Raw genomic sequence first — 57,671 nt, forward strand, 5'->3', positions numbered from 1 at the left:
TGAGCAAAAGCTACAGCTACACCACCGGACAGTTCAGGTACAATCTGGCCGTTACAGAGCGGGAAGCCCGAACAGCCTCCAGCTGAATCGGTATGACTTACAAATGCCCCTGTGTATACCACAAGATACGTATAGATGGTTGAAAACCACACCAGGTTGCGGAAGTTTTTGCTGACCCGAGGGTATTTGTTCAACCTTTCGAGGCCGCCATGACGTGCCTCCTGCCTAATGCCGAGAGCCATCATCAGGGAACTGGCAAATGCGATCAGGGCAAATCCAAAGTGCAGCGCCATAACCGCTGATGATTGGGAAAAGACGACGGCAAAGGCCCCCATGATTCCCTGGATAATAACGAAAATCAGCGTTAATAATGAAAACAATTGCAGATCACGACGTGATTTGCCATATCGGAGGAATGCAACAAATGAGGCAATGGAGAGCAATCCTGCCATTGCGCTGACCGCACGATGTGAATATTCAATCAATGAGGCTACTGTATGTGCAGGAACGAGTTTACCATTACACAGAGGCCACTCCGTGCCACAACCGAGTCCGGATTCTGTTTTGGTAACGACCCCACCGCCGAATGTAGCCAAAAACATCACAAGACAAGTTAATACGGTTAACCATTTAAACAAGGTTAAGTGCTTCAATTTTTTCTCACCCGCTGTTGGTTTAAGATGGCGAAGAACGATCTCTCCGCTTGTTTCGATACTTTGACACTTATTTCACAACTAAATTCATTATACCGGATAAAAGTGTCATTGACGCCTCGCTTTGTGACAAAATGTTAACGTCTGTCGACAGATTGACCAACAGGTCACCGCGTCCTTATGTACGGTGCTATTCTCCCCCGAAAATGCTTAAAATACAAACGCCATTTCCCTTTTTCCAGAGAAACGGCGCTTATTTTATGCTCATTTATGGATCGTGTTGTACACTTCAACCGCACGCTGCAGGAACTGCTCAATCTCTTCTCTCGACTTGCGCAGTTTGTTCACATACCGAACGAGTTCCCGGCCATCCGTATAGGCAACAAAGCTCGGAATACCCAGAATATTCTGTTCCTCACTAACGGTCCCCACCTGATCCACATCAACCTCAACCAGGGTTAAATCACGAGCAAATTTTTCCTCAACCTCAGGCATAAACGGATCAATGTACTTGCAGTCCCCGCACCAATCTGCCTTAAATACCGCTACGGTAAGCCGTGGAGATTGAATGGCCACATCAAACGCAGATTTGGATGTAATCTGTTCCATGACAGCATCTTCCTTTCTGTACCTTGTCTTATCCTTAGTGAAGCAAATTGCCGAGTGGAAGTCAAATATTCAGCACATACTTAGTTTAAACCAATCATGATGAAAGGATGGCAAGCGATGACTCCCACCAGAACCGATTCTCTCTCCCGTGATTCGCTCTTTCGCATGGTTCGATCCATTCCCGGAGCCGCCAGAGAAGTATGGCGAGGCAAACAGGCAGCATGGCAGGCGTCGGCACAGCTTCGTCATCCTTCTCGTGATTTGGCCTGGGAAGCGGAAATGGCCGAGACGCTGAAGGGCGAAGTTGAACGCCTGTTGCCCGGTACGGAGACGGCTTCTGCCCGCCATGCAAAAAGCGCCCCTTTATGCGAAGAAGACTGCATCATCCTGGAAGAGATCAAAACACTGACGGTAGAAAACAATCGGAGCAACATTACGCGTACGGCAGCCTATCTGGCGTGTTATGACCAATATCCCGAACTGCACTGGGCCCTGTTGGCACACATGGTTTCTCGCAATGGCGGCTATCATATGACCGATTTGCAGAGCAACCTGATGCATAACCTGCAAAACCAGACGGATCGCGAACATATGTATCGGTTGCTTGAGCGCTGTAATGCACTCATTTTCCAGGACGCCTACCCACAGCTTCTGCTGTATATGAACAGCAGGCGAATCGGGCGAAGCTGCTTCCACCTGCTCTCCCATTTTCACGTATCGGCGTTCATGACACCCATCTGGGAACGATTCTGGCTGGAACGGTGCAGTTCGCTGCTTAGTGTAGCGTTAATTATTAATGAGCAGAATTATATTGAGAGCCGGGTCGTGCAGCATCCTTATTTTCAAAAGGAAGTGCTCTCCAAACCTGCATTCCATCTGCATAATCTCGCCGGGCTTAATCATATTGTATTTCCTCTAGGACGCGGGAAAGGGCTAGCCGGTCGGGTTATTGAACATTTTGGCAAGTTGGACGAGCGCATCATGTTTGGCAAAAGCCTGTACGCGATGCTGTTTGGCATTGAACAGGTATTCACACAGGTGCTGGAATTTGCCCATGCGGTTCCCCATAGAGGATCACGTGCCGAATATTGGCCGGGTCTATTCACAACGAGCATGGAGGGCGTGGTAAAAGCAGAATTCTACAGTCCGGAACTGCTGGAACATGAATGGATGCCTGAAGGTCAACGTTTGTACAGTCCGGAACTGCTCTCCGTATGGAAAGACACGCCATATGAGCCGATTACGAGACAGGACTGGCTGCAAAATCGAGATAGTCTCGGACATCTCAGCGCCCCGCGTCGCCCCTGGTTATTCGAAATGAGTCACGAGCACCGATATGGCATGCTCAAAACAGCTCTAGCCCATGATGCCAAGGCATTGCTGCATTAAGTCATTGGGTTCAATTCATTACATTAAAAAAGCCCTGTCCGCTTATGCGCAGACAGAGCTTGTACTCATTTTTTGGATACATGATCTGGCTTTAACCCTATGCCCGCTGACCGGTTCCACGCTGTAGACGCATAAGCGGCCGCAGTACCTTTTGCAGAATACGCGGGTAGCTGCCAAGTTCATCTCTGCGCAATACGCGAAGGATGACCAGCATCACCAGGTATACAACTACAACAAGTACACCGACAACCAAACATGTCATGAGGAAGGAGACTCGTGCTGGCAGGAATAAGCCAAAGATCCAATTACCAGCCGAGTTGGCACCAAAGCCGACACCTGCCGCAAGCAGGACGGTCACGACGAACCCGATCCAGCGATCACCCATGATCGAGAAGTTTACGATTTTTCTCAGTACTCTCAAATTCAGATACGTAATCACCAGGAAACATAACGCTGTTCCGATGATGATTCCATAAATGCCAAACATCGGAGCCAGGATCAGACTTGCCACAAATTTGACGATAATCCCTGCAGCTACACTGATCATCGTGATCCGCGGTTTACCAACCCCAAGCAAAATGGAGTTCGTGGTCATCATCGTAATTTGGAAAATAGTCCCGAAGGTCAGCAAGGTAATGATCGGTGTTCCATCCAGCGTACTGAACAGCAAACCATTCACCGAATAGGCTGCTGCACAAAGGGCAATAACAATCGGCATGCCTGTCAGAATCGAAATGCGCATGGCAAGTGTAATTTGATTTTGCAGATGGGCCTCATCTTTGCGTGCAAAAGCTGCCGAAATGACGGGAACGAGCGATTGGCTTAACGCAATGGCAAGAATTGGCGGAATCCCTGCAATACTTTGAGCCTTCGCCCCGAGAATGGCGAGTACCCCTGTTGCCTCTTCCAGCCCAATGCGGCCGCTGAGCAGCGGAACCACAAGGGATGAATCGATAAAGTTAATGGCCGGAACCGCAAGTGACGATAACACAATGGGAATGGACAGCTTAAAAATGTCACTGTAAATTCCTCGCATCGGCAGTTGTTCCGCGCGAACAACGTCCAATTGGGCTGCACGGTCACTGCGGCGCAGCTTCAAGGTGAAGTACAGCATCACGGCGAAAGCGCCGATACTGCCGAGCACACCACCAAATGAAGCACCCGCGGCAATCGTTCTGTCATCGTAATTCCATTGCAGCATGACATACGCCACGATAATGGCTGTACCCACCCGGGCAAACTGCTCCACAATTTGTGAAATGCCGCCTGCCGTCATATTGCCACGTCCCTGGAAATAACCACGCATCATGGCAATGGCCGGGAAGAGCAGCAGCGCCGGTGCAAGGGCACGAATCGCGCTAACGGCTTCCGGTACCTTGGATACATATGTTGCATAATAAGGTGCTGCAAACCATAGCAAGGCTGACATGACAACCCCGGCTACCGCAGCAAAAATCAGGGCAGCCCGATAGATTTGCTGTGCTTCTCCCGCACGTCCCAGCGCGTAGCGTTCCGACACCATTTTGCTGAGTGTGCTGGGAATTCCCGCTGTTGCGACAGTTAACAGCATTAAGTATACCGTGTTGGAGATGGTAAACGATGCGTTACCAATATCGCCAAGGATATGCTCCAGCGGCACCCGCTGCACAAGACCAAGTACCCTGGCAATCAGTGCCGCTGCCGCCAAGATGAGCGTACCCTTAATGAATGTTTCCTTCTTAGACAAACTAATTCCCCTTCTTTCCCCCACACGGACGTGCATCCGGTTAAAGCCCATTCCGAACGTCTATGCGAATCTTGCCACCCAGATAATAAACAGAACAATCATAACGATTTGCAAAATAATTTTCATGACCGTACTGGTAAACAGGCCTACGACAGAACCAAAACCAACTTTGGACGCTTTGGAAGGTGAAGATCCACCGATCAGTTCCCCAATAAACGCCCCGATAAATGGTCCCAGTACCAACCCGAATGCCGGGATCACAAATGGACCAATAATCACACCGATCGTACTCAGGGTAGTGGATAGCTTGGAACCACCGAACTTCTTGACCCCCCATGCACTGACGACATAGTCAGCTACGAACAGTACCACCACGATGAGAATCTGGAAAATCCAGAACCATACGCCAAACGGATCGAAACTGAAGAACCAGCCATAGACCAGAAACGCGAAAAAGATCGCTATAGCACCAGGCAGTATCGGATACACCGTTCCGGCCATCCCCACCACAAACAAAAGCACAATTAAAATCCAGCCAACGGTTGCAAGCAAAGGTTATTCCCCCTTCAAAATGTGTTCACGAATGACTTCCACAATTCCATCCTCATTGTTACTCGCCACAACCAGGTCAGCAGCTTCCTTTACCTGTTCCTGTGCATTACCCATGGCAACGCCCAGACCGACCGCTTCAATGACGGCCAGATCATTCAGGCTGTCTCCGACAGCAACGACTTCGGACATCTCTATTCCCAGCAGCTTGCAGACTTCAGCCACACCACTCGCTTTTGAAATGCCAGCCGGATTAATCTCAATATTGACAGGTGAGGAATTCGTCATTTGAAGACCTCCCAGCTGCTGCAGTTCCATCATGATCTGGTGGCGAACTTCATCCACTTCGGTATTAAAACCAAATTTCAGCCACTCCAGCCCTTCAATATTGTCTGTCCAGCGTTCTCGGTTGAACAGTTCTTCCACGGAGTAAGCCCAGTACCAGCTGTTATATTTCTCGCCAATTTCCTGCATCGTACGGATCAGGGCCGGGTCCATCAGATGGCGAATGTGCAGATCATGCGGAGCTTTCCAGACTTCACTGCCATTGACCGTGACCATCGGCGTTTCCAGACCAAGCTGTACCGCATACGGCATCGCATGGAACACGGCTCTTCCCGTGGACAGGCACACATGTACCCCGCGACGAATGGCAATCTGAATCCACTTGGCGGTTTCCTGGGTGATTTCATGATTATCGTTGAGCAATGTCCCATCCATATCCAGTGCCAGCAATTTGTATTTAAGTTCACTCATGCAGTATTCCTCCTCGGTTCTCTCTCCAAGTTCAACTCTTAGATATACATACAGTCGATATGCAGACAGAAAACCTTCCGATCGCTGTTATCCCCAGATTTTCTTGATCCCATCTATATGGGGAAAATCCGGTTATAAACGCGACCACTTCGCTTCTCCAGGTCCTTTCAGTCCCCACCGTCCTGCAATGTATCTCCAGTTCAACTTCCATTCTTTTTTTTCTCTATCCAACATATTCTCACAAAAAGACCGCCCGGTATCCGCGGGAGGCGGACGCTCCGGACGTCACAGCTAACGACATTTTACCACAGATCATCCATATGCAACAAAATATCGATATAAAGGGAGTTAAGAATAAATACACTCCTTCTGTATGGCATAATCAATGAAATCCTTTTCCATATGGATATAAAAATAAAAGTCAAAAACCGCCTGCGCAATGCAGACGGTTTTTTCGATTCATTAACGTGTAGCCCATTTGCGACGAGCGTAACGGAATACAATCCCATGCTTCGGAGACAAAAGCAGTGCCAGAACAAACAGGATCCCAGCTACCGCCACCATACAGCCAGCAATGGAAGCATCCAGCGCGTAGGCCATGATGTAACCTCCCACCGAGGAAGCTGCACCTACCAGTACACTGTACAGAATCATTTTACCCAAACGATCCGTGAGCAGGTAAGCTGTCGCCGCAGGAACAATCAACATGCCTACCACGAGTATAGATCCTACACTTTCAAAAGAAGCCACGGACGTCATGGAAACGAGCCCCATGAGGAGGTAATGGAACAATACGACCGGAATACCGCAGGCAGCTGCCAGGGCCGGATCGAAGGCACACAGCTTGAACTGTTTATAGAACAGTCCGATGACAATCAGGATAACCAGCAGTGTGATCCCGAGCATCCAAACCGCCCTCGGCCCGACATCGGTGCCCCCAAGCGTTAATGTATCCCACTGCACGTAAGCAATCTCGCCAAACAGCACGCAGTCCAGATCCAGATCAATATGCTGGGCATTGAGACTGATCAGAATAACGCCAACGGCAAACAGTGCCGTGAACACAATGCCAATGGAAGCATCGGAAGACAATCCCCCAGCCTGCAGACTTTGGATAAAGAACACCGTTAATAGGCCGAAAATAGTCGCCCCGAGCAGCATCCATAAGGAATCTCTGGAACCACTCCACAGAAAAGCAATCGCAATCCCGGGAAGTACGGCATGACTGATCGCATCCCCAACCAGTGCCATCCGCCGCAGGATGAGGAAACAGCCGAGAATGGCACACGCGGATGAAACCAATACTGCCGTTAAAATAATCCAAAATGTCGCCATTACATCTCACCTCGTTCCTGCTGTGTGCCTTGGGCGGAAAGTGTCTGAAGCGCAGCACGCTCTTCTCTAAGATAAGCCGATTTGGCCTGCATACTTCGTAAACGGCGAGCCAGCAATCCACGACGTGGTGCCAGCAACGCTGACCCGGCAAACAATACCGTAGCCGCAAGTACCGTCACGGGTCCTGTCGGCAGATTAGGTACAAGTGTACTGAAGATGGTACCTGTCGCACCACTCAGTGCACCGAATATGCCTGCGAGCAGCACCATAAGTGCAAGCGAATCAGTCCAGCAGCGCGCTGCGGCCGCGGGAGTCACGAGCAGGGCAGCGACGAGAACCACGCCGACTGCCTGAATTCCGGCTACAACAGCAATGACCGTCAGCAGCAAAATCAGCTGTTCAAGCACCGCAACAGGCAGACCCATCCCGCGTGCAAATCCCGGATCGAAGCTCACCAGCTTGAATTCCTTAAACCACACCAGACAGGCAATGAGTAATACCAGACAGACACCGCCCATGACATATACATCCGTCATCACCATGGATGCCGCCTGGCCAAACAAATATTTATCCAGCCCGCTCTGGCTCCCGCTGGCTCCGTGCTGGATGCGGGTCAGCATGACTACGCCAATGCCGAAGAATACTGTCAGTACAATCCCCATTGCTGCGTCCTGCTTAATTCGTGAATAGCTTGTAATCCACGATATACCGAAGGTAGCGATGATTCCTGCAACGAGTGCGCCAAACAGGAAGAGACCCACCGATTTTGTTTCCGTCAACATAAATGCGATACATATCCCCGGCAAAGCTGCATGTGCCAAAGTGTCGCCCATTAAACTCTGGCGGCGTAAAAATGTAAATGAGCCAATGATTCCACTACTGAACCCAAGCAGCAAACAGCCCAGCAAAATCCAGCGTGTGTTGGGATCAGACAGAATGGAAAGGATCCAGTTCCCCATCATTACACCTGGCCTTTCTCCGTCCGGCTTCCGATCATCGCAATCCGGCCCCCGTACGTTTCCTGCAATAGATCCGGGACAAACACTTTGCTCGTCGGACCGCCGGCAACCAGGCGCCCGTTGAGCAGCAGCACATGGTCAAAATACTCTTCCACTGTCGCGAGATCATGATGAACAACGAGTACCGTCTTTCCTTGCTTTTTCAGCTGTTCCAAAAGGGAAATGATGGCTTTTTCCGTTGTGGCATCCACTCCTGCGAACGGCTCATCCATAAAGTACAAGTCTGCATCCTGTACCAGTGCACGAGCCAAAAAGACTCGCTGCTGCTGTCCACCGGACAGCTGGCTGATCTGGCGATGCATGTATTCTCCCATTCCAACTTGCTCCAGGCAGTGTGCAGCCAGATCCCGTTCCTTTTTGCCTGGACGGCGGAACCAGCCCAGATGACCGTACCGTCCCATCATGACTACATCCAGTGCATGGGTTGGAAAATCCCAATCTACCGATTCCCGCTGGGGTACATATCCGATCCGGCGCCGCTGCTCGCGGTAAGATTGACCAAAAATCCGTACCTCACCGTGCATCTTCGGAACCAGCCCCAGCACAGCTTTGATCAGTGTGGACTTCCCGGCCCCGTTCGGACCGAGAATGCCAATCAGCTGCCCTTCGGGTATATCGAAGGATACCCCGCTTAGCACAGGTTTTTTATGATAAGCCACCGCCAGATCCCGAACACTAAGAGGAGCCGATGTAGGCTGTGTTCCCTGCAAGTGGTTAGGATTCGTAGATGTAATGATTTTTTGTGATAAAGATGTGTCGCTCATGCTGTTTCCACTCCTCTCTCGATATGGTTCATCACTTCAAAGCTTCTACAATCGTCTCGGTATTGTGGCGGATCATGCCAATATACGTACCTTCTTCGGTTCCTTCAGCACCCATGGCATCCGAGAACAGTTCGCCGCCAATGCTGACCGTATGTCCTTTTTCGGCGGCTCCGGCAATGATTGCTTCCATCGCTTTAGCCGGCACACTGGATTCCACAAATACGGCCTTGATATTGTTATTCACAAGATAATCGCGCAGCTCGCTGACATCCTTCGCACCGTACTCAGCTGCTGTACTGATTCCCTGAAGTCCCATCACTTTCATGCCGTAGGCTTCTCCAAAATATCCAAAGGCATCATGGGCTGTAACCAGTACCCGGCTCGCTTCAGGGATCTCCTGGATTTTCTCCCGCACTTCATTGTCTAGTTCCTCAAGTTTGGCCAAATACGCTTCTGCCTGGGTTTTGTATGCCTCAGCATGATCCGGATCAGCTTCCATGAGTGTGTCACGCACGGCTTCTGCTGCATGCATCCAGTGGCTTACGTCAAACCAAACGTGTGGGTCATATTCCGTACCGCCAGTTTCCTGACCCGAATGTAATTCCTCTACTGGAATGCCCTCTGTTACGGCAGTTACCGTTTTGCTCTTGGACATTTTCTCCAAAATGTCAGTCATCTTGCCCTCCAGATGCAGCCCGTTATAGAAAATAACGCTGGCTTGCTCCAGCTTGCGGATATCCCCTTGCGATGCCTTGTACAAGTGAGGGTCTACGCCTGGACCCATTAGCCCGGTAACGTCAACATATTCCCCTCCGATCTCACGTGCTACATCTGCAATCATGCCTGTGGTTGCTGTGACCTGCATCTTCCCTTCAGTGCTCCCCGTTTCTGCCGAACTGGAGCAAGCTGTCAATAGAACAACCAAAACCATTGCTGTAAGCGTCATGAGCCCTCTCTGAATACTCCTCATCTTTACCATCAACAAATCAAGCCTCCCCTTTCCCTCACCTAAAATAATTGTCCATAACTAATTTTGTTGTACAAGGTATTGAAATTTATACACGACTAATAATGTTTCCCTTGTGCAAATTTTAGCCGATGCAAAATAAAAAGGCAAGGGATAATTTCCCTTGCCTGTCCAGTTCCGTAGTTCAGCCGTTTCATTGGCTGTTTTGCAGGATGATGTTGTGGAGTAACCACACTACACTTGAGTTAGTTATACTCGCTTATTTGGGTATCTCTCCTCAAAAATCTTGTTTTACTCTTTGTCCTTCTCCTGATCTTTCTTCCCTTTTGGAGTTCCGTCCAGACCGTACACTTCATCGTATGCATCGAAGATTTTGCGTGCTATCGGAGACGCACTGACGGACCCGAATCCGCCTTCCGGGACAACAACCGCGATGGCCAGTTTCGGATTCTCACGCGGTGCAAATGCGATAAACACACCGTTTTCCTTCTTATTTGGTCCTGTCCCTTGCTCCGATGTACCTGTTTTACGAGCATAGTCATAAGGGAAGCCGTCAAACGAGCTCACTTTGGTGACCATGCCGCGGTGTACTTCATTCCAATATGCATCCGCAAAATCCACCTCGTTTAATACTTTGGGTTTGATTTTCTTAACCACGTTGCCCTCCGCGTCACGAATCTCCTTCACCAGATGAGGCTCCATTCGTTTGCCCTTATTGGCAAGCATTGTGGTATATTGCGCCAGTTGAAGCGTGGTGTACTTCGCTTGTTGACCAAACGAGGCAAACGCCAGACGTGTCAATGCGGATTCATCTTTATCTTTATATTCAAGTGTGCCGAGGTACTCACCTGGCAGATCCACACCTGTGGAGACACCCAAGCCGAAATCTTTCATGTTTTCGTCCCAGACGCGGATTCCTTCGTCCGAGCCGTATTTATTCAGCAACCGTTTACCCACCATATCAATCATAAAAGCATTGGAAGACTTCTCTATGGCGCGTCTTGCAGTGATATTACCATTATAGGCAGAGTGGGAGTTTCTCACCTGTCGCCCGTCTTTCCCCAGAATGGCATATCCCTGATCGGGATAGGTCTCTCCTGCTGTAAACAGGCCCTCTTTCAAACCAATAAGTACACTAAGAGGTTTGATGACGGAACCTAGCAGAACAACTGACTCTGCATGGCTGGGCTTGGAATCATTTGGCGGGAAGGAGGCAATCGTCCCATTACGGAAAACGTATTTGATCTTATCATAATCCCATTCATTCGGATCGTAGTCTGGCATACTCGCCATCGCTACTACATTGCCTGTATCCACTTCCATGGCAACCGCATACCCGGTAATGGCTTTGGGCAATTTACGCAGTTCATCTGTTATGGCCTGCTGAGCTGCCAGTTGGATTTCCTTGTTAATCGTTGATACCAGGCTGTATCCTTTCTCGGGTGGCGTCTGCACCATGGTCCCTTCCGGCAAATTCCTTGCGTTAATATCAATGGATTGGTAGCCACTACGTCCACGAAGTTCCTCTTGATATTGAAATTCCAATCCGTCAACTCCAACCATTTCTTGCTGAGTATAGCGAAGACCCGGATCACGTTCCGTTGCCAGCGACTTACTTATTTCTTTATACTTATCCAAATTATTTTGTTGACCCTTGAACTCTCTTGTGTAACCAATGACCTGAACAGCAACCCTGTCAGGATCGTATTTTCTTATATTTTCTTCCAGTACCATAGCACCTGGATAATCAGCCTTTTTTTCCATGAAATAGGCAATTTCTTTTGTGTTCAGATCGGATTTCACCAGTCTTGGTGTATACCCGTGCGCCTTTTGATAATCCAGATCGAGGCGTTTCATAATTTCCTCTGCATCCGGCTGTTCCTTGTCACCAGGGTTAAACTCCTTGAACACGGCAGCCAGATCATCTGCCAGTTTTTGAGCTTCTTCTTGTCGGGAACCGTTACTGTAGTCCTCATACAACAATACATACAGAGACTGCACAGGTTCAGAGTACGCTAACGCCACTTTCCCGGTGGCGTCATAGATCGGACCACGCACAGGTGCAAGAGGAATGTCTTTCGTATTACGAGACGTTTCCATATACGTCAATTCAGGTCCCTCGACAAACTGCACAAAGGCTAATCGGAAAATAAGAATACTGAAGATGACAAATGCCGCGAAAAAAAACATATTTATTCTTGCCGCTGACGGCTTGTTGACAACTGTATCCTCATCGGATGCTTTCTTGCTCCTCCATCGCTTAAACATGTGTAGGCGTCTCCGTTCTATATCAAATAATTAGTAACATTTTGAATTAACTCACAGCTCAAAAATTCTCCTATATAAGTTTATCAAAGGTTGATTAACACGTCTTCCTAATTTTGGTTACATTTTCGTAAACTAGAGATAACCCTTTCTCCATTGTTGACCTGGAATATTGTGTATCTATTCAATTTAATAAACGTGTCACACTCCTATGAAGTTACAGGTATTATGTAAATTTCTGTTCCATTCTTAACTCCATAAAGTAAAAAGAGGACCCAAAGGGCCCTCTCCTTAACGATATGAATTACTGCGTTGCTGCTTCATCTGTTTCTTCGGTTTTATCTTTCTTCGGAACACCGTCCAGACCGAACTCTTCGTCATACGCATCAAAGATCGCACGTGCAACCGGAGCCGCACTGTTGGAACCGAATCCACCTTCGGGGATGACCACGGCTACAGCCAGTTTTGGATTTTCCCGCGGCGCATAAGCAATAAATACCCCGTTGTCGACCAATTTCCCGCCGACTACCTGTGTTGAAGTACCTGTTTTTCTGGCAAAGTCATACGGGAAACCGCTAAATGCAGTAACCTCTGTGGCCATGCCTCGTTGAACCTCATTCCAGTATGCGTCATTGAAGTCGACCGTGCTCAAAACTTTCGGTTTCATTTTCTCAACAACATTACCCTCTGAATCACGGATTTCACTAACCAATTGCGGCTGCATCCGTTTTCCCTTGTTTGCCAGCATCGTTGTATATTGAGCAAGCTGCATGGCTGTATATTTCCCCTGTTGACCAAAGGAAGCATACACAAGACGAGTCAGGGAACTTTCCAGTTCATTGGTGTATTCTCTGTATCCAAGCCATTCGTTTGGCAAATCGATTCCGGTGGAAACGCCAAGGCCAAACTGCTTCATGTACTCGTCCCATTTATCGATCCCTTTGGCACCATATTGGGAGTATAATTTCTTACCGATTTCGTCAATCATGAACACGTTGGAAGAGTGACGGATCGCATCACGCGGACGCATCAGACCATAGACATGCCCTGAGGAGTTCTGTACTCTGCGGTTATCTCCACCGAACGTCGTTGAACCTCTGTCCGAATAGACCGTGTTCGTTGTAAAGAAGCCTTCCTTCAAGCCGATCAATACACTGAGTGGTTTGATCGTGGAACCAAGCAAAACAACCGATTCAGCCCGCTTTTTGGAATCATCCGGAGGGAAGGAACGAATGGTACCATTTTGGTATACATACTTGATGTCATCGTACTGATCGTTCGTAATACTCCCTGTTCTCCAGATATTCGTATCATAGTCCGGCATACTGGCGATCGATACGATTTTGCCTGTATCCACTTCCATCGCTACGGCAAAACCTGTTTTGGCATTGGGATGCAGCTTACCGGAAACCGGATGTGTATGCAGCCAGCTCAGTTGATCCAGAATTGCCTGCTCCGTCTTCACCTGCACGTTTTTGTTAATGCTCGTAATCAGGTCATACCCCTTCTCAGGTGGAGTGGAACCTGCCACGCCTTCTGGCAAATTCCGCAAATCCACATCAACGGAATTATAACCACTTTTACCACGAAGAATGTCCTGGTACTGCAGCTCAAGTCCGTCGAACCCGACAAACTCGTTTTCCGTGTATACCAGTCCCGGGTCGGTTTGCGTTTTGTTCGCTTCATCAACCTCTTTATATTTATCCAGTGTTTTGGAGCTTTTGAACTTTTTCAAATATCCGATGGTCTGAACAGCAACCGTATCCTCATCATAATAACGCACACTTTCTTCAACAATCTGAATCCCTGTGAATTCATCCTTGTGCTGCAGGAAATAAGCCACTTCTTCCTCGGATAGATCGCTCTTGATGAGACGTGGCATGAAGCCATTCGCCTTGCGGGAATTCAGGTCCATCGCTTCAATGATCTGATCAACGGTAAGGGACTCTGATTCCTTTGTTTTATACTGTTCAAACACATCATGCAGCCGGGTTGCAATATCCTGAGCTTCCGGGAAGTTTGGACTTGGTTGTCCGTTCACATCACCGTAGTTTTTGTATAGCGTCAGATATAGAGACTGAATCGGCTTGGAGTACGCCAGCTTCACCTCACCGGTCGAATCATAGATGGTTCCTCTCACCGGAGCGAGCGGGACATCCTTGGTAATATTGCTGGCTTCTTCTTGACTGAGCTCAGGCCCTTCCACAAATTGCAAAAACGCCAATCGTACAATAATAACGCTAAAAATAACAAAGGAAGCGAAGAAAAATACGTTCATCCGGTAACTGAAGCGCCGTTTGTCCGTAAGTTCATCCTTCTCTTTTGAATGATTGTTCATTCACCCTACCTCTTTCATGACTTGATGCATACCGCTCTGCGTAGTCTAGCCGCGGCATGATAACCTGGCAACGTCGTCATAATCCGGAACCCTGTCCGGTGTAATATTATGCTGTCTGATCTTTCAGATGGGTATCGGCAAAATTCGGAGGATTGAACCAGTCACCGCTCACCGCCCATGTCGGGTCAAGCGGAATCCAGCTCTGGGAATCACTCAAATAAATTTCATTCCATGCATGTGGGCCATATCCACCTTGACCGTTATATCCTAGGCCTGTAACGACCTTAACATCCAGTCCTTGTGAACGACCCATGACCGCATACAGACGAGCATAATCAATGCATACCCCTTTTCGGGTATCAAACGTGTTCTGCGGTGTCTGTTCATGCCATATGCCTTTTTGCTCATAATCATCCACTTTGCCGTAATCATATTGAATGCGGGAACCGACCCAATCATACAGGGCCCGTGCTTTCGCTTCATCCGTCGCTTGACCTTTCACAATCTCACTTGCCGCAGATTCGATATCTGCCGGAATATTGTGGTCAATGACTTCATACTTACGCTGCAAAATTCCGCCCAGTTCCTTTTGAACCGCTTGGGTAAATACCGGCAGCTTGTCCTTGATCAGATTACCGGATAACGGTTCGATCACGGATTTGGCCCCTTGCATATAGATCGGCGAAGCTTCCACATACCGGCTGAACATGCTTCCGGGATACAGGCTGACAATCATAAACAGAATGGCAATAACAATCATCCCGCGGGCTGAGCCGATGACGGCACCAATAACAGCCCCCATGAAGCGACTAACGATCCCTTTGGGACTGCTTGCCTGTTCTGCTGAATCATATCTCCTTCTGAAGAAGAGGGAAGAGAACAATCCAAGAATCATACGGATAAATCCATAGCTAAGCACAAATAACACGGCAAACCGCATCAGCGGAAAATCGGCAATCGCCGTAACCAACGTATAATACATCTGTTCCCAGCGGTTCAGATCCCGATTCGGCATGGCCGCGGCATGTGCAGACAACCACTGCTGCACGTACGGCGCAAGCCAAAGTGTCAATCCGATGGACAACAGAATGCCAATGACCGCCATAATACCATCCATCAGGAATCCAAAAAGTCTACCTGCGGAACGCGAAGCCCCTCTGGACCATCCCTGCAGCAATGAAGCAGCCACAATCAATAACAGCATAATCGTGATGCCATTGAACTCCTTCAGACTGTCCAGCCAACTCTGCAGCACGTATCCATTCCCCCTTTGCTAAGAAGCTGGTGCTGTTATATTTCCTTTGGCCTGATCGACAAAAGTACGTATCGTTTCATTGTCGAGATTCCATTCACCCAGTGAAATACCGCGGAAGGTCACATTGACTTTGTTCGATCCGGCAGAACCTTTAATTTCCACATTGGGACTCGTAATGGTAAATTGTCCATCCTGTCCTTTGGTGTAGGTTGCCTTCGAGGCCTCCTTCACCATCATGTTGGTTGCTTCCTTTTTCAACGTGTCCATCGTACTGGTCTGTACTTCGGAAACCGTCTGTTTGATTTGATCGATGGAGATGCCGCTGTATATCAACAGAGCCGCAATAATGATGATGGCAATCGCCCATTTCAATACGGTTTTGACCACATTCAGAACAAAGAACAAAATGATCAGCGCAACAACGATCACCAGCCAGTTCTGCATCACAAACTCTTTGATTACTTCTATGTTCATGATTACACCTTCCGTATTAGAGTTAAGAAATCACACTTCCCGAATATTATACATGATTTCCGAACCCGCTGTCAGCTAAGCACTCCCTTGTAAAAATAAAGGTCTAAGTTCGTCCCGTTGAACGTACAAGTAGTACCATGAGGTTTTGCATGAAGAACGGGGAGCACATTTTGACGACCTGGCATGAACATGCATCGTTTAACAAGGAGGGGCTTTTGTGAAAACGGCCATCTGGCTCTATCTATTTTTGTTTCTTGCTGTTTTTGATCTGCACGCCCAGTATCCCATCCTGACCCCATTTGCGATATCGCTCGGGGCTGCTCCCACCTTCATCGGGTGGATGATGGGCATCTACTCCTTGACACATCTTCCTGGTAATTTGATTGCCGGCACACAAATCGATAAACACGGCAGTCGGCGTTATATTGTGTTCAGTCTGCTCGGGGCCGGCATCATTTTGCTGCTGCAAGCCAATATTCACACCCCCTGGCAGCTGCTTGCACTTCGCTCCATCAGTGGATTTGTGCTTGCTTTTCTGTCTCCGGCCTGCCTAGCTCTGCTTGCACAGCTGTCGACCAACCCCGTCACGCAGGGCAAATATATGTCGGGACATGGTGTCGTGCATACGCTGGCGTCGGTCGTATCCCCTGCAGCAGGGGCTCTGATTGTTGGTGCTTTGGGATTTTCTGCTACCTTTGCGAGTCTCGGTTATCTGCTCATCTTGTCGGGAATGATTGCCTGGTTATCCATGCCAAAAGGGCTTGTCGATGTACAGCGTGAGAAGGAGACTGTTCCACCCAAGCCTTCTAACCTTGGCGGGAGCTCAAGCACATTTATTCCCGTCTCCTGGCGATACTTCGCGCTGCCGCTTGTCATTGCTTGTGCCCAAGGCATTCTGTTTTTTGAATTACCTCTTCGGGGCGGAGGACACGCGTCCATGATGTCTACCGGTTTGTTGTTTTCCATCATTAGTGTTGGGGCACTTCTCACCCTGAGCATGCTGTTTCTTAACCGCTATTCGCCCAAGCTGCGTTTAACTGCAGGCGTTCTGCTGATGTCCCTCTGCTTCTTCACACTCGCAGCCTTCCCGCAGATCCCACTGGCGGCTGTACTGTTTGTACTCGGGATGTCCAAAGGGATTACCTTCCCAGCCATGGCTACCCTGTTCATCCGTTTAAGTGGAGGAAGCAAGCTGGGGCGTATTTTCTCGCTGCAATCCATCGCCACCTCAATTGGTTCCTTCATCGGTCCAATCGCTGCTGGGCAATTACGCATGGGTGTCTCGCCGTATTTCATTGCATTCATTCTATTGATGGTTGGCATTCTGCTCCTTCCATACTTCACAAGCCGACGCGAAGCTTCCCTGTCTTCTACTGATCCGAACAGTGTTCTGGGTTAACGTCACAACGAGGATTGTGTTCCCTTTTGAATCGGGTGGTTTGGATTACCTTTGCTTTGCATCATTCCCCCATTTAAAGCTACACTATATATAATCCAGTCGATTTTCGCTGCAACATTTCCCGGGGAATGTCGACACTAGCTCTCGAACAAGAGGTGAATATGATGCCTATTCATGTCATTGTGGAAGGTAAAAATGACCGCAGCAAACTGAAGCGACTCGTTGGGCCTGAAATTAGCATATTATGTACATTTGGTACACTGAATTCGCTCAAGCTAGAGTCACTGCGCAAACAGGTTGGTTATGATGAAGTATATTTGTTTATGGATAATGACAGTTCAGGCAAAAAAATCAGAGGTGTGCTGCGGGACGCCTTTCCCGATGCGGTGCAGATGTATACAAGGCGAGGTTATGCCGGCGTGGAGGGAACGCCCGATGAATATATCATTGCCCAGTTGGAAAAGGCCGGTCTGGAAGAATATATTCAATACCCGGAACATCCTTCTTTTTAAAATCAACAAAACGCCAAAAAGGCTGCTTGCCGGTTCGTTCAACAACCTGGCGAGCAGCCTTTGCTATCCTTCTAATATGACTGAACAAGCATTATTCGTTGATTAGATTGCGGATATCCTCAGCAATTACTGCTGGTTCGACATCCTCAGTATTAAACGCGTTGTACACTTTGCGCAGCTGATTATTTTGATCCACTAGACCAATCATGTTCATATGTGCAAAATCTTCCTTGCTCTCACCTTCGATCAGGATTTGGAATGAATCCTTGGCGAGCTGTTTCGTTTTGTCCATATCCCCTCTTAGGAAATACCACCCGTCATAATCCGCGTGGAAGCGGTCCGCGAATTCCTTGATTTTCTCCTTCGTATCGACTTCAGGATCAAATGAAATCGAAACAAAGGAAGCATCCTTGCCGAATGTACCATCTTCCTTCAACAAATCCTGCACCTGTGACAACGTAAACGTCGTAATTGGACAAACATCCGGACAACTGGTGAAGTAAAAATAGAACAGACGCACCTTGCCCTTGGTATCATCAAGTGAGACGGTAGTTCCATCTACATTCTCCATGGAAAAGGATTGAATCTCCCGAATTTCGGGTAATTTCTCTTTGCTGGCAAACACGGTGCCCCACATGAGGTATACAGCCATAATCAGTGCGAGCCCCAGCAGCATCCAGGTCCATTTGTACTTTTTCAGCATCATCCTCGTCCTTTCTATACCTGACAATATGAATACGCATACATAACTTGCTTGAAGTTTAAGCGTTTTTATTCAGCATTTTGCATCATTCGATTCCACTCGCTCCGGGGTACAATATTTAGACGAATTAGATCATTTTGATCTATATATTGAAGATTGGAAGTCGCTTATTGGATTTATGCAAAATGCTCTATTACATGCCGGGGTGTCTGTCCATTAATTGTGAGGAAATAACCTGCTTCTTTTTCTTTGTACTGCATATGTATACGAAGAACCCCATCGACAATGGGACTCTACCATATTGTAACCGTTCTGGATGCAGATGCCCAAGCATTTATTTTGCACGTATACTGAACGTATTCCAGTTATTTATGAACGGTATCCAGAATCATCAGGATGAAGCTCAGAGACAGATAATTAATGGAGTAAAGGAATACCTTTTTGGCCCAGGCGTCCGTATTTTGTGTGCGGAAACCTTTGAGTGCATAGTACAACCACAGTACAGACAGAACCAGGGACACCGTCAAATAAAAAATACCGGCATAGCCATAAGCATACATCAGAATGGGGACAAAAATTTGCAAAACCAGATAAGGAATCATTTGAATTTTGGTTCGCTTAATGCCCTTTACAACTGGCAGGAGTGGAAATCCACCTGCCCGATAATCTTCAACCCGGCGAATGGCAAGCGCCCAAAAGTGCGGAGGCTGCCACAGAAACAACATGGCGAGAAGCAGCCATGCACCTAAGTCCAAACGTCCCGTTACTGCGACATAACCGATGACAGGCGGCATGGCACCTGACAAACCACCAATGGATGTGCTCCATGTCGAAGAACGTTTTAACCAGAGAGTGTAAATAATAACGTAGACAAACATGCCAAAAATACCGCATAGTCCGGCCAGTGTACCCGAAAAAACAAACAGAACGGTTAATCCCAACACGCCCAAAATAACGGCATAGGAAAGAACTACTTTGGGTGTTAAACGCCCTGTTGGCAGGGATCGGTTGCGGGTACGTTCCATTTTCAAATCAAGCTCGCGGTCAAAATAATTGTTAAACACACAGGAAGAAGCCATAACAAGCGCGGTTCCGAGCAAGGTTAGCAGCATCTTAACCATGTTGATATCCCACTGGGATGCCAGCCAAAAACCACCAAAAACAGCAATAAGATTGGTCCGGAGTATTCCCGGTTTGGTAATGTGAATAAAGTCTTTCCACGATCCCGACTTGGTCGGAGGCGAGGTTAATGTTGCGGAATCGGAAGAAGCCTGGTATCTCAACTGATTATCCACGCTTGGAAATCCCCCTTAATTCTCGTGTTTGGAGGTCTCTCTTTTTGCCTCCGATATAAAGTTTATCATAGGAAAATGGCAAAGAGTATGACAATGCTCGTACAAATGTCAGTCGAAATGGAAGTCTTATGACATCTTTTTTTGTTTTTTTGCAGTTTTTGCTTCAGGCCAGGCGGATAATATACACTATATATGGGTATCACCTAGATAGAGAATCAATAATATGATGAAATTGATCTACACCACAAAGGAGACGTTTATGGATACTTCTACACATTTTGTCATGGGTATCGGTTTGGCAGGCCTGGCTTATGTTGATCCTGTCGTGGCTTCCAGCCCCATGCTCGCTGCTGCGGTAATGGTGGGTACCATCGCAGGCTCCCAGGCCCCTGACATTGATACAGCGTTGCGTCTCAAAAGTAATTCACTGTACATTCGAAATCACCGGGGCATGTCCCATTCACCGCCTTTTCTCCTGCTGTGGGTTTTACTCATTACGGGGGTTATAGCGCTGATTTTCCCGGATGTTCCCATTGGACACGTCGCTTCCTGGACAGCTGTAGCTGTGGGTGTGCATGTCTTCACTGATCTGTTCAACACATATGGAACCCAGGCGGCAAGGCCATTTACAGAACGCTGGATTGCCTGGAACATCATTCATATTTTTGATCCGTTTCTGTTTACTTCGCATGTGGTCGCAATTTTGCTGTGGGCCTTTGATCTGGCAGCCCCTGCACCGTTGTTCGTTACACTGTATATCGTTATTGCTCTCTATTATGTATGGCGTATTGTTGCGCATGCCCAGGCTGTTGCCAAAGTGAAAAGACTGGATAACAACAAACCGGCACTTCGATATATCGTCATCCCAACGATATCCTGGAACCGCTGGCATGTGGTGAAGCATTTTGCAGATGACAGTTATGAAATCGGGAAAATGGATGGAGCGGAGCTGACATGGCATTTGCATGCCTCCTCTTCCACTCATGCAGCCGTAGCAGCCTCACGCAAATCACCTGAGGTAAATGCCTTTCTCTACTTCACTTCCTATGCGGTTGCAGAGGTAGAAGAGCTGCCAGCTGGATACAAAGTTCGCTGGGCGGACGTTCGTTATCGTCACCGCAAGCAGTATCCGTTTGTCGCCGTGGTCGTGATGGACCGAAATTTTGAAACCATTGATACGTATGTAGGCTGGTTAAGTGATGAGAAAATGGATAAAAAACTTTTATCCGCCCGCTCTTGACGGGAAGGACTGCGGAAGGCACAATCAGACATAGGAACTGTTGCGCGAAAAAACCCGGAGCGTTTCCGCTCCGGGCTTTTGTTTTGTTGCTGTCTTGTTATGATAAATTATTTGCCAGACCCAGCAAGAGACTGCTCAGCAAGTTGTACCAGACGTTTGGTGATGTAACCACCCAGAGATCCTGTTTCACGGGAAGTGTAGTTACCGTAGTAACCGTCTTGCGGGATTGTTACACCCAGTTCTTGTGCAGCTTCCATTTTCAATTGTTGCAGTGCTGCAATTGCTTGAGGTACCACCAAGTTGTTAGAACGAGATCCTTGAGCCATATTTAAAATCTCCTTTCAATCTGTGTCTGTAATGTATTGCAAGCTTGCAAGATTATTATGGCTCGCACGCTTCAGGTTATACGGAGATTCATTAAATTTGTGATGGAGGTTTTTCCCAATGAGTAAAGGTTTATCCTTATGGTTTGCATTCTCCTCGATTGTTTTGTTAACGGTTTCAGCGATATCAATTTCTTATAACGGCTGGCTGGCCTCGCTCCTGTTTATTCTGTCCATTGCCAATATCGGCTGGGGATTCGTTATTCGTGCCAAAAAGGAACGTCAGGAAGTACGCTCCACATCCGAATCGACATCCTGAACAGGAATCATCATCTTTCTATTCGAAACAACGAAGAGAGGAGCCATCGGCTCCTCTCTTCGTATTTAAACATTTTCCTAATGAAGTTTTCCACTAATCCCTATCTTTGATGCTTACACTGTACGTCTAGGAACAAATCCCATACGCTCTTTCACATCATGAAGAGTTTTGGCAGCGACCGTTTCCGCGCGGCGTGCTGAATTATCCAGAATCTCGGCCAATTCGCCGGACTCACGAATTTCGCGATAACGTTCCTGCAGCGGTTCAATCACGGATACGACCACTTCAGCCAGTTCTTTCTTGAACGGACCATACATCTTACCCTCATAACGTTCTGCCACTTCATTCAGGGTGATCCCTGCACATTCTGCATAGATACTCATCAGATTGCTGACCTCAGGCTTGTTAGCTGGGTCATAGACCACTTCACGACCAGAATCCGTTGTAGCCCGGCTGATCTTTTTGCGGATCACATCCGGTGGATCCAACAAAGCAATATAGCTGCCTGCATTAGGATTACTTTTACTCATTTTCGAAGAAGCGTCATCCAGAGACATCACGCGTGCTCCCACCTGTGGAATATAAGGATCCGGAATCGTAAAGTATTCTCCATAACGGTGGTTAAAACGACCTGCCAGGTCACGTGTGAGTTCCAAATGCTGTTTCTGGTCTTCGCCAACAGGTACAAGATCCGCATTGTACAGCAAAATGTCAGCAGCCATTAATGACGGATATACAAACAAACCCGCACCAACGGAGTCTTTGCCTGACGATTTGTCCTTGAACTGGGTCATCCGCTCAAGTTCCCCCATTGATGTCAGTGTGGTCATCAACCATCCGAGCTCCGCATGTTGGGGAACATGGGATTGCAGAAACACATTTGATTTGGACGGATCGATTCCCGCGGCTAAAAACAGAGCTGCCACCGCTTCGGACTGTTCACGCAGCGCAGCTGGCTCCTGAGCCACAGTTACTGCATGCAGATCCACTACCATGAAATGACATTGATAGTCATGCTGCAGCTTCACAAAGTTCTTGATTGCACCAATGTAGTTGCCCAGCGTGAGTTTACCGCTCGGCTGAATTCCAGACAATACCGTTTTCATATGTCGTACGCCCTCCTAATTTAACATTCAAATTTACCCGGTCCTTGAACTCTCCGCGGACGCAAAAAGGCCTCACATCCGCAAGGGACGTGAGACCGTGGTGCCACCCTTATTCGTGTTTTTCCATTGCGCAAAAACACCTTCATTTTCCCGTAACGTGGAATAGACGTCCCATTCTACTGAGGTTCGCTTGGTATATCACAAGCTTCACCTGTTCCAATCGGCACTCAAGGGCCCATTCGGTTAAGAGTTCACACCGGTTCGCATCACCCACCGGCTTTCTGAAGAGTTTTCTCCTGACGTACTTGTCCCTGTCATCGCTTTAGTTGAATTCATAAGTTATTGCTATCTGAATTCCATCTTAATGCGCTTCACGCAGATTGTCAAAAATGGAATCAGCTTTTTTTACCCACCAAGCCGAAATCTGTTATGATGGAATTGCTTATCCTGTTTCAGCCCTCGATCTGAAGGCTGTATGGGATTGCTGGCATGTACTCAATGACACGCCTGCGGCGGAACATGACAAGCCGCCTGCAGACAGATTTCAAGTGGGAAAAGGAGCATCGATATGAAACAAGTGACCAAAGGCCAATGGAATGGTTACGACACGTATATCCTACATAGCCGTGAATTGGAGATCACCCTGCTGCCGCGTCTAGGAAATAATATCATCTCGATTCGTGATCTGGTACAGGATCGTGATGTCGTTCGCAGTCCTGAAGAAGATGAGTTAGCATTTTATCTGCAGAAACCATATCACTTCGGCGTTCCGCTTCTGGTTCCGCCAGGGCGCATTCATCGCGGACGCTTCGAGTACGAAGGAGTTAAATACCAGTTCGATCAGAATACGGCAAATGACAATCATATTCACGGCCTCCATCGAACCCAATCCTGGTGTGTCAGCGACATTGAAGAAGATGAAGAAGGCTGTGCCATTACTACCGAATTGCTGACTGCAAATGAAGAGCACTGGATGGCGCAATTTCCGGTGCCACTGAAACTCGAAATGACGTTCAGACTGCAAAATTCCGTGCTGAGCCAGCGTCTTCGTGTCACCAACCTGGGGTCCACTCCCGCTCCGTTTGGAATGGGATATCATACATGGTTCCTGCTAGACGGCAAGCCTGCCGAATGGACACTGCAATTGCCTGTCTCAGGCGTATACGCTCAGAACGAAGAACAACTGCCTACGGGCGAGCTTGAACTTCTTGGTGAATGGGAATCCTTAAACGAAGGAATGAATATGCAGGGACGCAATTGGGATACGATCCTCAAAGCAGCTGAGGGTCAGGCGGCTACTGCAACACTTCGTCGTCAAGATGGATATGTGCTGAACTATTCAGCAGATGAACAGTATTTTAAGCACTGGGTTCTCTTTACCAAAGGTGAATCCGATCAGTTTCTGTGCATTGAGCCCTACACTTGGCTCTCGGATGCCCCGAATCTTCCTCTGACGGACAAACAAACCGGGTTAATTCGTCTGGAACCTGAACAGCCTGTTGAGCTTCTCACCCGTATTGAGGTTGTAGCTCCTGCTGCCGAGTAGTAACTTTTAAATCTTATATGAGTATTGCATTGGAACACTCATAATATTTACCTTATAAACAATGTAGCCGATCCTGTCTGGATCGGCTTTTTCATGTTATTCCGCCATTCTAAATCCCAATTTTTCCCTTACGCCATATCACGTATATTTCCCCATTCTCTAACCATACTAACATCACCAAGCCATAAGGAGGTGACACACATGTACGGAGGTCAAAACAGAGGTAGCGGAAGCCGTTCTAATAACCTGGTTGTTCCTCAAGCAAACGCAGCATTGCAACAATTGAAAATGGAAGCTGCGCAAGAGCTGGGTGTAACAATTCCACAAGACGGATACTATGGTAACTACACTTCCCGTGAGACAGGTTCTCTGGGTGGATACATTACTAAACGTCTGGTACAAATCGCTGAGCAACAATTGTCTGGTCGTTCTTAAGCTAGGACTAATGCTTGGATGATTTGAAGCCAAAGCGGCCTTCTCCGGAAGCGCCGCTTTTGGCATGTCTGGACGATTAAGATGTCGATTCCATTCCGGATTCCATGTATGTATTTGTTCTAGGGTAACGAATCATAAGATTAGCCATGTTGTAATTCGATTCCATCGTAGCATCCACCAAAATCATGCCCTGCCTTACTGTAAAGTCATACGAAATCTCCCCATGGGTCCAGTTCCGCTTAAATTTCAGCGTTTCAAGCGCCATAACGCGGAATGAGGATCGCTGGCTTTCACTTAAGCCCTGATCTTCCACCTCCATCTGTCCATCCCGTCCAGTTATCGGATTATGTCGAATACCGAACTTTCCAATTACATTATTGCGTATTTGCACAAAAACAACACCTGAGTCCAACCCTGCTAATTCCTTATCAAGCTCTTTAAACACTAAATCCAACTGTCGTGCCAATGAAAGCTGGTCAATTTTCACCATTACGCTCCTCCTTTATGCACTTCGTCCTATAAAACAAGGACTTACGACTCATTATATGACAACATATATACTCATTCAACAAAACTAAACAAACTTGGGTATTTATTACTATAATTTGCACAATTAATTGCCAATCTCCTGCTTTAAAACGAGTCAATCCTCTATAATACGACAAAATATTCGAATCCAAATAATTATCAGTACAACCAAAGAGAGCTGCATTCACATGTCGGTTAACACGTGATGCAGCTCTCTTTTTCATGTAACAGAGTATTATTCAACTCGATTAAAATGATTGGGTATTGTTTCCTGCATTTGTCACTTGGCGGCTGCGGTCATTTCAAGGAATTGTTCAATATCGGCAATAACCAAATCCGCAGCATTTTGCCAGAACTCAGGTTGTGTCAGATCTGTGCCCAGATGTTTCTGTGCAAGCTCTTCTACAGTCATTCGTCCGGTATCCCGCAGCAAATCGTCGTATTTATCTGCGAAAGCTGTACCTTCCTGCTGCGCTCTGGCGTATAAGCCTGCACTAAACATGTATCCGAATGTATATGGGAAGTTGTAGAACGGTACACCCGTCAAGTAAAAGTGCAGTTTGGATGCCCAGAAATGAGGGTGATCCGATGCAAGTACACCACAGAATGCTTCCTGCTGAGCTTCTACCATTAATTTGGAAAGCTCATCTGCATTCACCAAGCCTTTTTTGCGTTGTTCATAGAACCGATTCTCAAACAGGAATCTGGCATGGATATTCATGAAGAAAGCAACGCTGCGCTGAATCTTATCTTCCAGCAGAGCCAGCTTTTCCTGTTCATCGGTCGCAGACTGCACCAATGCATCGGCGACGATTAGCTCGGCAAACGTAGAAGCGGTCTCCGCCACATTCATGGCATAACGTTGATTCAGTGCAGGAAGTTCTTCCATAATATGCTGATGATAGCCATGACCCAGCTCATGAGCAAGTGTAGACACGTTCGACGGCGTTCCGGAGAACGTCATGAAAATGCGGGTAGCTTTGCTGAGCGGCAATGAAGTACAGAATCCACCTGGACGCTTGCCTGGACGGTCTTCGGCTTCAATCCACCGTTTCTCGAATGCCATCTCGGCAAATTTCGAGAGCTTAGGGCTGAATTTTGCAAATTGTTCAACAATATTGATTGCAGCCTCATCATATGTTACTTTACCACCCGATTTGCCTACAGGTGCATCGATATCACTCCAGCTGAGCTTATCCACACCAAGCAGCTTTGCCTTACGTTCCAGATACTTTACAAGTGCTGGCTTAGCCCCGTTAATGACATCCCACATCGTATCCAGCGTCTGGCGTGACATCCGGTTGATCGCTAGCGGTTCTTTCAGAATGTCGTCCCAGCCACGATTCTCATATAACTTGAGACGGAATCCGGCAAGGTGATTTAGTGTGTCAGCACAGAAGTCTTCAACGTCCGTCCAAGCCTGCTCCCAGCTCGCAAATACCGTTTCACGTACATCGCGGTCACTGTCGCTCAGCTTGTTGGCAGCCTGTCCTGCAGACAGCATGATTGTCTCACCATTTTGTTCAAACGGAATGTTCACCTTGCTGACGATCGTATTATAGAACTTGCCCCAACCATGGTAGCCATCCACGCCCAGATCCAGTGCAAGACCTTCTAATTCAGGGGACAGTTTCTCACGAGCCTGAGTACGGCTCTCGTTCAGTACAAAAGCCAGAGGCTTGATCTCTTCACGTGCCATCCATTTCTCCCATACGTCATCTGCCGTCTGGCTGAGGAGATTGTCAAACCGGGACTTGCTGCTGTTCAGCATAGCCGCGAGTGAACTAATGGAGCCTTGCAGCTGCGTAGCCTTCTTATCCTTCTGATTTTGCGACGAAAGACAAGACACAAACGCAGAGCCTTCCGAAATGCGAATATAACAGCTTTGCAGCAATTCCAAGATCGCGTCGAACGCGTGAGTTTCTTCAACGGTTTTTGGTGCAGAGGTTTCGATCAAAAGAGCTTGCAGTTTACGTACATCCTGTTCGAGCTCAATCAAGTACGCCGCGAAGGATTCGGAGGAAGAACCTCCACTAAAAATGGACTCCAGATCCCAAACAGGTTTTAATGGTGTTTTCATTTAATAAGGCACCTCTCTTTTTTGGATTCAAGGATTCAAACGAAAAGACTTCAATTAAAACTGGTTTTATGAGTGCTCTATCTCTATACTAGAGAAATAGTTCAAGCCATTTTTTCAGGAGGTAAATGTGATGAAACCTTTACAAATATCGGCTGACACAGCCGTCAAATTAGCAGAATCCCTTGGCGTACCCCTTGAGCATCTGATGCACATGCCCCAGCACATCCTGCTGCAGAAGATTGCCGAATTGGCCAAAGAAGAAGCATCCAAATCAACTCCTGCGGAAGGCGAACAGGAATGATTCCTTTTGAGAACAGCTGGCCCTATGATATTGTCATGGGGGACATTTATGTACAGCAATGCCCGTTCTGCCAAGCAAGCAATGTGCTGCTGCCCCTCAAACCGAGAGAGCTTGTACGCATTCGTGAAGGCAAAAAGAAATTGCTGGTCTTTCCTTGTTGTAACGGCAGTATGACCGTTATTGATAACGACAGTGATTATCTGCTATCCAGTAAGCCTGTCCGCAAATAATTGGATATGACTTAAAGGGGGCTGCGCTTAGCAGCCTCTTTGTCTGCTTCAATCATTTCTTCAGGCAGTTCCATCTTGCCGGAAATCATCTGTTCCCTCAGAAGCGCCCACTGCTCTCTGGACGCTCGAATCATGGCCGCATCCGTAATCCGCTTATCATGAATAACACGCCCAAACCATTTGACTGCTTCGTGGAAATGGCCTGCTCTGCGATTCAATTCTCCAAGCAGGTACAGCAATCTGGCCTCATTGCTCCCAGCACCCTCGCGCTCGAACACTCTTACATAGGCTTCCAGACTAAATTCCAGAAAACGACGTTCCTGCTCATGGTCTTCCCGGTAACGATACAGCCAGGCGATGTGATGCAGCAGCCCCGCAACCACGCGATCTTTCTCCTGTATCACCTGCGCGCATAGCAGACCCAGCTTGTACGTAGCCAGTGCCTGATCCAGTGTCCGAGCACCGCTGTAGTCCCGTCTCTCCCAGCGATTGCCAATCTGTTCCTTGAAGGCCTGTCGCTGCTTGTCATTCAGTTTATCTGTTGAGTTCTCTGTCGAAGCAAACCCGCATTCAGGACAGATTCGAACAACATAGAAATCCGGATTCTCCAGTTTGTAGTAGGTGCAAAAATCGGAATCCGTCCGATAAGGCCGCTTCAAGCTCGGTCTTACTCTGGACGTGTCAAACTCGGTCTCGCAATAATGACATGTTACTTTCACCTTATACAGAGGCTCTAATTCCACTCGTTCCATCCCTCTCCCGTTATCCTGTTATCGGAGTTACGGCGTATTCACAAAATGATGTGCCGGCCCCGACAAACGCTGCAGGACAAAAGAATGCAACGGCTCTTCCACACCGATCTGTGTCAACGCTTGATCCATACATGCCAGCCAGGCATGTGCTCGTTCAACTGTCACTTCAAAATGCATATGGCGGGCACGCATCATCGGGTGACCATACGCATCTGAGAACAACGCAGGTCCACCGAAAAATTGAGACAAAAACATGTATTGCTTGTCCATAACCGGCTGTATATCTTCCGGAAAAAGAGGAGCCAGCTGCTCATTTTGCTGGACAATAGGGTAAAAGGCTTCAACTAATGCCCGGACGCCTTGCTCTCCGCCCAGATTTTCATAAATACTCAAATTGGGATTCATTCGTTTAAACCCTCACTCGTCGTGTCGAATTTTGGCATATATTACACACCAATGTTTAAATGTGAAAACAAAATCAAGGATCAGGCCTTTATCGCCTTTATGTTCATTCTATCAAAAAAATCCCAAAAGTCCTATCTAACATCATCAAGTCAAGGTCTCTTGGGGTATTTTTTTTCTAGGCTGCTGCACCTCGGAAGACACAAAAAAAGCACCAATCTCAAGATTGGCGCACCATATATTCCATTAATAACTTCGCCAGTCCTCTTCTTCAGAGCGTACAAGCGAGGCACGTATCACATAGACAAAAGCACAGACCAGGATTCCGGTGACAAGACTCATAATCATCACTCCATCCGATTTGAATTTCACCTTTATTGGACAAATAGGTGACGTTCAGGCGTTTTTATCATTTTAGCATACATCGTTTAAAAATACAGCCATTTTTGCAAGCGCTTTCCGAATATTAATTTGTACTGTTTGTCCGCTTTTATTCATATATTGATGGCACAAGCTACACTCACGGAGGCAAGTCTAACAACCATTATAAAATAAAGGAGAGGTATACATGGCTTCCTCATCATTTAGACTCACCCATGTCCTGATTATACTTGCTCTCCTGGTTCTCTGTTTCCTTATGGTCCTGTTTCCGGCAGAAACCTGGCATGCAGGTGTACGAGGGCTCTCCATCTGGTGGGATGTGTTATTCCCCTCCCTTTTTCCCTTTCTGGTTCTTTCTGAGCTGCTGCTCGGTTTAGGCATCGTCCATTTTCTCGGCACCCTGTTAAATCCACTCATGCGTCCGCTGTTTCGGGTTCCGGGAAGCGGAGGCTTTGTATTTGCGGTTAGCTGCGCTTCCGGCTATCCGACAGGAGCGAAATTAACCGCCCAGCTATGGGACCAAAAGCTGGTCACGCGGGAAGAAGGCGAGCGACTCGTGGCGTTCACCACTTCATCCGACCCCATCTTCATGATCGGTGCGGTGTCCGTTGGTTTCTTTCATAATGTATCCGTCGCTCCCGTTCTGGTCGCTTCCCACTACGCTGCTGCCTTTATCGTTGGTTTGCTCATGCGTTTTCATGGACGGACCACTGATTCATCAGCCCAATCGCCTCACCTTTCACCCGCATCCGAGAAACCGAAGCGCAACCGACTGCTTCAGGCCATTCATGCCATGCACCAGGCTAGAATGGCGGATGGACGGGCATTCGGTGAATTGCTGCGCCAGGCTGTCTCCTCATCCCTTCGCCTTATTATTATCGTAGGAGGGCTTGTCGTATTCTTCTCGGTCATGATGGAGCTGCTTGTACAGACAGGATGGCTTGGCCAACTGTATCGAATGACCGAACAACTGCTCACATGGATGAACCTGCCGCCTGCCCTATCGCAAAGCCTTGTAGGTGGTTTATTTGAAGTGACCCTGGGAGCCAAAGAAGCCGGCGGAGCAGGTACAGCCGTGCCTCTCGTATATAAGGCTGCTGCTGCTGCATTTGTTTTGTCCTGGGGCGGACTGTCGGTGCATGCCCAGATTATGAGTATACTTAGCAACACACCGATGAGATATGGGCCATTTTTGTTTTCCAGAGCTATGCATGCCCTAATCGCACCTGTAATTGTCATTGTACTGTGGGTCCCCATCATGGGTGGATCGACAAGCCCCGCCATGAGTAATTCTGGTGCTCTCCCCGCCGATATCTCTTTATACTCACCAGATGGGGGACAGATTATATTTTCGGGATTGGTGATTCTTGTAGGTGTGCTGCTTGTATTGTTGTTCTTCTCCCTGCTTCGTACCGTCCTCTCCCCTGAAAGGTTTCAAAAATAAGCCCTGAGGTTCATCTATATTTCAAATGAATATCAATCCAACATTGTGTTCTGCTCTGGAATTGATTATCATCGGTAATATAATGACCACAAAGGAGCTTTCATCTTGAGATACTATGTTCAAGACCGCGGAGACCAGTTATCGATTGATCTGAGTCAGCAGTTTCATGCGCTGGCAAAGGAAGAAGGGTTCAAGCTGGATGCAGAATCGCCGGAGATTGTCATCTCCATCGGGGGCGATGGTACAATGCTGCAGGCATTTCACAATTTCATCGACCGGATCCCGGACATTGCTTTTGTTGGGGTTCATACAGGCCATCTCGGCTTCTATGCCGATTGGAAGAAGGACGAATTGCAAGAACTTGTAAGACTGATGAGTGGCAAAGGTGATCCCGAACGACTCAAACCCCGAATTGTAGAGTACCCATTGCTGGAGCTTGAAATTCGTAAAAAATCGGGCAATACCTCCTATATTGCCTTGAATGAATTTACGCTAAAAGGTGTGGACGGTACTGTCGTTGCCCAAGTCGACATTAATGATGTGACCTTCGAGATGTTTCGGGGTGACGGGATCTGCGTATCCACGCCTTCAGGCAGCACTGCCTACAACAAGGCACTGGGGGGGGCCATGGTACACCCCACCATCGAGGCCATACAGATTGCCGAGATTGCTTCGATTAATAACCGCGTCTACCGGACGCTTGGTTCACCGGTTATTTTGCCCAAACATCATCACTGCGACATTTTCTCACGTAAGGATCAAAGGCTGCTGCTCACCATTGATCATGTGAATGTCATGGTAGAAGATCTCATCTCCGTACGCTGTCAGGTAGCGAGTCACAAGGTAAGCTTTGCCCGGTATCGTCCCTATCCGTTCTGGAACCGGGTTCGCACAGCCTTTTTGGACTAGCCTGCTCAGGAACAAGCTTCGTTGCATTCAAAGGTATATACATTAATAAGCATAGAAAAAAGCGGTCCTTCTCAGGAGCCGCTTTTTGCTTTGGCTGGTGGTTGCTCTTTGCTCTTCTGAAGAACAAAGTAAGCACAGCCAAAGTTGCAATATTCATTAATATAATCCACCATGCTTGAGATTGTGGAATCCTTTGTGGCTTTGGGATGGTTGTCCCGGTAAAAGCCTTTTAGCCGCAACTGACTGTAACCCCAGTCTCCGATAATATAATCGTAGCGCTCCAGTACTTCACTGTAACGGTCACGGAAAACTTCTGGATTCCAGCCTTCTTTGTGGTTCTGCACGATTTCATAATTTTTCCCGTTCACTTGAACGATGATCTTTTCCTGTGGTTTATCTTGTGGTTTATCTTGTGGTTTATCTTGTGGTTTATCTTGTGGTTTATCTTGTGGTTTATCTTGTGGTTTATCCTGAGATTGATCCTGGACTGTATCCTGAACCTGCTCAGTGCCTTTTTCTTCTTCCAATCCAGTGTCCTCCATTATGCGTGTGTTGCCGCCTGCTCCGCATGTTTTGCAGCAGATTTGACCTGTTCATGCGCATGGTAGGAACTGCGCACCATCGGGCCGGATTCGACGTGGCTGAATCCACGCTTCAGTCCTTCCTGCTTCAATGCAGCGAACTCTTCTGGCGGATAATACTTCTCAACAAACAGATGTTTCTCCGAAGGCTGCAAGTATTGACCAATAGTCATGATATCACAATCGACGGCACGGAGATCATCCATCGTTTGCAAAATTTCCTGATATTCCTCGCCCACGCCTAACATGATGCTGGACTTGGTCGGGATGTTTGGCTGCATCTCTTTGGCACGGGCAAGCAATTCCAGAGAACGCTTGTACTTGGCCTTGGCTCTGACTTTGTCCGACAGTCGCTCCACCGTCTCAATGTTGTGATTCAGAATGTCAGGCTTGGCATCCATCACAATTTTCAGGGAATCCCGATCACCCAGGAAGTCCGGAATCAACACTTCTACACTGCACAAAGGCAAACGGCGGCGAACTGCTTTCACCGTCTCGGCGAAAATGGTCGCTCCCCCATCCTTCAAATCATCACGAGCCACGCTTGTAATAACGCAGTGCTGCAGGTTCATTTGTTCCGCTGCTTCCGCCACACGTTCTGGTTCCTGCAAATCAAGCTCCGTCGGCAAGCCGGTATTCACCGCACAAAAACGGCATGCCCGTGTGCAAATGTCGCCCAAAATCATAAAAGTAGCTGTTCGATTGGCCCAGCATTCGTAAATATTTGGGCATCGTGCTTCCTCACATACTGTATGCAGCGTCTTGGAACGCATCATCGTTTTCATTTCCTGATAGTTATCGCCGGTTGTCAATTTGATCCGAATCCAGTCCGGTTTCGGTTCCTTAACACGTTTAGCCAATGCGTAAACCCTCTTTCTAATGAAGTTAGGCTGTTGCTCGGAACATATTATACCATGAAAGCGTTGGAAAAACTCCCATTTGTCACATCTTGTGCAAAGGGATAAAATGAGGACTTTTGAAGAACGCTAGGTTATAGCTTGGTTCACCGGGCACTTTGTGCATCATCTCAACGGAAAGGGGGCTGCTTCCCTGTGCAAGATCGCTTGACATCGCGGTTCACTCACTCGTTTTGGATCAAAACATTACTTGCAGGCACATTGCTTCTCCCATTCTTGCCTGTAGATGTTCATGGTGAATCCTCCGCTGTGCCGTCTAAAACCGAACCTGTCGAACTGAAACCAGCGGAGATTTTGAAAGCACGTCGAGGTTTATATGAAAGCATGGAACAGATAAGTGGCATTCCCTGGTTCAGACTCGCTGCCATCGATCAATATGAACGGACCCTCACGCGTGCTCATCCCAAGGATCGCAAGCACCCGGAGCGACTGACAGGTATTTTCATGACGTCCCCAGCCTGGACAGGCTGGCTAAACCCGGACCAAACGGATCAACAGCCGGGTTCCATCGCTTTTTTTAATGGTCACGGCCGTGATGGATCGGGAGACGGGGTGGCAGATGCCAACAATGATCTGGATGTCCTATACAGCATGGCGAACGCCATCCAAAAATATGGAACCCGCCAGGAGGACTTCAGCATTGCCCTGTGGGAGTATTATCACAATTCCCGTGCCGTGCAGCGCATTCAGCAGTTTGCGAAATTATATGAGCATTTTGACAGCATTGATTTGTTCGATCATGCGTTCCCCGTGCCGCTCGGCACCAATTATTCGTATCGCAGCACCTGGGGCACCAAACGCAGCTGGGGTGGTTTTCGCATCCATGAAGGAACGGACATCTTTGCTCCCCAAGGACTTCCTGTGCGAAGCACCTGCTATGGAGTCGTGGAGATCAAGGGATGGAATCCCTTTGGCGGCTGGCGAATAGGCATCCGTGATCTAAACAACCACTATCACTACTATGCTCATCTATCCGGGTTTGATAAAAATGCGCATATTGGCGAAGTCGTTGCCCCCGGTCAAGTTGTAGGCTGGGTAGGCAGCTCAGGCTATGGCAAACCAGGTACGCAGGGCAAATTCCCTCCTCATCTGCATTACGGAATCTACCGTGACACCGGGCTCACGGAATGGTCATTCGACCCCTATCCATTATTGAAACATTGGGAACGGGAAGAGCGCGCGCAGAAAAAAGCCAAGGCTAAAAGCAAATAAACAAAACGGGACCTCTACTGAGGATCCCGTTTTGTTTTATGACGACTTCTTCATTTTGATTCAATGGTTTACATCTGAATCTAGAGGTATCCCTTCAATTTCCCCTGAAAGATCTGGTTCAAGTTCAAATTCATCTCCGTTCAGATTCCCTCCTGGAACCTGCTGCTGGTTCTGGTCAGAGGGGTTGGTCGTTACGCCATTCCCACCCGAAACCCCAGTCTGTCCTGATGGCAGCGCAATTGACGGTGCACTGCTGCCGTTGCTGCCTACAGGCTTGCCCTGGTTATCGTAATAGTACATCGGCACATCACCGACAACCAGCAGGTAGGATATCGGTATTTCGGTATCTACCGTCTCGGGCTCCATGTCGAAGGGGACGACCACGGCTACTTCGGCAATGATGTGAATATACACCTCCACCAGAATCATGTTAATTCCGGCATTCTGCTGGCGGGTATTCAGATCTACCTTCACGGCCCCCTGAGGTTCGATACGAACGGGAATATTCGGACCAAAGGAGGCTAAGACCGGGCTCCCCAATGCCTGACCGAGCGGGATCTTCTCTTTTAACATATGCACATTCTGTAATGTGGACTGCACAATATTCATCGTACTTGCGGTAATTCTCATGTGTTCATCATAATTCAGCATGAAACCGGACACTTTTCCGGCTGTATCGGTTTTCCAGTCAATCAGTCCTTCAGTCGATTTCCCTTCTGCAACTTGCGCTGTAATCGCCTTGTTGATCGCTTCCGTGGCAATCTGCTTTACCCGGATTTTGGCCAAATGCATAATTGGAGGCTTCATTTTTTTATCCACGTAGGCAAAGCCCTGCATTAAGCAAAATACCGCTACCAGTAAAATAATCAGCCACATCTTGCGTTTGCCGCTTGGCGGCTTCCGTCGTCTTCGGCTACGCCATCTTTTTCTCATCATCGGGTGTCCCTCCCCTGCGGGATGAGCTTAGGGTTATATGTTATCCTTATGCACTGTTGTCCCGAAAAAGAAGGACAGCACCCGTATTGTGGGGACATCATCCGTTTGTAAAAGTGGAACAATCCCTTCATAGAATTAGCCTAAATGCTGCTTACTCTAATAAAAAAAGCCCCCGTCAGCAGATTGCTCTGCAGGACGGAAGGCTTCAAACCAATACGACACATGCTTTCACATGGTTTAATAATTCATCATGATACTGTGCAAAATCATTTAGGAACAGTTTCCCAATCTTTCAGGAAGCGCTCAATGCCACTGTCTGTCAGCGGATGTTTCCACAATGTAGGCAGAAGCGAACCAGGGATGGTCGCAATGTGCGCACCGGAAAGAGCTGCATCTTCAACGTGTTTGATATTACGGATGCTTGCTGCAATAATCTCGGACGGCATATCGTACGTATCCAGAATGAGACGCAGATCACGAATCAGCTTCATGCCATCCACCGCAATATCATCCAGACGGCCAACGAACGGACTGATGTAAGTCGCTCCGGCTTTCGCCGCCATCAGACCTTGTGCAGCCGAGAAGATCAGGGTTACATTCGTTTTGATTCCTTTTTGCGTAAGCTCATGGCAAGCATACAGTCCATCTTCGGTCATCGGTAGTTTAATGACTACATTCGGTGCCCATTCAGCAATTTCATAAGCTTCCTTCAACATATCTTCGGCTTTGAGGCCGATAACTTCAGCACTGACTGGGCCTTTGACAACGCCACAGATCTCCTGAATGACTTCTTTAAATACTCTGCCTTCTTTCGCGATCAAAGACGGGTTTGTCGTGACTCCATCCACCAGACCTAGACGTTCGATCCGTTTGATTTCCTCAACGTTCCCTGTATCCAAGAAAAATTTCATGATATGTTCCCTCCACTTGATGAATTTGTAAACACAATAATAATCATTACCCGAACAACCTTATATGTTAACAGTTATATATGAATTATTTTTTTTCTACAGCGTGACCGCCAAACTCATTACGCAATGCTGCTACCACTTTACCTGTGAATGTATCTGTCTCCAGGGAACGGTAACGCATCAGCAAGGACAACGCGATAACCGGTGTAGCCGTTTGAAGGTCAAATGCCGTTTCCACTGTCCAGCGTCCCTCACCGGAAGAGTGCATAACGCCTTTGATTTCATCGAGGTTCGCATCTTTGGAGAACGCACGCTCTGTCAATTCCATCAGCCATGAACGGATAACGGAACCGTTGTTCCATACACGAGCCACTTTTTCGAAGTCGAAGTCGAAGTCGCTTTTCTCCAGTACGTCGAAACCTTCACCGATGGAAGCCATCATACCGTACTCGATACCGTTGTGTACCATTTTGAGGAAGTGACCGCTGCCCGCTTTACCTGCATACAGATAACCGTTCTCTACTGCAGTATCTTTGAATGCCGGCTCAACGATCGCCCAAGCTTCAGGGTCTCCACCGATCATGTAACACGCACCGTTACGTGCGCCTTCCATACCACCGGAAGTACCTGCATCCATGTAGTGGATACCGGATGGTTTCAATTCTTCGTAACGGCGAATGGATTCTTTGTAGTGCGAGTTACCTGCTTCAATGATGATGTCACCTTTGGAGAGCAGTGGGCTTACTTCAGCCAGTACAGCATCCACCACATTGTGGGGAACCATGATCCACAGTACACGCGGGGATTCCAAAGATTCAACCATCTCTTTGTAAGAAGAAACGCCTTGTGCGCCGTATTCTTTCATTTCATTTACTGCTTCAGTGTTCAGGTCAAACGCAACCACTTCATGTTTGTGGTCGATCAAGTTTCTGCCCAGGTTCAATCCCATTTTGCCCAATCCAATAAGTCCAAGTTTCATGATAAATCCTCCTGTTATGAACAATTATTAATGCATTTCTGCATAGTGCATCCAACATGCTTGCGTTCCGCAGTAACCGTTCCGGTTACGGATCGTTCTTCCGATCGCTGTTGTATCCAAATTTCATGATTCAACTATAGTAGTTGAAATTTGGATACAAAGGCGAACGCTTCGCTTCTGCAGAATCGATTCCGTCCCCTGCACTACACCGCTTAAAACGAAACCATGTGCAGCAACATCTATATCAAAAATTTTTACGGCCTTCCGGCAAGTACCGGAAGGACTTATGCAAAATTGGAACGGTATAATCAGATTAAATAATTTCGATTACCACCAACGGTAGCCATTCTCTGCAATAAGACGATCTGCCGATTCAGGTCCTTGCGAACCTGCACTGTATGTGTCCAGCGGCACGCTGCCATCCTGGAATGCTTCCAGAATTGGTTGTACCCACTTCCATGCCAGCTCAACCTCATTCCAGTGAGCAAAGAAGGTGGAATCTCCACGCATTGCGTCAAAGATCAGGTTCTCATAAGCTTCCGGAATATTGCGTTTGCCTGAAGCAAATGTCATGTGAACAGGTTCCACTTCACCGTGGTTCAATGGGTTCTTCGCATTTAATTGAAGAGAGATGCTTTCTCCAGGACCAATTTCAATCGTCAGCAGGTTAGGCTCAGTTGTATTTTCAGCTTCATGGCCTGTTTTAAGAGGTGCCTTGAATTCAACAACGATCCGGGTGGATTTCTCAGCCAGACGTTTACCTGTACGAATGTAAAAAGGAACTTCGCTCCAGAATGGATCATCGATCCACAATCTTGCGGCAACATACGTATCATTTTGGGAACCAGCCGGGATGCCAGGCTCGTCCAGATATCCAACAACAGAAGAGCCTTGCAGCTCGCCTGCTCCGTATTGGGCACGAACCACCTCAGAAGCGATGTTTTCTTTCGTCAATGGACGAAGAGCTTCAGCGATCTTCTGTTTTTTAAATTGAATTTCCTGCGGAGTGCAGCGTTTAGGCAAATGCAGGGCGATCATCATCAGCAATTGAAGCATATGATTTTGGAACATGTCGCGAACGGCACCACTTTGATCATAATAAGCCGCGCGTTCTTCAACACCAACAGTTTCACTAGCCGTAATTTGTACATTGGCAATGTAACGGTTGGACCACAACGCCTGAATGACCGGATTCGCATAGGTGAGTGTTTCAATATTTTGAACCATCGGTTTGCCCAGGAAATGGTCAATACGGTAGATTTCTTCTTCAGCAAATGTATTGCTCAGTTTCTCATTCAGTTCACGTGCAGATTGCAGATCGTGTCCAAATGGTTTTTCAATAATCAGCTTTTTCCAGCCTTTGGTATTGCCCAAGCCGCTCTCCTGAATGTTCAGTGCGATTGGCTCGAAGAATTCAGGTGCTACCGACATGTAGAACATGCGATTTTCCGGAATGCCCAGTTCTTGTTCACGCTGCTCAACGAGCTTCAGCAGTTTGGTGTAATCTTCAAGCTTCGTATTATTCAGAGAACAATAACGGAAAGCCCCAATGAAATCACGTACCTGAGAATCTTCTTCAGGCGTTTGCCGTGAGAATTCATGCAGTGACTTTTCGACATTCGCCTGGAAGTCAGCATCCGACAATTCACGACGTCCAAGACCGATAACGGAGAAGGATTTCGGCATTTTTTGATCCATGTACAAATTATATAATGCAGGGTAAATCTTGCGTTTGGCTAAATCGCCTGTTGCCCCGAACAGGACAAATGTCATTGCATCCATTGGATTGCCTCCTGTGATCTGTGCAGTATAGTATATGATGTTGCAAAATGTTCAAATTCAAGCATGACAAAAGACGGAATAAGTGGGTATGTTGCCCCCTTGCCTCCGTTTAAATAATGCACCTGAATTTAACCATGGAACATTCCTTCTCTCCACAACCTTAAACCAAGGTTATAAATTGTAACCATTTGAATTAACGTTACCCATATTACACCTGTCGTCACAATTCGTCAACAATCGTGTCTAACGTGTGAACACCTGTGTTTACAGGGTTTTTATTTGATGTTAACGCTTTATGTGGTAAGATTATAAACAATTGGTATGTGATATTTTATACATAAGGCTTGTAGACAGCCAGGTTACAATAAGTATACTAGTGCTATAATGAGCATAACTAATTCAAAGGAGTACAATTATGAGCGATGATGAGAATGCCAAGCAAATATGCGAAAAGGTGGAACAGTCTTATCAGATCATTGGCCGGAAATGGGTAGCCCTCATTATTCATGCGTTGATGGAAGAGCCCAAACGTTTCAGTGAAATTCACGCTTATATCCCTGACCTGAGCAAGCGAGTGCTGAATGAACGAATGAAGGAACTGGAGGAAGAAGGATTGGTCGTACGGCATGTGGTTACGGAACGACCAGTTCGGACAGAATATATGTTGTCCCGTAAAGGGACGGAGCTTGGGCGCGCATTGAGTGCCGTGGAGCGATGGGCTGATAAGTGGCTATAATGCAATAGATTATAATGACTTCACTACTTTTAAATTACATGTTGTTTGCAATCCCGGGTGTGGCTGTTTCCCTTTGCCTTTGAATTAAGAGGGGATGGCTGCTACCGGGATTTTTATGAAGATATCTGACATTAATTCACTAATATAATCAATAATAAATCTTACATTAAGTGTGATATATGTAGACCTAATGTCTGCTTTTCCGTTCAAATTGATGCCGGTACTGTAACGGAGTTATGCCAGCAGATTTGCGAAATAACTGGATGAAATAAGATCCGTTAGGGAATCCGACACGTCTGCCAATTTCTTCAATGGGGAATGCCGTGGTCTCAAGCAATAGATAAGCCTGCTTCAGTCTCCGGGCTGTAACATACTCTGTAATGCTGCTGCCTGTTTCTTGTTGAAAGATACGGGAAGCATATGATTTGGACAAGTGGATGTCTGAAGCCATATGGTCAAGCTTGATCTCATGTTCATAATGATCCTCGATCCAGTACATAATCCTCTCGGCATGTTTTAAATCTCGGCAGACCTTTAATTGCCTCGCCAAGCCCTGCTGTCCTTCCCCCGCGTTCTGCTGCTCCAACAGACTCAAGATCTGAAGCAGTAACATAACCGATTCTTCCCGATCTCCCCCACCACGATTGCGTGACCTATCGTAACTCTCATAAATCCAGTCCAAGTGCGAAGTGTATGAGCTCAAATCAAACACCTGCTGCTGATTGTACCCTTTCCATAATGTTGAGAAATATGCACGCCGATGTGGGAATGATTCCAGATAACGATCCATAATGATCGGATCAATATAAAAAATATTCCGTTCATAGGGGTTCTCCGGTTCAACTTCCGCATAGACATGGTGCAGTTGATACGGTTGAAAAAAGAACAGCATCCCCTTGCGAATGGTGTATGTATGATTGTTCAAAACGACAATACCATTTCCTTCATGTACATAGAGAAACTCTCCACATTGATGCCAGTGATAATACCCTGTAAATTCATGCACCGATCGTATTCTGTAGTCCCATGCAAGCGTAGCCCCCGCAAATTCCACGCGATCAAACATCTTTTTCCCCCTTTTGCAGCATGACAATAAAACAACATTTCTTCATATCCTAGCACAACTTTCCTGAATTTAAAAAAGATATAATCAGCGTAAAGAAAGCGCTATCCAGCATTTCTAATTTTAATCTCAGGAGGTTGGACATGTCTAACATAGGTTCCGGTGTTGCGATCACATACTGGCAGGAAGTCATGAAGAAGCTGGAAAACAAAATGAACCGAATGAAAGATCAAATCGGGGGAAAGTGTCCCCATTTTGCCGGTAAAGATGGGAAGTATGATAACATCCATACCGATTGGTGGACCTCCGGTTTCTGGCCGGGCATGCTCTGGATTATGCATGACATGACTGGTGAAAAGGCCTATCGGGATGCAGCGTGGTCATGGGATGAGATGCTGGAGCAATGGCTGGTTAAACCTACTGTGGAACTTCATCACGACGTCGGTTTTCAGTTCCTCTCCACCGCTGTCATCAAGTATAAAATTACAGGTGATGAAGACGGGTTCAGACGTGGTCTGGAGGCAGCCAATTTCCTGGCCGGACGATATAATCCGGCAGGTCAATTCATTCGTGCCTGGAATGGGAATAAATACGGCTGGGCGATCATCGATTGTATGTTAAATATTTCTTTGTTGTTCTGGGCTTCCGAAGTTACTGGAGATCCCCGGTACAAGCACATTGCGATTAGACATGCGGAGACAACGATGCAATATGGTGTCAGAGAAGATGGATCGACCAAACATATTCTGTCCTTCGATCCAGAGGACGGACATTATATTGAAAGCTTTGGCGGTCAAGGGTATTCACCGGATTCAACGTGGAGCCGGGGCGCTGCATGGGGCTTATATGGATTTGCCAATACATATCGCTATACTCAGGATGTCCGTTTCCTGAATACGGCGAAGCGTATTGCACATTATTTTATTTCCGCACTGCCGGAGGACTCCGTGCCTTATTGGGATTTCAGGCTTCCTTCTCTGGAAGGACAGTCCCGTGACAGTTCCGCTGCAGCGATTGCCGCTTCCGGTCTGCTTGAGCTCGCTTCCTTCGTTCCCGAAGGTGAGAAACGCCTCTATGCCGATGCCGCTGAACGTATACTACGTTCATTAACCGAGAACTATGCCGTCTGGGATCAGCCAGAGCATGAATCGATTTTACTGCACGCCACCGGCAGCGGCACTTCCTTCATTGATGTCTCCCTAATTTATGGAGATTATTATTATCTGGAAGCGATCGCCAAGTTGAATGGATGGAAGCATCGGGTGTATTGATGTTGAAGTGGTGCTGATAAAAGAATAAGCAAAAGATGCCAGGCCTCACGTTCATGAGGCGGGCATCTTTCTTTTTATGTTCAATCGTTTGCTTAGGACTCCAATTTGCTCCCCAGCGTAATACTCAGATCCTCAAAGTTCTCCACCGTCGTCTTCTTTTCGTAAAAATGAACCGCATGTTTCATTATCCCTTCTCGTGTGTAAAATGAATCTTCTGCTCCCAGCGGAAACGTTACCTTTTCCCCCGTACTCGCCGACTTATAGATGCCTACAATCAGTTCAAGCGTATTCCGGCCACTCTCCCCATCCACCAGAAGTGGTGATCCGGTCTCAATGGCGTTTAACACATTCTCGACCTGCCCGGCATGACCAACGTGAACAATATCCGGCAATTCGTCGACCCTTTGCTGAATCTGTTGTTCAAGCTCTGGATTGGGCTCCGGAAATCCATTACTGCGTGCCGTAGAGGCAACCACTTTCCATGGCGCGGATACCCGGGCCTCTTTGCCCTGGAAAATCAACTGCTGCTCCTCTCCGTGATGTACGACGGAACTGGTGATCATGCCAAGTGCCCCTTCGCGGAAACGAAGCATGGCCATCGACACATCCTCCACTTCAGCATTATCATGAGACGTATTGGCCATCATGGACTGCAGCTCCACGGGTGGACCCATCATCCAGAGCATGGCATCAATATGATGCACGGCATGGTTAAGCGTACAGCCGCCGCCTTCTTTTTCCCACGTTCCACGCCACCACAGATCATAATAGTTATGACCCCGCCACCAGAATGAATCCACCTGCACATGCACAATTGGTCCCATCAGTTTACTGTCCAGCACACCCTTAAGCTTCATCATTGGCGTCGTAAATCGATTCTGTGCCACAACCGACAACAGCTTGCCACTTTGCTGTGCAGCGTTCAGCATCTGATCAGCTTCCTGCAGGGAGGAAGCCATCGGTTTTTCCACCAGCACATGGGTACCCGCATACAGGAAGTCACACGCAATGGGAGCATGTGTGTACGGTGGGGTACAGACAGAAACCACATCAATGTTTTGACTCAGCAATTCTTTATAATCCGTTACCGCCTGTGCATTTTTCAGTCCATGCTCGTTAATTCGCTTCTGTGCTTTTTCAGGGTACATATCCACCACAGCTACAATCTGACATCGATCGGGAAAGGCCAAATACGCTGAGATATGCGCTCCACTAATTGCACCAGCTCCAATAATCGCCACTTTCAACATCTGAACATTCCTCCCTTATTTCCTACACAATACACAATAATTAAGCGCTTTTATGCGTTCATCTTGTGCTAAAATAAAAGGATCTTGCGCTTATGTTGAGGGAGGAATTGACGTTGTCCATCTTAGGTAAAGAGCAATTCGATCTGGCTTGCCGCCGTACATCTACCGCGACTTTCCGTGAAATATTTCATGCCCATTCTCAGATGGAAGTAACTTATATTCATGATGGCTATGGTCAACTGATCACGGAAGGTCAGGCATTTCCACTTGAACCGGGAACGCTAATGATTTTCCGCCCGTTTCAATTACACCAGGTACAGATTCAAGTTACGGACGAGCATCCTTTTGTCCGCAGTGTACTTATGTATGATCTGGATTTGTTAAAGGGATCTTGGCGGCATTTTACCGCTATCCACGATTTTGTACAGGAGCTTTTGGGACAAAACTCACCGATTGCACCGTTCATTCTGCCTTCTGCATCCATGCTGGTTCAATTAATGGAACAATTCGCGCAAGTTCATCCCAACCTGCTCCCATACGAACGAGAAGAGCATATTCGACTCTTTTTACTCCATCTGCTCGGACAAATTAAATATATATGGGAAGAAGGGAAGCATTCCCCCTCCCAATTGGTACCTCCAACTTCCTCCAGCCTTCTCCATCCTCATGCGGAAGCTGTCATGCAGTGGATTGAAGAACATTACGATGAGCCTTTTCATTTAAAGGATCTGGCATCCGAGATGCACATGTCTCTTTACCATCTGTCTCACGTGTTCAAAAAGGCCACAGGAACGACCATCGTTGCTTATGCCCAGGCCACCCGTATTCGTCATGCTTGCATATTACTCGCCCGTACCTCCTACAGCGTACCAGAAATAGGCCACCGTGTAGGCATGTCCACTCCTTCCTACTTCTGCAAAGTATTTCGAACCGTAACAGGTACAACTCCCCATCAATACCGATTGAATGTGCAAGGGAGAACCTGATTTCAGCAGTAAAAAATAAAAGCGAAGGATCCCTCCCTCCGCTTCCACCGTTAATTTCCTGCAACTCATTGTTAGTCAATCATTCATTTAGATGTTAGACAAACTTCACACATGATGTTCGGGTTCTTACTTTTACTTCTCTTACGATTCCCTGACTTCAAGACCCAGTTTTTCGTATAACTCCCCATACGCCTCATCGTCTCTAGCCTGAGTCAGCTCTACAAGCTCTATGTAATTTTCTTTCTCACTCATTCGCATCCCCTCTCTTCTTCACACTATATATTGGCTTATGAGGATGATATCGTTCGTTTTTTTTAATAACTCTTTATCTTCTCCATAAGAAATAAGAAAAAAGCTCATCCCTGTCTCTTCGCAGAAGTAGGAATAAGCTTAATCTCGTCTCTGGAAACCTTGTCCTATGTGTTACTTGCTATTGCTACATAAACTATATCTTACACCATCCGCTGCCTCATCGCTTCAAACAACAAGATGGTTGCCGCCATTGCAGCATTCAACGATTCTGCTTGTCCCTGCATCGGAATTGTAATTGCATCATCCACCAGCCTTGCTGTAGACTCGGATATCCCCTTGCCTTCATTGCCGATCACAAGCCAAACGGATTGTGTGAAATCATAGCTATAGCATGAATGCTCTGCCTGCAAAGAGGTACTTACCAGCTTCACGCCCGCCGCCTTCGCTTCGGGAAGCAAGGATTCCAACTGGCCTTCGACAATGGGCAAATGAAACAGAGACCCCATCGTTGAACGAATGGTCTTCGGATTATATACATCAGCGCATCCCGCACCGAGCACCACGCCGGCTGCTCCGGCTGCATCCGCACTGCGAATGATCGTCCCCACATTCCCCGGGTCCTGTACTCCGTCCAGCACCACAACAAGCCCTCGTGCTCCAGAGATCAGGCTTTCCAGCGGCTCACGTCCTTTACGGACAATCGCAAAAACAGGCTGCGGCGTCATGGTATCCGTGCATTTGGCGATAACAGCCGGTGACACACTAATCCATTCTATACGCTGAAGCGGAGCTTCAAGCCCGGCCAGTTCAGTTGGTACACCCTGTTCACCATCGTAAACAATGCACTCCAGATCAGCCTGGGCACGCAGTGCCTCCTGTACCAGGTGAATGCCTTCAATGATATATTTATGCTGACGGGTACGATGCTTTTTCTCCAGCAGCTGTGCCCATTCCTTCACACGTGAATTTTGCGGTGATACAATATCCATCTTTCCATCCTTCCCGTCTGCGATTCAATTTACTCCGGTTCCTCCGAGAGATTACTTCGGATAGGCCAGCTCCATTTTCGTCAAATGGTCTTTGTGGCCCACAATGATCAACACATCCCCTGCTTCAATCCGATCCTCGGCATATGGGGAGATGTTCATGGAATTCCCGCTGCGGATTGCCATCACGTTACAACCGAAGCGTGCACGAATGTTTAACTCCAACAGGTTTTTTCCAACCATTTCTTCTGAAGCTCTCATCTCCAAAATGCTGTAATCTTCAGACAACTCGATATAATCCAGTATGTTCGGGGAGGTCAGATGATGGGCTACCCGCAGCCCCATATCCCGCTCCGGATAAATCACCTTGTCCGCTCCGATCTTTTGCAGCACTTTACCATGAAGCTCATTTTGTGCTTTGACGATCAGAACCGGCACTCCCATATCTTTCAAAATCAGGGTTGTAAGAATACTCGCCTGAATATCTTCACCAATTGCCACAACGACAACGTCAAAATTTCGTATGCCCAGCGCTCGAAGCGCTTCTTCATCCGTTGAATCTGCCGATACAGCATGAGTCACCACATTGGACATTTCCTGGGTCCGCTGCTCATCCGCATCAATTGCCAGCACGTCGAATCCCATACCACTTAGCGCATTGGCCACACTTGATCCGAACCGCCCCATGCCAATTACGGCATACTGTTTCTTAGCCATTAGGGTCTTAACCTCCCGCTGCACTTCAGCACTTGAGCATCATTCCAGATGTCAATGCTTACTTAAATATCCTTCGTAGTATACCACAAAGCCAGATAAACTTGAATGCGCTCACGCTTCCCAGGGAACAGTAAAGGAGCAGCCGAATATACGAGGAGGGACTTGCGATGCCAATTACATTAAGCCTGCGTGAAGCGATTGTTCATAAGGTGCATGACAAGAGTGATGCTCAGCTCCGTGAAATGATTGAAGGTTCTGTAGATGGACCGGAAGCCGCATTGCCCGGACTTGGTGCCATTTTTGAAATGATCTGGAAGAACACTGAACCTGCGAAGCAGGATGAATTGATTCAAGTCGCGCAGGAGCATCTGCATACCATTCCCGTTCAACCGCTTCGCTAACCGAGGCATTGAAGGAGATTGGTAACCATCATACCGTTTGTTCTGTCTTCAAAAGAAAGCTTTCCCTTACTAGGCTGGTACAGGCCTAAAAAGTAAGGTGCAAAGTAATAGATCCCCCCGCCAATAAAGGCGGAGGGATCTTTAACATTTCATGCTTATTACTGCGTCAAACACTGATTCTCTCTCTTGATAAGCTTAACTTATGGAGCTGTCTCCAGGAATTGGGCAGTTGGGTTTTTGTCTATTGCCGTTCTCATCGCATACTCATTCTCGAACAGGACAACATAGTTCCCCTTTTTATCCTTCACCAGCGTGGAGTTAATCCGGAATTTACTTGGATCCAGGTTCTCGTCCACAATCCAGCGAGCAAACTGATAAGGCATGCGCTGCAACTGCACATCAACCCCATACTCGCCTTTCATCCGGTATTCAAATACCTCAAACTGGAGCTGACCTACAACACCGAGCAGCGTCTCGTCGAAGCTCACCGTGTTGAACACCTGAATGGTTCCTTCCTCGGTCAACTGGTCAATTCCTTTTTGGTACTGTTTATGTTTCAATGCATTTTTGACGGTTACTTTGGCAAAAATCTCTGGTGAGAAGGTTGGCATTTCATCAAATATAACCTCACTGCCCTGGCTGAGAGAATCGCCAATCCGGAAGATGCCCGGGTCAAACAAACCGATAATATCGCCAGCGTATGCCTCTTCTACGATATCCCGGTCCTGTGCCAGGAATTGCTGTGGCTGTGACAGCTTAATCTCTTTACCTACACGGTTATGCTTAACGCTCATTCCCCGTTGGAATTTACCGGACACGATCCGCAGGAAAGCGATCCGGTCACGGTGTGCAGGGTTCATATTCGCCTGGATTTTGAATACATAGCCGCTGAATTTCTCATTGGTCGGCTCAATCTCACCCGCCGTACTGTGACGTGGCTCAGGCTTCGGTGCCAGCTGCAGGAAATTCTCCAGGAACGTCTGCACACCAAAATTGTTGATCGCACTGCCGAAGAATACCGGCGTCAGCTCACCGCGTTGTACTTTTTCCATATCAAATGGATCACCCGCCACATCCAGCAGTTCCAGGTCCTGACACAGTTGATCATGCAGATACTCTCCTGCCATCTCACGGATAACTGGATCTTCGTATCCATCGACTTTCTGTACTTTAATCGTGGAGTGGTCGTCCCCTTGGAACAATTCCACTTGGTTTTTCATCCGATCGTACACGCCGCACAGATCGCGACCAGTACCAATCGGCCAGTTCATCGGCACGGAGCGAATACCCAGTACATTTTCGAGTTCTTCCATCAGATCGAACGGACTTTGCCCTTCACGGTCCAGCTTGTTAATGAACGTGAAGATCGGGATGCCACGCTTTGCACAAACCTGGAACAGCTTGATCGTTTGTGCCTCCACACCTTTTGCCACGTCGATCAACATTACCGCGCTGTCGGCAGCCGTCAGTGTACGGTACGTATCTTCACTGAAATCCTGGTGACCCGGGGTATCCAGAATGTTTACGCGATGGCCCAGATAGTCAAACTGCATCACGGAAGATGTAACCGAGATCCCCCGCTGCTTCTCAATTTCCATCCAGTCACTTGTTGCGTGCTTACTTGCTTTCCGCGCTTTGACCGTACCGGCGAGACGAATGGCGCCCCCGAACAGCAACAGCTTCTCGGTCAATGTTGTTTTACCCGCATCCGGGTGAGAGATAATGGCAAACGTCCGGCGTTTGTCCACTTCCTGTTGAAGAATGTTATCTGCTTTGCTCATCGATTCTATCCCTTTCATCCGTTCATTCAACGTTAATTACCGGCCAGGCCGGTCTAAATTCAATCTTTATGCAATCCGGTAATACCGGTTGATTGTTTCCTTCGCTTTTTGCTCATTAGGTTAATTTTACACATTTACAACGGAGTTCATCCTCCCTATCCCTGTGCTTCCATTCAATCCGTTAACCTGCTTTCTTACCCAACTCTCCTATTGTACCATAATCTTTACCGAAAATAACCGATTACCTGCAGAGGATTCTTCTCTTTTCCGATTACAAAAAAAGAGCACCTTTCAGCCATCATAATGGCATCCAGGTACTCCTCATTCATGTTATTCAGCTCACTTAGAAAATCAATGCATCCAGTGCGTATTGTCCTCCACCTGTCAAAGCCAGAGCTACACCAACCACCAGGATGGCGAGGTTATACTCAAAGCCATTTTGCGTGGACCAGTATCCGTTCGCACCATGCACCTTTACAATCGCAATTACCATCGTCAGTGCAATCAGAATGCCACCTACTGGAGTCAACAGACCCAGAGCGAGCAGCAACCCGCCACCGAATTCCGCCAATCCTGCCAGCAGTGCAACCAGGGCGCCAGGTTTCATTCCCATTGACTCAAACCAACCACCTGTTCCTTTGATTCCGTACCCGCCAAACCATCCAAACAATTTCTGTGCACCATGAGCCATGAACGACAATCCAATCACCAAACGAATCAACAGCAATCCTACATCCAACATTTTCTTTTCCCCCATTCAAATAGTTACAAAATAGTATTCTTAGATTAAAGATATTATGCTAAAATTTTTTTTCATGAATGTTGTTGAAACCCCTTCTACTGGTTCAAATTTCATCTCATGAATGTTTTACTGGATTGAAGAACTTCTTAGAACTTCCTCAGTGCATTTTGTTTTTGCGTAATCTCTTTAACTCTTGAGTTGAGTATAAGTTATTCACTTACTTTTTGTCAACAACTTAATTTTATTTACTTTTTGTTAATTATTCTCTTCTCTTTTTGGTCACAAAAAAAGCCTGGAAGGACGCGTAATCGCGTCCTTTTCAGGCCTCATTACCTTAATTCACTGTATTAGTTGTTTACTTGCCAAATGACACTGTCTTCGTCCTGCCCATTAACGGGCCACCAGTGGAAACCATCCTGCTCCAGCAGCTTGCCTGTCGCTTCCGGACCCCATGTCCCTGCAGGATACATGTGGAGTTCTCCATGGTTTTCAGCCCATGCCGCAGCAATCCGGTCGACAAAAGACCATGCGGTCGCCACTTCATCCCAACGGGTGAAGTACGTGGAATCTCCTTCTGCTGCATCATGCAGCAGACGCTCATACGCTTCAGGCGAGTTGATTCCGATCATGCAGCTCTGGCAGAAGTCCATCGCGAGCGGCTGAATCTCGGAATCCGAGCCAGGCTTCTTGGCATTGATCTTGATATAGATGCCTTCCATCGGATTCACCCGGATCACAAGCAGATTCGGTTCGAGCTTATATTTTTTCCCCAGATATACGTTATTCGGCATCGATTTGAATTCAACGACGATCTCGGTCGTTTTCACCGGGAGACGCTTGCCTGTCCGAATGTAGAAAGGTACACCGGCCCAGCGGAAATTATCTACAAATACACGCGCAGCAAAATACGTCTCCGTATTCGACTCCGGGTCAACCTTGTCTTCCTGACGATAGCCCGGTAGCTGTTTCCCCCGATATTCGCCTTCCGTATACTGCCCACGTACAACATTGCTGCTTACTTCTTCATCGGAAGTAAATGGTCGCAAGGAGCGCAGCACCTTGACCTTCTCATCCCGGATGTCCTCCGGGAATAAACGACTTGGCGGCTCCATGGCAATCATCGTCAGCATCTGAAGCATATGATTTTGTCCCATGTCCCTTAAGGCACCGGAGTGATCATAATACCCTCCGCGTTCTTCCACGCCCACAGTCTCTCCCAGAGTAATCTGAACGTTTGCAATATGTTTGTTATTCCAGAGCGGCTCGAAGAATGCATTACCAAAGCGAATCACTTCGATATTCTGCACCATTTCTTTGCCCAGATAATGGTCAATCCGATAAATTTCCTCTTCACGGAACACTTCACGAATCTGCTCATTCAACTGCTCGGCAGACTGCAGATCATATCCAAATGGTTTCTCAATGACAAGGCGGTTCCAACCGCGACTCTCCAGCATCCCGCCATCTCGCAGACTATACGAGACACTGCCGAACAGCTCAGGTGCAAGCGCCAGATAGAACAGCCGGTTACCGGGCGTTTTGAACTTCTCTTCCAGACGTTCTGTCTGGTCCCGCAGTTCTCTGAAACCATCCACATTATTAATATCAAGAGCTTTATACTCAAAATGTTCGACAAAAGCATTCCACTCATAAGGTTCCCCCGCCGGATAACGGCAGAATTCCCTGATGGATTCATGGATGTCTTCCCGGAATTGTTCTGGTGTCCTCGGACTTCTGGCTACACCAATAACCGCAAAGTCTTCGGCTAGCTTTCCTTCACGGTAGAGACTATAGATGGCCGGAAACAGCTTCCGGCGGGCCAAATCACCCGTTGCTCCAAAAATGAAAAATACTGCGCCAGGCGTCTGCACTTCATCTTGCATTTGTTTTTCGACCATGGGCTCCTCTTCCTTCCGGGAAGACTCATTTATCTTCGTTCTTCCCGAGCTATGTAATGGTGTTATATATGCACAACATACAACCGACAATTACCAGCAAGTTCCTTCTTGGATGTGATGCCATTTTAGCATATTGCCTGAACGGTTGCACTAATTTTCCTGATATAGATTCTCAATATAGCTCCAGAATTTCTCAGAAAATTCATCTATAAATATTCATGATCAAGCTTATAAATACACGTAATACAACCTCAATATTCGATAGTGATTACCGGAAATCCTAACGTAATGCGATTGCTTCCTTTGCCATGATCCTGATGCACAGCCATCTGCATATTCAGGATTTGGGAACCGCTCTGGATGGCAGTAGACAGCTCAGGCACTCGGTAGGATACACTTGCAGTGTTGGCATCCGTGTAGCGCTCTGCTGCATGCATACTAAGCCGGTCGGACAGCTTATCCTCCATCTTCTGCAATTGAATGCTGGCCGTTGCACCACTTGCTCCTTTGCCCTGAACCGCATAATTCCACCCCGCTTCTACCCCGGATTCTGCTAGCGTTTGATTCACTTGCTCGTGCAAGGACGTTAGTTGACTTGAATTCGTAAACTTGTCGCCAGATAATTGCACGATCACATAATACTCATTTTCTCCAGTAACGACTGCATTCACCAGTATTCCTGCATGTTGCTCTTCAGCCTGAATTTCACTGCGATATACATCGTGGCCTGTCTGCCGAACCAAAATCGGTTGTGGCAGTCCTAGTTGTCCCGCCAGCAGCTCTGCCTGATCTTGTGCATTTCCGATCCCCTGTCCCTGCCATTTGATAATCATGCGCTCTATCTGATCAATCGCTGCGTTTGAAGTCTTCATCAGTTGTTCCAACTTCGCACCTTCTGATTCGCTCTTCTCTGCATTCCCTGCATACACCTTAGTCATGCCTATAACAATAATAAGTGCCATTGCCACTAAACCTGCAGTCATCCATCGATTTAACATGTATATCCCCCGCTCTCTCTTGTATTCTATGAATCTATCAACAGTATGCCCCCATTCCTCAATTGCTAAACTTCGATAGACATACCAAAAAAGGTCCTCTCCACCAACTTCATGGCGGATTGGACCTTTCCGTATTACCGATCTCTATACCCAATCTATAATTTCCGGACTCTTTAAGTACGGTTCTTTTGCTTAGTTAGTCGTTCAAATCACTGTTTTTCTTACTCTGCAAGCCCATTTTTATAGGCATAAATGGCTGCCTGTGTACGGTCATCCACACCAAGTTTGGCCAGGATATTCGTTACATGAAATTTGACCGTCTTGATCCCAATAATCAGATCATCGGCAATATCCTGATTGGACTTGCCTTTCGCCAGTAATCGGAGCACATCCATCTCCCGGTCAGTAAGCTCTTCATGTGCTGGCGCTGCCGCCTGTGGCTGCCGGAAACGATTCATCATTTTGGAAGCAACCTGTGACTCCAGAACGGATTGTCCGCGTGCTGCAGCACGAATGGCATCTGCCACCTCATTGGCTCTTGATGTTTTCAACAAATAACTGAAGGCACCTGCCTCAATAACAGGGTACATCTTTTCATCGTCCAGGTAACTGGTCAGTACAATGACTTTGCATTCCGGATACATTTTGAGCAGCTGCCGGGTAGCTTCAATCCCATCCATGCCTTCCATAACGAGGTCCATTAGAACGACATCCGGCTTATATTCCTGCGCCAGTCGAATGCCTTCCTCTCCACTGCCTGCTTCACCCACAACTTCAATACCGTCCTCGGTATCGAGCACAGCCGCAAGGCCGATCCGTACCATTTCATGATCATCCACGAGCAACACTTTGATCGACGTTTCCGTCTCGGTTTCTACTTGGGGTTCCATTGACATGTTCTTCCTCACTTTCATCGCTCATCAAAGGTATCGTTATTTCAATCCGTGTTCCCTTACCCGGTGCGGTTACGAATTGAATGGCTCCGCCAATTTCCGTAACCCGTTCACGCATGTTCGCCAGACCGTAGGAAGCCTGCTTCTGGTCATCCAGATCGAAGCCTTGACCATCATCGCGAATCAACACGCGTATCGCATCGTTTCGGCGCTGCAGCCGAATTTCCATTTTCTCTGCCTTGGCATGGCGCAATGTGTTGGACATTGCCTCCTGAATAATACGGAACAGATGATTCTCAATTCCTTTGATCAAATGAATATCTTCATCCATCTCGAGCACAATGTCCATGGGTACTTTTGTTTTCAGTTCCATGACAAGATCCTTCAAACCTTGTTCCAGATGTTTACCTTCCAGATATACCGGCCGCAAGTGCAGCAGCAGCGCTCGCATCTCGGATTGGGCTACCGAAGCCATCTCCTCAATCAAAGCCACCTGCCGCTGGGCACGTGCAAAGTCCTTTTCCATTTTCCGCCCAACCGCTGTGGCCGTCATTGAAATTGCGAATAGTTGCTGGGAGACAGCATCATGCAGCTCTCGTGCCAAACGCTGACGCTCTTCCACAATCGCTGTTATTCGAGCCTGTTCCGCAAGCTGCGCATTATTGGTCGATAGTCTCTGCAGCGAGGTAACCTGATCTTCCCACTTCTTGCCGATGCGTCCAAGCTGTTCACTTAAACGTCCTACATCATCAATCCCCAGATCAGGCACGGTGCGTGATAGAGACCCCTTTTCCCATTGCAGAAGGGTTTCCCGCAGCAGTTCAAGCCTGCGTTTGACCCGATAGCTCTGATAGAAACCAAAAACTGCTCCAATACCAATCAATAATAATAACAGTGCGAGACCTGACTGAATCAGATGCCTCCATCCTGCAAACGGAGCAAGATAACCATATGTATACAATACATACAAGATAACGGCGAGCACAATGAAAACAAGGAGGATCCCTTCACCCATACTTCGGGTTACCATGTCGGTATGTCGTTTTGTCTTCAACCGGGTCTCCTCCTTTTCTTCACCTTTAACTTATTACGGATTACGGATGCTTAGGTCGCCAACAATATAGGAAATAACAAATTTTGCTTTATGTTCACTGGTTTCATAACCAGGTGTTCTCCATATTAACTTGTTCATCATGCCACTGTCTTTTTCACCATTCAAATTAATTCGTCCAAAAAGGACAGAAGCCTCAATTTCTACACCGTAATCTTCCGGCAGTGTCAAACGAACATTCCCCATAACACCTTGCAACAGCACGATTGTCTGTTTTTCTTCCGGAATAGAGAGGGACAGATCTGCATTGACCTCACCAAGGGCATGCCAGAGGCTCATGCTGCGTAACGTCCAAGGTCCCTGATCCCAGTAGTAGCGGGCCATAAAATTCTGTTTGCGCATGACATCGCCATGCAGATGAATCTTTTTGTTTTTGGAATAAAAGTATGCCAGTGAAGCCAGTACAATTAAAAATACGATCATCAGGTTGCCAAGCAGCAGAAGACATCCACCAATTGCCAAGTAACGGTACCCCTTGTGAGTGTCTCCCTTACGGATTTGGACCATTCCAATCGTTAACAGAATTAGTGCGGCAGCCGTCAGCAGGTTAATATGCTGATTTAACAACATGACTACACCGATGATAATGATCGCAAATGCAAGCCATTGTTCTTTTTTGTTCATCTCTGCCGCACCTCCTCTGTAAGTTGAATTTCCCTATTCGTTGGAAAAGCCATACCAGGCAATGATGACCTGTATGGCTTAACCTTTGTTCCACAAACCGTTCTTTATTCACGATTTATAGAATATCATATTGTCTGCTGAGCGAACAGTTATTCTTTTGAAGTACCGCCCGTTTCATTTTTCGAACCGCTGCCCATTTTGTTTTTCAGGGCTTGAAGTTGTTGATCCACTTTGTATTGCTTCTCTGCATCCACAGGGTTCGTGTATGAAGATTGTGTGTTGCGGTATGGTGCACGGATTACGTCAGCTTCAGCTTCCATTTGCATGATTTTCTCTTCCATGCGGTGGAATCCAAGGGATGCGCCGCCGCTTTCAATTGTATGCAAACTGTTGATTTGGGACATTTGCTTTTTGGCTTTCGCCATTTGTGCACGAGATACGAGCTCATTGCGCTTGTTACGCATTTTGTAGAACTCATCTTTCATGTCATGGAGCTGTTGCAGCAGATCTTTGGCTTGTGCTTCAGACTGAGCGTGCAGTTCGCTGTACTCCGTAATTTTTTGATCAAAGTAGATTTTCTCTTCCAGCAATTTGCGTGCCACTTCTTCCTGACCATTAGCCAGAGCAGCTTCAGCTTGGGACTCACGTTGTACAGATGTACGCTCCGCTTCGTCCAAACGTTGTTTCATGCGACGCTCGTTTGCCATTTGTTTTGCAACAGTTACTTCAGCCTCATGAATCTCGGCCTCCATGTCACGCAAATACTGGTTCAACATTACAATCGGGTCTTCCACTTTATCCAACATATCGTTTACCGACGCTTTAGTCATATCTTTAATCCGTTTAAATACTCCCATTTTACTTTTCTCCCTTCTCGTAACGAGATAATTTTTGGCGAAGCTCTTCAACTTCTTTTTTCAGTGCTTTTTTCTCAATATCTTTCATCATGGAATCCAGTTCACTTTCTTGCTGTGTACCTGCTCCATAGGTGTTATTGTCATAAGAACGTGGGCCCAAATGCGGTCTGTTATTGTATCCTGGGCCAGGACCGAAGCTTCCATGTCCTTGATTGTTATTGCGGAACGGGCCTCTTTGCGGCTCATGATCGTAACTGTTGTATCCTCTGCCAGGACCCGGGCCGGGGCCAGGACCGTAACCGTACGGGTCATATGGTGGAAACGGTTCTTTGGGTACCACCAGTGCTGCGATGAAATAGATCAACAACGCTGTGCCGCCTGTTACAAAGATACTGATGACGAAGATGATCCGCAGCAGCGTGGAATCCATTCCAATGGATTCTGAGATCCCACCGATCAAACCTGTTAACATCCGGTCACGCGTTGAGCGGTATAATTTGCTCATGTGCTTGCTCCTTTCGTTTACTTATATCCTGTTGCGGAATTATATCCGTATGGATCAGCAGGATAGGATTCCTTCGGCACTACCAATGCAGCGATGAAGTAGATCAGCAATGATGTACCTCCCGTAGCGAAAATGCTGATGAAGAAGATAAGACGCAGCAGCGTGGAACTTAGTCCGAGATTTTCAGAGATGCCGCCGATCAAACCTGTCAGCCTTCGGTTACGCGTTGAGCGGTATAATCTATTCATGTGACTACTCCTTTCTTTCATTGTTTAGCTTCTGCTTCAACCGTTCCAATTCCTTATCCAGCGCAGAGGATGACATGCTGCCAGACGCTCCTGAACCATCTTGACTCATCCGCCGGATTTCCCGGAGACTTTGTGCCTCATATTCGAGATCAGAGACTTGGTCATCCAGTCGGTTAAACATACGGGGTACGTTTTGACCGTTATAGTGCCCTCTCTGGTTCATTCGCTGCTGTAACTGAATGGTTTGCATACGAGCGTAGTAGTATTGACGTTTGCTGTACACATTTTGATACTCCACTTTCAGCTGGTCAATCTGTTCATCAAGTTCCTGCAATGCTGCATTGCTTTGTGCATACAGTTCATTGTATTGTTCCATTTTTTCTTCGTGGAGAATTTTCTCCTGCAGGGCCAGTTTGGCTAAATGCTCTTCTCCTGCTTTGAGAGCCATGGAAGCCTGCTCTTCACGTTTGTGTACCATACCTGCTGCCTGATCGGCTTGTTGTTTCATTTGTCTGGTATGGCTAGCATATTGATGACGAAGCTTCTCGGCTTCACCAATGTCTTGGCGGGTCGAGACCAGAAACTGATCAATCAGTTTGACTGGATCCTGACTTTGCTCCAAATGTTCGTTTAACGTAGCTACGGTAATATCCCGCATTCGACGAAATACACTCATTATGTTCTGTCCTCCTTTTCAAGATCGTGAAAACTTAGTAGCGGCCACGACGACTGCGATTGTTGCTGAGCATCGATACACCGAAGATGATTAATCCGATGGCGATGATTGGTCCAATCAGCCAAGCCAGTTTACCCATCAGTGAAATGATACCGATGATCAGGACAATCCATCCCAACATCACATTTCCTCGTTTAACTCCGTAATATCCAAGTGCAATCATCAGAATCGGAATCAGATACCCCATTAGGTGTCCAAGAAGCGGAGTTAACTTTCCGAAAAGGATGAGAGCTCCAAGCACGATCAGTACAATCGCCCAACCATTTCCCTTATTCCATCTCATAATTTTTTCAC

At 47.3% G+C, this 57,671-nt stretch carries 61 protein-coding genes and 1 other annotated feature (1 of these 62 only partly in view); of the genes, 17 read left to right on the forward strand and 44 right to left on the reverse strand.

Annotated features, from left to right (window positions below):
- Together AB3N00_RS23910 and AB3N00_RS23915 are read right to left on the reverse strand one after the other, a co-directional pair.
- Nucleotides 1-638, reverse strand: the 5' portion of a protein-coding gene (locus tag AB3N00_RS23910) for a COX15/CtaA family protein (protein WP_413036828.1). Its footprint begins 286 nt before the window's first position; only the first 638 of its 924 coding nucleotides appear in the window; it begins with the start codon at nt 636-638; its stop codon lies off the left edge, out of view.
- A 279-nt stretch (nt 639-917) separates the two neighbouring features.
- Nucleotides 918-1,262 carry a thioredoxin family protein gene (locus AB3N00_RS23915; protein WP_175399220.1) on the reverse strand — a complete coding sequence of 115 codons (345 nt, stop codon included), beginning with the start codon at nt 1,260-1,262 and terminating at the stop codon, nt 918-920.
- A 117-nt stretch (nt 1,263-1,379) separates the two neighbouring features.
- Here AB3N00_RS23915 and AB3N00_RS23920 point away from each other — a divergent pair, with 117 nt between their 5' ends.
- The gene (locus AB3N00_RS23920; protein WP_413036829.1) at nt 1,380-2,651 is read left to right on the forward strand and encodes a DUF2515 family protein; all 1,272 of its coding nucleotides are present in this window, start codon (nt 1,380-1,382) and stop codon (nt 2,649-2,651) included.
- A gap of 97 nt (nt 2,652-2,748) precedes the next feature.
- Here the strand turns inward: AB3N00_RS23920 and AB3N00_RS23925 are convergent, their stop codons facing one another.
- The 11 genes from AB3N00_RS23925 to AB3N00_RS23975 all read right to left on the reverse strand — a co-directional run bounded on the left by AB3N00_RS23925 (nt 2,749) and on the right by AB3N00_RS23975 (nt 16,099).
- Entirely contained in the window at nt 2,749-4,377 is a 1,629-nt protein-coding gene (locus AB3N00_RS23925; protein ID WP_413036830.1) for a putative polysaccharide biosynthesis protein, read from the reverse strand.
- A gap of 60 nt (nt 4,378-4,437) precedes the next feature.
- A complete protein-coding gene (locus AB3N00_RS23930) occupies nt 4,438-4,878 on the reverse strand; it encodes a DUF456 domain-containing protein (RefSeq protein WP_413036884.1) in 441 nt (146 codons plus the stop codon).
- A gap of 54 nt (nt 4,879-4,932) precedes the next feature.
- Complete coding sequence (locus AB3N00_RS23935) at nt 4,933-5,682, reverse strand: Cof-type HAD-IIB family hydrolase (RefSeq protein ID WP_175399217.1); 750 nt, start codon at nt 5,680-5,682, stop codon at nt 4,933-4,935.
- A 462-nt stretch (nt 5,683-6,144) separates the two neighbouring features.
- Nucleotides 6,145-7,017: a metal ABC transporter permease gene (locus AB3N00_RS23940; protein WP_413036831.1), complete on the reverse strand. Its 873-nt coding sequence runs from the start codon at nt 7,015-7,017 to the stop codon at nt 6,145-6,147.
- Nucleotides 7,017-7,976, reverse strand: a complete 960-nt coding sequence (locus AB3N00_RS23945) for a metal ABC transporter permease (protein WP_413036832.1) — start codon at nt 7,974-7,976, stop codon at nt 7,017-7,019. The genes AB3N00_RS23940 and AB3N00_RS23945 overlap by 1 nt, the downstream gene beginning before the upstream one ends.
- 2 nt (nt 7,977-7,978) lie before the next feature.
- A complete protein-coding gene (locus AB3N00_RS23950; protein WP_413036833.1) occupies nt 7,979-8,800 on the reverse strand; it encodes a metal ABC transporter ATP-binding protein in 822 nt (273 codons plus the stop codon).
- 31 nt (nt 8,801-8,831) lie between these two features.
- Entirely contained in the window at nt 8,832-9,779 is a 948-nt protein-coding gene (locus AB3N00_RS23955) for a metal ABC transporter solute-binding protein, Zn/Mn family (RefSeq protein WP_413036834.1), read from the reverse strand.
- Nucleotides 9,780-10,058: 279 nt separating this feature from the next.
- A complete protein-coding gene (locus AB3N00_RS23960) occupies nt 10,059-12,035 on the reverse strand; it encodes a peptidoglycan D,D-transpeptidase FtsI family protein (protein ID WP_413036835.1) in 1,977 nt (658 codons plus the stop codon).
- A gap of 301 nt (nt 12,036-12,336) precedes the next feature.
- On the reverse strand, nt 12,337-14,370 hold the full coding sequence (locus AB3N00_RS23965) for a peptidoglycan D,D-transpeptidase FtsI family protein (RefSeq protein WP_413036836.1): 2,034 nt from the start codon (nt 14,368-14,370) through the stop codon (nt 12,337-12,339).
- 106 nt (nt 14,371-14,476) lie between these two features.
- Nucleotides 14,477-15,625 (reverse strand): transglutaminase domain-containing protein, encoded by a 1,149-nt coding sequence (locus AB3N00_RS23970; RefSeq protein WP_413036837.1) that lies wholly within the window; start codon nt 15,623-15,625, stop codon nt 14,477-14,479.
- Nucleotides 15,626-15,643: 18 nt separating this feature from the next.
- Nucleotides 15,644-16,099, reverse strand: a complete 456-nt coding sequence (locus AB3N00_RS23975; RefSeq protein WP_413036838.1) for an ATPase — start codon at nt 16,097-16,099, stop codon at nt 15,644-15,646.
- Nucleotides 16,100-16,316: 217 nt separating this feature from the next.
- Between AB3N00_RS23975 and AB3N00_RS23980 the strand changes: the two genes are divergently transcribed.
- A complete protein-coding gene (locus AB3N00_RS23980) occupies nt 16,317-17,498 on the forward strand; it encodes an MFS transporter (protein ID WP_413036839.1) in 1,182 nt (393 codons plus the stop codon).
- 164 nt (nt 17,499-17,662) lie between these two features.
- Nucleotides 17,663-18,010, forward strand: coding sequence for a toprim domain-containing protein (locus AB3N00_RS23985; RefSeq protein WP_413036840.1), 348 nt, complete (start codon nt 17,663-17,665; stop codon nt 18,008-18,010).
- Between the two features lie 91 nt (nt 18,011-18,101).
- Here AB3N00_RS23985 and AB3N00_RS23990 read toward each other — a convergent pair whose 3' ends face one another.
- Together AB3N00_RS23990 and cyoE are read right to left on the reverse strand one after the other, a co-directional pair.
- On the reverse strand, nt 18,102-18,713 hold the full coding sequence (locus AB3N00_RS23990) for an SCO family protein (RefSeq protein WP_413036841.1): 612 nt from the start codon (nt 18,711-18,713) through the stop codon (nt 18,102-18,104).
- 365 nt (nt 18,714-19,078) lie between these two features.
- Complete coding sequence (gene cyoE, locus AB3N00_RS23995) at nt 19,079-20,008, reverse strand: heme o synthase (protein ID WP_413036842.1); 930 nt, start codon at nt 20,006-20,008, stop codon at nt 19,079-19,081.
- A 259-nt stretch (nt 20,009-20,267) separates the two neighbouring features.
- On the opposite strand from cyoE, the gene AB3N00_RS24000 reads away from it, so the two are divergent.
- Complete coding sequence (locus tag AB3N00_RS24000) at nt 20,268-21,248, forward strand: metal-dependent hydrolase (RefSeq protein WP_413036843.1); 981 nt, start codon at nt 20,268-20,270, stop codon at nt 21,246-21,248.
- A gap of 107 nt (nt 21,249-21,355) precedes the next feature.
- Here AB3N00_RS24000 and AB3N00_RS24005 read toward each other — a convergent pair whose 3' ends face one another.
- Nucleotides 21,356-21,574, reverse strand: a complete 219-nt coding sequence (locus AB3N00_RS24005) for a small, acid-soluble spore protein, alpha/beta type (RefSeq protein WP_413036844.1) — start codon at nt 21,572-21,574, stop codon at nt 21,356-21,358.
- A 118-nt stretch (nt 21,575-21,692) separates the two neighbouring features.
- On the opposite strand from AB3N00_RS24005, the gene AB3N00_RS24010 reads away from it, so the two are divergent.
- Nucleotides 21,693-21,890, forward strand: coding sequence for a hypothetical protein (locus AB3N00_RS24010; RefSeq protein WP_175399206.1), 198 nt, complete (start codon nt 21,693-21,695; stop codon nt 21,888-21,890).
- A gap of 113 nt (nt 21,891-22,003) precedes the next feature.
- Here the strand turns inward: AB3N00_RS24010 and trpS are convergent, their stop codons facing one another.
- Complete coding sequence (gene trpS, locus AB3N00_RS24015) at nt 22,004-22,996, reverse strand: tryptophan--tRNA ligase (RefSeq protein ID WP_413036845.1); 993 nt, start codon at nt 22,994-22,996, stop codon at nt 22,004-22,006.
- Nucleotides 22,997-23,076: 80 nt separating this feature from the next.
- Nucleotides 23,077-23,323: a binding site (T-box leader), on the reverse strand.
- Nucleotides 23,324-23,385: 62 nt separating this feature from the next.
- On the opposite strand from trpS, the gene AB3N00_RS24020 reads away from it, so the two are divergent.
- The 3 genes from AB3N00_RS24020 to AB3N00_RS24030 all read left to right on the forward strand — a co-directional run bounded on the left by AB3N00_RS24020 (nt 23,386) and on the right by AB3N00_RS24030 (nt 24,977).
- Nucleotides 23,386-23,568: a hypothetical protein gene (locus tag AB3N00_RS24020; RefSeq protein ID WP_175399204.1), complete on the forward strand. Its 183-nt coding sequence runs from the start codon at nt 23,386-23,388 to the stop codon at nt 23,566-23,568.
- Complete coding sequence (locus AB3N00_RS24025; RefSeq protein ID WP_413036846.1) at nt 23,565-24,542, forward strand: aldose 1-epimerase; 978 nt, start codon at nt 23,565-23,567, stop codon at nt 24,540-24,542. The genes AB3N00_RS24020 and AB3N00_RS24025 overlap by 4 nt, the downstream gene beginning before the upstream one ends.
- A 201-nt stretch (nt 24,543-24,743) precedes the next feature.
- Nucleotides 24,744-24,977, forward strand: coding sequence for an alpha/beta-type small acid-soluble spore protein (locus AB3N00_RS24030; RefSeq protein ID WP_095292177.1), 234 nt, complete (start codon nt 24,744-24,746; stop codon nt 24,975-24,977).
- 76 nt (nt 24,978-25,053) lie between these two features.
- Here the strand turns inward: AB3N00_RS24030 and AB3N00_RS24035 are convergent, their stop codons facing one another.
- Nucleotides 25,054-25,467: an O-methyltransferase gene (locus AB3N00_RS24035; RefSeq protein ID WP_413036847.1), complete on the reverse strand. Its 414-nt coding sequence runs from the start codon at nt 25,465-25,467 to the stop codon at nt 25,054-25,056.
- 318 nt (nt 25,468-25,785) lie between these two features.
- Nucleotides 25,786-27,585: a M3 family oligoendopeptidase gene (locus AB3N00_RS24040; protein WP_413036848.1), complete on the reverse strand. Its 1,800-nt coding sequence runs from the start codon at nt 27,583-27,585 to the stop codon at nt 25,786-25,788.
- A 130-nt stretch (nt 27,586-27,715) separates the two neighbouring features.
- On the opposite strand from AB3N00_RS24040, the gene AB3N00_RS24045 reads away from it, so the two are divergent.
- Both AB3N00_RS24045 and AB3N00_RS24050 read left to right on the forward strand, forming a co-directional pair.
- Complete coding sequence (locus AB3N00_RS24045; RefSeq protein WP_175399199.1) at nt 27,716-27,886, forward strand: YycC family protein; 171 nt, start codon at nt 27,716-27,718, stop codon at nt 27,884-27,886.
- A complete protein-coding gene (locus tag AB3N00_RS24050; protein WP_095292183.1) occupies nt 27,883-28,116 on the forward strand; it encodes a hypothetical protein in 234 nt (77 codons plus the stop codon). Before AB3N00_RS24045 ends, AB3N00_RS24050 begins: the two co-directional genes overlap by 4 nt.
- Before the next feature lie 11 nt (nt 28,117-28,127).
- On the opposite strand, the gene AB3N00_RS24055 is transcribed toward AB3N00_RS24050, so the two are convergent.
- The 3 genes from AB3N00_RS24055 to AB3N00_RS24065 all read right to left on the reverse strand — a co-directional run bounded on the left by AB3N00_RS24055 (nt 28,128) and on the right by AB3N00_RS24065 (nt 29,642).
- Nucleotides 28,128-28,859, reverse strand: a complete 732-nt coding sequence (locus tag AB3N00_RS24055; RefSeq protein WP_413036849.1) for a DUF2225 domain-containing protein — start codon at nt 28,857-28,859, stop codon at nt 28,128-28,130.
- A gap of 36 nt (nt 28,860-28,895) precedes the next feature.
- A complete protein-coding gene (locus AB3N00_RS24060; protein ID WP_413036850.1) occupies nt 28,896-29,273 on the reverse strand; it encodes a globin in 378 nt (125 codons plus the stop codon).
- A 243-nt stretch (nt 29,274-29,516) separates the two neighbouring features.
- Entirely contained in the window at nt 29,517-29,642 is a 126-nt protein-coding gene (locus tag AB3N00_RS24065) for a hypothetical protein (protein ID WP_258377577.1), read from the reverse strand.
- 196 nt (nt 29,643-29,838) lie between these two features.
- Between AB3N00_RS24065 and ylbJ the strand changes: the two genes are divergently transcribed.
- Both ylbJ and AB3N00_RS24075 read left to right on the forward strand, forming a co-directional pair.
- Nucleotides 29,839-31,095, forward strand: a complete 1,257-nt coding sequence (ylbJ, locus tag AB3N00_RS24070) for a sporulation integral membrane protein YlbJ (RefSeq protein ID WP_413036851.1) — start codon at nt 29,839-29,841, stop codon at nt 31,093-31,095.
- A gap of 105 nt (nt 31,096-31,200) precedes the next feature.
- Entirely contained in the window at nt 31,201-32,004 is an 804-nt protein-coding gene (locus AB3N00_RS24075) for an NAD kinase (protein ID WP_095292189.1), read from the forward strand.
- A 71-nt stretch (nt 32,005-32,075) separates the two neighbouring features.
- Here the strand turns inward: AB3N00_RS24075 and AB3N00_RS24080 are convergent, their stop codons facing one another.
- Nucleotides 32,076-32,531 carry a YutD family protein gene (locus AB3N00_RS24080; protein ID WP_413036852.1) on the reverse strand — a complete coding sequence of 152 codons (456 nt, stop codon included), beginning with the start codon at nt 32,529-32,531 and terminating at the stop codon, nt 32,076-32,078.
- Between the two features lie 14 nt (nt 32,532-32,545).
- Entirely contained in the window at nt 32,546-33,445 is a 900-nt protein-coding gene (gene lipA, locus AB3N00_RS24085; protein ID WP_110756964.1) for a lipoyl synthase, read from the reverse strand.
- Nucleotides 33,446-33,637: 192 nt separating this feature from the next.
- Between lipA and AB3N00_RS24090 the strand changes: the two genes are divergently transcribed.
- The gene (locus AB3N00_RS24090; RefSeq protein WP_413036853.1) at nt 33,638-34,714 is read left to right on the forward strand and encodes a M23 family metallopeptidase; all 1,077 of its coding nucleotides are present in this window, start codon (nt 33,638-33,640) and stop codon (nt 34,712-34,714) included.
- A gap of 60 nt (nt 34,715-34,774) precedes the next feature.
- Here the strand turns inward: AB3N00_RS24090 and yunB are convergent, their stop codons facing one another.
- From yunB to zwf (AB3N00_RS24110), 4 genes are all read right to left on the reverse strand, one after another.
- Complete coding sequence (gene yunB, locus AB3N00_RS24095) at nt 34,775-35,650, reverse strand: sporulation protein YunB (protein ID WP_413036854.1); 876 nt, start codon at nt 35,648-35,650, stop codon at nt 34,775-34,777.
- Between the two features lie 266 nt (nt 35,651-35,916).
- On the reverse strand, nt 35,917-36,561 hold the full coding sequence (fsa, locus tag AB3N00_RS24100) for a fructose-6-phosphate aldolase (protein ID WP_095361223.1): 645 nt from the start codon (nt 36,559-36,561) through the stop codon (nt 35,917-35,919).
- An 85-nt stretch (nt 36,562-36,646) separates the two neighbouring features.
- Nucleotides 36,647-37,540: a phosphogluconate dehydrogenase (NAD(+)-dependent, decarboxylating) gene (gene gnd, locus AB3N00_RS24105; RefSeq protein WP_095361222.1), complete on the reverse strand. Its 894-nt coding sequence runs from the start codon at nt 37,538-37,540 to the stop codon at nt 36,647-36,649.
- A 327-nt stretch (nt 37,541-37,867) separates the two neighbouring features.
- A complete protein-coding gene (gene zwf, locus AB3N00_RS24110) occupies nt 37,868-39,322 on the reverse strand; it encodes a glucose-6-phosphate dehydrogenase (RefSeq protein WP_413036855.1) in 1,455 nt (484 codons plus the stop codon).
- 415 nt (nt 39,323-39,737) lie between these two features.
- On the opposite strand from zwf (AB3N00_RS24110), the gene AB3N00_RS24115 reads away from it, so the two are divergent.
- Nucleotides 39,738-40,058 (forward strand): winged helix-turn-helix transcriptional regulator, encoded by a 321-nt coding sequence (locus AB3N00_RS24115; protein ID WP_095292196.1) that lies wholly within the window; start codon nt 39,738-39,740, stop codon nt 40,056-40,058.
- A gap of 187 nt (nt 40,059-40,245) precedes the next feature.
- Here AB3N00_RS24115 and AB3N00_RS24120 read toward each other — a convergent pair whose 3' ends face one another.
- Nucleotides 40,246-41,124 (reverse strand): helix-turn-helix domain-containing protein, encoded by an 879-nt coding sequence (locus AB3N00_RS24120; protein WP_413036856.1) that lies wholly within the window; start codon nt 41,122-41,124, stop codon nt 40,246-40,248.
- Between the two features lie 140 nt (nt 41,125-41,264).
- Between AB3N00_RS24120 and AB3N00_RS24125 the strand changes: the two genes are divergently transcribed.
- Complete coding sequence (locus AB3N00_RS24125; RefSeq protein ID WP_413036857.1) at nt 41,265-42,392, forward strand: glycoside hydrolase family 88 protein; 1,128 nt, start codon at nt 41,265-41,267, stop codon at nt 42,390-42,392.
- Nucleotides 42,393-42,484: 92 nt separating this feature from the next.
- Here AB3N00_RS24125 and AB3N00_RS24130 read toward each other — a convergent pair whose 3' ends face one another.
- Nucleotides 42,485-43,642 carry a Gfo/Idh/MocA family protein gene (locus AB3N00_RS24130; protein ID WP_413036858.1) on the reverse strand — a complete coding sequence of 386 codons (1,158 nt, stop codon included), beginning with the start codon at nt 43,640-43,642 and terminating at the stop codon, nt 42,485-42,487.
- A 113-nt stretch (nt 43,643-43,755) separates the two neighbouring features.
- Here AB3N00_RS24130 and AB3N00_RS24135 point away from each other — a divergent pair, with 113 nt between their 5' ends.
- Nucleotides 43,756-44,628 carry a helix-turn-helix domain-containing protein gene (locus AB3N00_RS24135; protein ID WP_413036859.1) on the forward strand — a complete coding sequence of 291 codons (873 nt, stop codon included), beginning with the start codon at nt 43,756-43,758 and terminating at the stop codon, nt 44,626-44,628.
- Nucleotides 44,629-45,080: 452 nt separating this feature from the next.
- Here the strand turns inward: AB3N00_RS24135 and AB3N00_RS24140 are convergent, their stop codons facing one another.
- Nucleotides 45,081-45,869: a TrmH family RNA methyltransferase gene (locus AB3N00_RS24140; RefSeq protein ID WP_413036860.1), complete on the reverse strand. Its 789-nt coding sequence runs from the start codon at nt 45,867-45,869 to the stop codon at nt 45,081-45,083.
- A 51-nt stretch (nt 45,870-45,920) separates the two neighbouring features.
- Entirely contained in the window at nt 45,921-46,583 is a 663-nt protein-coding gene (locus tag AB3N00_RS24145; protein ID WP_413036861.1) for a potassium channel family protein, read from the reverse strand.
- A 167-nt stretch (nt 46,584-46,750) separates the two neighbouring features.
- On the opposite strand from AB3N00_RS24145, the gene sspI reads away from it, so the two are divergent.
- Nucleotides 46,751-46,984: a small acid-soluble spore protein SspI gene (sspI, locus tag AB3N00_RS24150; RefSeq protein WP_175399186.1), complete on the forward strand. Its 234-nt coding sequence runs from the start codon at nt 46,751-46,753 to the stop codon at nt 46,982-46,984.
- 200 nt (nt 46,985-47,184) lie between these two features.
- Here sspI and AB3N00_RS24155 read toward each other — a convergent pair whose 3' ends face one another.
- The 12 genes from AB3N00_RS24155 to AB3N00_RS24210 all read right to left on the reverse strand — a co-directional run bounded on the left by AB3N00_RS24155 (nt 47,185) and on the right by AB3N00_RS24210 (nt 57,660).
- On the reverse strand, nt 47,185-48,765 hold the full coding sequence (locus AB3N00_RS24155; protein ID WP_413036862.1) for a peptide chain release factor 3: 1,581 nt from the start codon (nt 48,763-48,765) through the stop codon (nt 47,185-47,187).
- Nucleotides 48,766-49,108: 343 nt separating this feature from the next.
- Entirely contained in the window at nt 49,109-49,507 is a 399-nt protein-coding gene (locus AB3N00_RS24160; protein WP_053783291.1) for a DoxX family protein, read from the reverse strand.
- A gap of 347 nt (nt 49,508-49,854) precedes the next feature.
- Entirely contained in the window at nt 49,855-51,405 is a 1,551-nt protein-coding gene (gene zwf / locus AB3N00_RS24165) for a glucose-6-phosphate dehydrogenase (protein ID WP_413036863.1), read from the reverse strand.
- 251 nt (nt 51,406-51,656) lie between these two features.
- Nucleotides 51,657-52,403 (reverse strand): YwmB family TATA-box binding protein, encoded by a 747-nt coding sequence (locus tag AB3N00_RS24170; protein ID WP_413036864.1) that lies wholly within the window; start codon nt 52,401-52,403, stop codon nt 51,657-51,659.
- 221 nt (nt 52,404-52,624) lie between these two features.
- Complete coding sequence (locus tag AB3N00_RS24175) at nt 52,625-53,293, reverse strand: response regulator transcription factor (protein ID WP_175399181.1); 669 nt, start codon at nt 53,291-53,293, stop codon at nt 52,625-52,627.
- Nucleotides 53,235-54,350 carry a sensor histidine kinase gene (locus tag AB3N00_RS24180; protein ID WP_413036865.1) on the reverse strand — a complete coding sequence of 372 codons (1,116 nt, stop codon included), beginning with the start codon at nt 54,348-54,350 and terminating at the stop codon, nt 53,235-53,237. The genes AB3N00_RS24175 and AB3N00_RS24180 overlap by 59 nt, the downstream gene beginning before the upstream one ends.
- 33 nt (nt 54,351-54,383) lie before the next feature.
- The gene (liaF, locus tag AB3N00_RS24185) at nt 54,384-55,031 is read right to left on the reverse strand and encodes a cell wall-active antibiotics response protein LiaF (protein WP_413036866.1); all 648 of its coding nucleotides are present in this window, start codon (nt 55,029-55,031) and stop codon (nt 54,384-54,386) included.
- Nucleotides 55,032-55,180: 149 nt separating this feature from the next.
- Nucleotides 55,181-55,888: a PspA/IM30 family protein gene (locus AB3N00_RS24190; RefSeq protein WP_413036867.1), complete on the reverse strand. Its 708-nt coding sequence runs from the start codon at nt 55,886-55,888 to the stop codon at nt 55,181-55,183.
- A 1-nt stretch (nt 55,889) separates the two neighbouring features.
- Complete coding sequence (locus AB3N00_RS24195) at nt 55,890-56,393, reverse strand: PspC domain-containing protein (protein ID WP_413036868.1); 504 nt, start codon at nt 56,391-56,393, stop codon at nt 55,890-55,892.
- A gap of 17 nt (nt 56,394-56,410) precedes the next feature.
- Nucleotides 56,411-56,641: a PspC domain-containing protein gene (locus AB3N00_RS24200; RefSeq protein ID WP_175399176.1), complete on the reverse strand. Its 231-nt coding sequence runs from the start codon at nt 56,639-56,641 to the stop codon at nt 56,411-56,413.
- Between the two features lie 4 nt (nt 56,642-56,645).
- Nucleotides 56,646-57,317 carry a PspA/IM30 family protein gene (locus AB3N00_RS24205; RefSeq protein WP_413036869.1) on the reverse strand — a complete coding sequence of 224 codons (672 nt, stop codon included), beginning with the start codon at nt 57,315-57,317 and terminating at the stop codon, nt 56,646-56,648.
- 34 nt (nt 57,318-57,351) lie between these two features.
- Nucleotides 57,352-57,660: a LiaF transmembrane domain-containing protein gene (locus AB3N00_RS24210; RefSeq protein WP_175399174.1), complete on the reverse strand. Its 309-nt coding sequence runs from the start codon at nt 57,658-57,660 to the stop codon at nt 57,352-57,354.
- Between the last annotated feature and the right edge of the window lie 11 nt (nt 57,661-57,671).

Origin of the sequence: Paenibacillus xylanilyticus, assembly GCF_047246825.1 — a bacterium.
In the GTDB taxonomy this organism is placed as follows: Bacteria; Bacillota; Bacilli; order Paenibacillales; family Paenibacillaceae; genus Paenibacillus; species Paenibacillus xylanilyticus_B.

Coding starts and splice junctions, on each gene's coding strand:
- AB3N00_RS23915 (WP_175399220.1), bottom strand. CDS start 1,262: ATGGAACAGATTACATCCAAATCTGCGTTTGATGTGGCCATTCAATCT.
- AB3N00_RS23920 (WP_413036829.1), top strand. CDS start 1,380: ATGACTCCCACCAGAACCGATTCTCTCTCCCGTGATTCGCTCTTTCGC.
- AB3N00_RS23930 (WP_413036884.1), bottom strand. CDS start 4,878: ATGGCCGGAACGGTGTATCCGATACTGCCTGGTGCTATAGCGATCTTT.
- AB3N00_RS23935 (WP_175399217.1), bottom strand. CDS start 5,682: ATGAGTGAACTTAAATACAAATTGCTGGCACTGGATATGGATGGGACA.
- AB3N00_RS23940 (WP_413036831.1), bottom strand. CDS start 7,017: ATGGCGACATTTTGGATTATTTTAACGGCAGTATTGGTTTCATCCGCG.
- AB3N00_RS23945 (WP_413036832.1), bottom strand. CDS start 7,976: ATGGGGAACTGGATCCTTTCCATTCTGTCTGATCCCAACACACGCTGG.
- AB3N00_RS23950 (WP_413036833.1), bottom strand. CDS start 8,800: ATGAGCGACACATCTTTATCACAAAAAATCATTACATCTACGAATCCT.
- AB3N00_RS23955 (WP_413036834.1), bottom strand. CDS start 9,779: ATGGTAAAGATGAGGAGTATTCAGAGAGGGCTCATGACGCTTACAGCA.
- AB3N00_RS23960 (WP_413036835.1), bottom strand. CDS start 12,035: ATGTTTAAGCGATGGAGGAGCAAGAAAGCATCCGATGAGGATACAGTT.
- AB3N00_RS23965 (WP_413036836.1), bottom strand. CDS start 14,370: ATGAACAATCATTCAAAAGAGAAGGATGAACTTACGGACAAACGGCGC.
- AB3N00_RS23975 (WP_413036838.1), bottom strand. CDS start 16,099: ATGAACATAGAAGTAATCAAAGAGTTTGTGATGCAGAACTGGCTGGTG.
- AB3N00_RS23985 (WP_413036840.1), top strand. CDS start 17,663: ATGCCTATTCATGTCATTGTGGAAGGTAAAAATGACCGCAGCAAACTG.
- AB3N00_RS23990 (WP_413036841.1), bottom strand. CDS start 18,713: ATGCTGAAAAAGTACAAATGGACCTGGATGCTGCTGGGGCTCGCACTG.
- AB3N00_RS24000 (WP_413036843.1), top strand. CDS start 20,268: ATGGATACTTCTACACATTTTGTCATGGGTATCGGTTTGGCAGGCCTG.
- AB3N00_RS24005 (WP_413036844.1), bottom strand. CDS start 21,574: ATGGCTCAAGGATCTCGTTCTAACAACTTGGTGGTACCTCAAGCAATT.
- AB3N00_RS24010 (WP_175399206.1), top strand. CDS start 21,693: ATGAGTAAAGGTTTATCCTTATGGTTTGCATTCTCCTCGATTGTTTTG.
- trpS (WP_413036845.1), bottom strand. CDS start 22,996: ATGAAAACGGTATTGTCTGGAATTCAGCCGAGCGGTAAACTCACGCTG.
- AB3N00_RS24020 (WP_175399204.1), top strand. CDS start 23,386: ATGGAATCAGCTTTTTTTACCCACCAAGCCGAAATCTGTTATGATGGA.
- AB3N00_RS24025 (WP_413036846.1), top strand. CDS start 23,565: ATGAAACAAGTGACCAAAGGCCAATGGAATGGTTACGACACGTATATC.
- AB3N00_RS24030 (WP_095292177.1), top strand. CDS start 24,744: ATGTACGGAGGTCAAAACAGAGGTAGCGGAAGCCGTTCTAATAACCTG.
- AB3N00_RS24035 (WP_413036847.1), bottom strand. CDS start 25,467: ATGGTGAAAATTGACCAGCTTTCATTGGCACGACAGTTGGATTTAGTG.
- AB3N00_RS24040 (WP_413036848.1), bottom strand. CDS start 27,585: ATGAAAACACCATTAAAACCTGTTTGGGATCTGGAGTCCATTTTTAGT.
- AB3N00_RS24045 (WP_175399199.1), top strand. CDS start 27,716: ATGAAACCTTTACAAATATCGGCTGACACAGCCGTCAAATTAGCAGAA.
- AB3N00_RS24050 (WP_095292183.1), top strand. CDS start 27,883: ATGATTCCTTTTGAGAACAGCTGGCCCTATGATATTGTCATGGGGGAC.
- AB3N00_RS24060 (WP_413036850.1), bottom strand. CDS start 29,273: ATGAATCCCAATTTGAGTATTTATGAAAATCTGGGCGGAGAGCAAGGC.
- ylbJ (WP_413036851.1), top strand. CDS start 29,839: ATGGCTTCCTCATCATTTAGACTCACCCATGTCCTGATTATACTTGCT.
- yunB (WP_413036854.1), bottom strand. CDS start 35,650: ATGATGAGAAAAAGATGGCGTAGCCGAAGACGACGGAAGCCGCCAAGC.
- fsa (WP_095361223.1), bottom strand. CDS start 36,561: ATGAAATTTTTCTTGGATACAGGGAACGTTGAGGAAATCAAACGGATC.
- gnd (WP_095361222.1), bottom strand. CDS start 37,540: ATGAAACTTGGACTTATTGGATTGGGCAAAATGGGATTGAACCTGGGC.
- zwf (WP_413036855.1), bottom strand. CDS start 39,322: ATGGATGCAATGACATTTGTCCTGTTCGGGGCAACAGGCGATTTAGCC.
- AB3N00_RS24115 (WP_095292196.1), top strand. CDS start 39,738: ATGAGCGATGATGAGAATGCCAAGCAAATATGCGAAAAGGTGGAACAG.
- AB3N00_RS24120 (WP_413036856.1), bottom strand. CDS start 41,124: ATGTTTGATCGCGTGGAATTTGCGGGGGCTACGCTTGCATGGGACTAC.
- AB3N00_RS24125 (WP_413036857.1), top strand. CDS start 41,265: ATGTCTAACATAGGTTCCGGTGTTGCGATCACATACTGGCAGGAAGTC.
- AB3N00_RS24130 (WP_413036858.1), bottom strand. CDS start 43,642: ATGTTGAAAGTGGCGATTATTGGAGCTGGTGCAATTAGTGGAGCGCAT.
- AB3N00_RS24140 (WP_413036860.1), bottom strand. CDS start 45,869: ATGGATATTGTATCACCGCAAAATTCACGTGTGAAGGAATGGGCACAG.
- AB3N00_RS24145 (WP_413036861.1), bottom strand. CDS start 46,583: ATGGCTAAGAAACAGTATGCCGTAATTGGCATGGGGCGGTTCGGATCA.
- sspI (WP_175399186.1), top strand. CDS start 46,751: ATGCCAATTACATTAAGCCTGCGTGAAGCGATTGTTCATAAGGTGCAT.
- AB3N00_RS24155 (WP_413036862.1), bottom strand. CDS start 48,765: ATGAGCAAAGCAGATAACATTCTTCAACAGGAAGTGGACAAACGCCGG.
- AB3N00_RS24160 (WP_053783291.1), bottom strand. CDS start 49,507: ATGTTGGATGTAGGATTGCTGTTGATTCGTTTGGTGATTGGATTGTCG.
- zwf (WP_413036863.1), bottom strand. CDS start 51,405: ATGGTCGAAAAACAAATGCAAGATGAAGTGCAGACGCCTGGCGCAGTA.
- AB3N00_RS24170 (WP_413036864.1), bottom strand. CDS start 52,403: ATGTTAAATCGATGGATGACTGCAGGTTTAGTGGCAATGGCACTTATT.
- AB3N00_RS24175 (WP_175399181.1), bottom strand. CDS start 53,293: ATGGAACCCCAAGTAGAAACCGAGACGGAAACGTCGATCAAAGTGTTG.
- liaF (WP_413036866.1), bottom strand. CDS start 55,031: ATGAACAAAAAAGAACAATGGCTTGCATTTGCGATCATTATCATCGGT.
- AB3N00_RS24190 (WP_413036867.1), bottom strand. CDS start 55,888: ATGGGAGTATTTAAACGGATTAAAGATATGACTAAAGCGTCGGTAAAC.
- AB3N00_RS24195 (WP_413036868.1), bottom strand. CDS start 56,393: ATGAGCAAATTATACCGCTCAACGCGTGACCGGATGTTAACAGGTTTG.
- AB3N00_RS24200 (WP_175399176.1), bottom strand. CDS start 56,641: ATGAATAGATTATACCGCTCAACGCGTAACCGAAGGCTGACAGGTTTG.
- AB3N00_RS24205 (WP_413036869.1), bottom strand. CDS start 57,317: ATGAGTGTATTTCGTCGAATGCGGGATATTACCGTAGCTACGTTAAAC.
- AB3N00_RS24210 (WP_175399174.1), bottom strand. CDS start 57,660: ATGAGATGGAATAAGGGAAATGGTTGGGCGATTGTACTGATCGTGCTT.